Below are 56,999 nucleotides of genomic sequence, written 5' to 3'. Positions count from 1 at the left end.
CCGCGATGAAGGCCATCCGAGCCGCGCTCGACCCGCACGAGCGTCTCAACCCGGGAGTGCTGTGGTGACGGACTTTCCGGACGACCGATTCGAAACACCCTATTACGCAGTGATTTTCAGCTCGCTGCGCACGCTGGGCGACGACGGATACGCCCAGACGGCGCAGCGGATGGAATTGGCGGCCACCATGCCGGGTTACCTCGGCGTCGAGTCCGCTCGCGGCGTCGGGGAGGATGCGCCGGGCATCACCGTCTCGTATTGGCAGACCCTCGACGACGTCGCCCACTGGAAGAGGCAAGCCGAACACCTCGTCGCGCAGCGCAACGGCAGGCAACGGTGGTATTCGTCCTACCGGGTGCGCGTCGCGAGAGTCGAGCGCGACTACGGTTTCGACACCTGACCTTAGAATCATCCTGATCGCAGCCCTGTCGCCGCCCCGCCTGGCTCCCTAGCATCACGCGAATGACTGTGACCGAAGCGCCGCCCCACCCGGCGTCGACGATCGGCAAGCGCCACGTGCCCGATCGTCGTCGACTCCGCAACGTCGTGCTGGCCAGCCTGCTCGGAGCGACCGTCGAGTGGTATGACTTCTTCCTTTATGCCACCGCGGCCAGTCTGGTGTTCAAACACGTCTTCTACCCCGATGCGAGCGCGTTCGTCGGGACCATGCTGGCCTTCGCCACCTTCGCGGTGGGCTTCGTCGTGCGCCCGATCGGCGGGGTGATCTTCGGGCATGTCGGCGACCGGATCGGCCGCAAGCGGACTCTCGCGGTCACCATGGTGCTGATGGGCGCCGCGACCGCGCTCATGGGCGCATTGCCGTCGGCCGCTCAGATCGGCGTCGCGGCGCCGATCCTGTTGCTGGTGCTGCGGATCGTGCAGGGATTCGCGCTCGGCGGCGAATGGGCCGGTGCGGTCCTGCTTGCCGTCGAGCACAGCCCGGCCCGGCGTCGGGGCCTGTTCGGCAGCATTCCCCAGATCGGGCTGGCCGCCGGATTGGCCTTGGGGACACTGGTTTTCGCGCTGCTGCAGATGATCTTCGACGACGCCGCGTTTCAGTCGTACGGGTGGCGCATCGCCTTTGCGCTGAGCATCGTGCTGGTGGTGATCGGCTTCGTCGTACGACTCAAAGTCGAGGAGACCCCTGAGTTCGCGGAAGTCGATCGACTGGCGCAGAAGTCGTCGGCTCCGCTGAAAGACGTGATCACGCCGCCGAATACGCGTAACACGCTGTTGGGGCTGCTGGCCCGCTGGGGTGAGGGCGCCGCGTTCAACACCTGGGGAGTCTTCGCGATCACCTACGCGACCGGCGCGTTGCACCTCGCGAAAGTACCGGTCCTGGTGTCGGTGAGCATCGCCGCGATCGTGATGGCCGTCCTGCTCCCGGCGTCGGGTCTGCTTGCAGATCGGTTCGGGCCCAAGCGGATCTACCTGATCGGCATCGCCGCCTACGGACTGCTCGTCTATCCGGTGTTCGCGCTGTTCGGCACCGCGAATCTGGTGTGGCTGACCGTGGGGTTGGTACTCGTCTTCGGCATCGTGCACGCGCTGTTCTACGGCGCCCAGGGGACACTGTTCGCCAGCCTGTTCCCCACGCCGGTCCGCTACACCGGATTGTCGGTGGTCTATCAGTTCTCGGGTATCTGGGCGTCGGGTCTGACGCCGCTGATTCTGACCGCACTCATCGGCGTCGACGACGGCAGGCCCTGGCTCGCCTGTGCGTATCTCGTTGCGACGGCAGCGATCAGCGTCGCGGCCACCGCGGCGATTCGCAATCGAGATCTGCATCTTTAGGGCCGTACGTGGCCTGAACGAACTCATTTTCGTCGGTCCGTAGCGGCGGCGGCGTCGCGGGTTCTACTGTGATTTCGGGCGAATCTCGGGGAATCCGTGAGGAGAACGATGAACAGGCGAGTCGCAGCTGTGGCGGTCCTCAGTGTCGGCGTCCTTGTCGCTGGATGTGGCAATGGCTCGTCGTCGTCGACGCCGGAGTTCAGCGTCGGGTCGACGCCCCCGCCCGCGGTCGCGAGTATCCCCACCGACTCGGCCCGCATCGACGACGCCGTGCGGCAGCTACCTGATTTGGCGCGAAAGATGTTGCAGTCCACCGGAGTTCCCGGCATGGCGATAGCGGTGGTACACGACGGCAAGACGGTCTACACCGGCGGATTCGGCGTCAAAGACAATCGTCGGCCCGATAGTTCGGTCGACGCCGACACCGTGTTCCAGATCGCGTCACTGTCCAAGGCGGTGTCGGCGACGGTGGTCGCCGGACGGGCCGGCACCCAGGGGATCGATTGGACGATGCCGGTGGCCGCCGGCGTCGATTCGTTCACGCTCGCCGACCCGTATGTGTCCACGCATGTGACGGTGGCCGACATGTTCAGTCACCGGTCGGGGTTGCCCGACCACGCGGGCGACGATCTGGAGGTCATCGGCTACGACCGTGCCGAGATTCTGCGGCGGCTGCGGTATCTGCCGCTCGTGCCGTTGCGCACCGAGGAGCTCTACACGAACTTCGGGCTCACCGCGGCCGCGCAGGCCGTCGCGAACAAGGCCGGCAAGGATTGGGAAACCCTCAGTGCCGAAACGATTTTCGGGCCGCTGGGAATGTCGTCGTCGAGCATGCGCTATGCCGACTACCTCAGCCGGACCAACCGCGCGCTCCTGCACGCGAAGGTCGACGGGAAGTTCGCGCCGCTGGCCCAGCGCGACGCCGACGCGCAGGCGCCCGCGGGTGGCGTCAGCGCCAGTGTCAACGATCTGGCGAAGTGGATGACGATGGTGCTCGACGACGGGAAATATCAAGGGCGCCAGATCGTTTCGTCGGATGCATTGCTCGCGGCGATGACACCGCAGATGGCGTTGCCGTCCGGACGCGCCGACTTCCGGCCCAGCGCAACGGGTTTCGGGTTCAACATCTCCAGCGACCCGTCGGGGCGGACGATGCTGAACCATTCGGGCGCATTCACCACCGGCGCGGCGACCAACTACCAGATCGTCCCCGGGATGAATCTCGGCATCGTGGTGCTGACGAACGGAGCGCCGGTGGGTGCTGCCGAAGCGGTGGCCAAAGATTTCACCGACCTGGCGCAGTACGGCAGGCTGACCGCCGATTGGTTCGCGCAATTCCAGCAGCTCATCGACCCGACGAACGCGCCGGAGGGCGAGCTGGTGGGCAAGAAGCCGCCGGCGAACGCGGCAGCGGCCAAGCCGCTCAACACCTACGCGGGCACCTATGCCAATCAATACTTCGGTCCGCTGACCATCAAGGCCGACGGCACGAAACTCACGCTGTCGATCGGGCCGAAGAATCAAACCTACGACCTTTCGCATTTCGACGGCGACACGTTCACCTTCATACCGCGCGGCGAGACGGCGAACCCCGGCACTATCTCGCAGGTGAAGTTCACCGTGACCGGCGACACTTCACCATCGGTGTGGGTGGAGTTCTTCGATCGCAATAAGCAAGGGACGTTCACCCGATCGGCTCCGTGACGCGCGAACGATCTGCGGTGACAGTGTCACTCCCCGAGTGCGCAGCCGGGTCCGTAACCTCGCTCCGCGAGTGCGCAAGCGAGGCCGTAACTTCGCTCCCGAGTGCCGAAGTGAGGCCGTAACTTCGCTCCCGAGTGCCGAAGTGAGGCCGTAACCTGGCTCCCCGAGTGCCGAAGCGAGGAACGAGCTTCGGTGTAACGAGGGGTCGGTGAGCCGAAGATCTAAGGTGGGGAACGAATAATCGGAGCGCACCCGTTGCTCCCCGAGCACCGCAACGAGGCGCCGTGCTTACCAAGCGACGAGCAGAGGCAAACGAGCGGTTACGCGCCACGGTCCCACAGAAGGACGATTCCGTCCGTCCCCACCGTGTCCTCGGCGTCGAGCCACCGAACGGTGATGGCGGATAGAGCCACACGGTGTAACGTTGTTCACACATTATGTGTGACGCCGAGTCACACCATCAGTGGGGAGTCGATCTCATGGAACCTGACTACGACGCCATCATCGTCGGTGCCGGCTTCGGCGGAATGGGTGCTGCCATCGAACTCAAGCGGCTCGGGCACGGCAACATCGCCATACTGGAGCGCGAGGACGATCTCGGCGGCACCTGGCATGTCAACCACTATCCGGGCCTAGCGGTCGACATTCCGTCGGTCACGTACTCCTACTCGTTCGAGCCCAATCCGCGATGGTCGCAGCTGTTCGCGCCGGGTGGTGAACTCAAGCAGTACGCCACCGACGTCGCCGCGAAGTATGACCTCAAACGTCACATGGAGTTCGGCACCGTCGTCGACGGTGCGGTCTGGGACGACGACGCCCAGCTGTGGCGGGTCACCACGCACGACGGTGTGTCGCGGACCGCGCGCTACCTCGTCACCGCGACGGGTTTCCTGTCTCAGCCGCACGTCCCGGACTTTCCCGGCATCGGCGATTTCGCCGGCGACATCATCCACACGACCGCGTGGCCGGACGGTCGGGATTTCACCGGCGAGCGTGTCGCGATCGTCGGTACCGGCGCCACCGCGGTTCAGTTGATTCCCGAACTGGCCAAGCAGGCGTTGGAACTCACCGTGTTTCAGCGCACGCCGATCTGGGTGGTCCCCAAGGTGCAACTGTCGATCCCGCCGCAGGTTCGGGAGCTGTTCGCGCGGGTTCCGTTAACGCAGAAGGCGGCTCGGCTGGTGTCGGGGTCGGTCCTGGAAGTCTTGATGGTTACCGGTGTGCTGCATTTCAAGCAGTTCAAACTCGGCAACAAGGGTGCCGCGCTGCTGGCGAAGGCACATCTGCGCAACCAGGTCGGTGACCCGCAGACTCGTCGGAAGCTCACGCCCACATACGATTTCGGCTGCAAGCGGCCGACCTTCTCCAACACCTACTACCCGGTGTTCAATCAACCCAACACACACCTGGAGACGAGCTCGATCGTCCGCGTGGAGCCCGACGGCATCGTCACCGAGGCCGGCAAGATCGCTGTCGATACGTTGGTGCTGGCCACCGGCTTCGACCTGTGGGACACCAACTTTCCGGCCATCGAGGTGATCGGCAGGGAGGGGCTCAATCTCGGAAAGTGGTGGCGGGAGAAGCGATTCCAGGCCTACGAGGGCATCACCGTCCCCAAGTTTCCGAACTTTCTGTCGTTGAACAGTCCGTATTCCTACAGCGGGCTGTCGTATTTCACGACCATCGAAGGCCAGATGAAGCACATGGGCCGCCTGTTCGGCGAACTCGCCCGTCGCGGCAAGACCACGTTCGAAGTGACCGAGGAGGCCAACGCGGCCTTCCTCGACGACGCCACCGAACGACTCGACTCGTCGGTGTTCTATAGCGGCGACTGTGCGTCGTCGCGCAGCTACTACTTCAACAAGTCGGGTGAGGCGACGCTGCTACGGCCGCGTTCGACGGCGTCGACGCTGCGTGAGATGGGCCGGTTCCCGCTCGACGACTACTCCTACCGCTGATCGTCGGGCTGCGAAAGCTACAGTCCTGCAACGAGATTCACGAGAAGCGCGACGATCACCGTGCCGAAGAGATAGCTCAGCAAGGCGTGCGCGAGGGCGGGGCGGCGCATCTTCGACGAACTCAAATCGGTGTCGGAGATCGCGAAGCTCATCCCGACCGTGAACCCGATGTAGGCGAAGTCGGAGTAGGTCGGCGGGGTTTCCTGATGGAAGTCCACCCCGCCGACCGGGTCGGTGAAGTAGATCCGCGCATAGTGCACGGCGAAGATCGTGTGGATGGCCGCCCAGGACATGATCACGCTGGCGAGGGTGGATACCACGAGACTCGTGTGATCCTTGTGGCCGAGCACGAAGACGACTCCGCCGAGGCTCACCATGGCTAAGACGATCACCGCGATCATGGTGACGCCGTGGGTCGGTTCTTCCCGCGATGCGTGCGCGGCCGTCGCTTCGGTGCCCATCGAGTAGAGCATGCCCCAGGTCCACAGGACGAAGATCGCCGCGCCGATCGCCCACCCGGCGAGTGGGACGTCGACGGAGGTAGTGACCCGCAGAACGACCGTCACGGCTACCCCGATGACGACGCTGACGATGAGCCGGGCGAGTCCGGCGATCTCGCCGCGCTGATAGTGCAATGCCATGTCGGGAGGCTACGCCCGGGCACCTGGGGAGTGGCTGAAGGCGCGGCGGTAGACGTCGATGAACGCGCTCGGCGTAGCCCACCCGCAGACGGTGGCGACGTCGGTGACGGTGCGGCCCTCGGCGAGAGCGATGAGCGCTCGATGCAGCCGCGCCTGCGTTCGCCATTGTGGGTAGGTCATGCCGAACTCGTTGCGGAACAGTCGGCTCAGGGTGCGTTCGCCCGCGCCGACCATGTGACCGAGTTCGGCCAGCGAGTGGACCCGGGACAGATCGTCGACGACGATGGCGCACGCGTTCGCCAGCCGCGGGTCACGAGCGACCGGCAGTCGCAACGCGGCGTCGGGGGATCGGCGCAGTCGGTCAACGAGCACGGCGACGAGTCGACTGGTCTCCTCGTCGGGGCGGGTCGCCGGCAGCGAGCACTCGATGATCAACTCGCGCAGCAGCGGTGTGACCGCGACGACGACCGGTCCGTCACTGTTGAACGGGTCGAGGGCCGGATTGATTGCCACGCAATGGAATTCGGTACGACCGTAGAAGCGGTGCCCGTGGTTTGCGAAGGCGGGGATCCAGATCGCGCGGTCGGGCGGCGTGACCCACGTCCCGGCGTCGGTGGTGACCGCGATGATGCCGCTGCTCGGATAGATCAGCTGATGACGGTCGTGCCGGTGCGGCGCGATGCGACTGCCACCGGCATGGCTGCGGCGGCTCGTCACCTCGTCGACGAGGTCGCTGGTGGTCATTGGTGCATTCTTGGGAGATTGGCGGATTATCGATACTTTTGGTCAGAATAGCGGAAGTGCGCATGCCGGTCGGCTGCCTACCGTGGATGACGTGGAACTCAGTACATGGAATCGCATGCGACACTGGATGATCGCCCATGCCGTCGACGACTTTTACCAGGGGCTGGTGCCCGCGTCGATCCCGTTCTTCGTCCTCGACCGCGGGTACAGCTATACCGCCGCAGCGGGCCTGGCACTCGCCGCGACGTTAGGGTCGTCGTTGCCGCAGCCGTTGACCGGTGTGATTGCGGATCGACGGCCGATGTTGTGGCTTGCACCGGCGGGCTTGGCGCTGGCCGGGATCGCCGCGGGACTGTCCGGGCTGGTGCCCGCGTATGCGGTGGTGTGGCTGCTCCTGCTGCTGTCGGGCCTGGGAGTCGCGGCATTCCACCCGGCCGCCGGCCGGGACGCGCGGCGCGACGCCGGGGGAAGTGCGGCTGCGATGAGCCTGTTCGCCGCGGGCGGTAGCATCGGGTTCTTTTTGGCGCCTGCTCTGGTGACGCCGGCGCTCGTCACGCTGGGCATCGGTGCGACCGCACTGTTCATTCCGCCGGCTGTTCTGATGGCGTTCGTGTTGTCGCGACACCAGCAGCGGCGGCGGGTGGCCGCGCACGCGGCGGCAGCGCCCGCCGGACCCGACCGGTGGGTGGCGTTCTCGCTGTTGACCTCCCTGGAAGTGGTCCGGTCGATCGTGTTCTTTGGGATGAACACTTTCATCGCGCTCTTCTGGATCGGCCACCACGGTGCGTCGCCGAGCGTAGGTGGGGTGGCGCTGACCGCATTCCTCGGCGGTGGAGTGCTGGGTACGCTGCTCGGGGGCCGCCTCGCCGACCGGTGGGGCGAAGTGCGTGTGATTCGAATCGGCTCTGCCGCAGCGATTCCCGCCCTGGCATTGGTGCGATTCACGCCGAACATGTGGATCGGTCTGGTGTGCGCGCTGGTCGCCGGGGTGGCGGTGAATGTGCCGTTCGCGGTGCTGGTGAAACTGGGCCAGGACTATCTGCCGGCGCGGCCGGGAACCGCCGCGGGCGTCACGTTGGGGCTCGCGGTGACGATCGGCGGAATGTTCGCGCCGCTGCTCGGGGCGATCGCGGATCGGTGGGGCACCGCGACCGTGCTCGGCGTGTTGTGTGTGGTGCCGGTCGTGGCATTCGCGCTGAGTCTGGCGTTGCCGCAGCCGCGACGCCAACAGCCGTCCGGACCTCGATCAGCTGCCGCTGCCAGTGGTGGTTCTGACCGTAGCCGCGGGTGACGTCCAGCGGTCTCCGTATTGATATCTTGCGCGCACCCTGCTTCGCCGCATCCTGCTGGTTGAGCGAGGCGAAGCCGAGTCGAAACCACTGTGACGCTGGGTGTTTCGTCATTGCCCGGCCGGTGGGGTTTCGACTCGCTCCGCTCGCTCAACCAGCTGAGAGAGGGCCCACCATCGGTGGACCCAGGCTTGACCTCGGCTCAACCGGCAGAGGAAAGCAACGTCATACAACTCTTTAGTGCGACACCCTACTAACCGGCCGGCGTCAGCAGCTCCGGACCGTTGTTCGACACTCGATTGACCAGCGGCGACACCTCGCGGATGTCGATCGCCTCGGCGAGAGCCAGTGCCGGGGCGTCGAACAGTTCCGGCGGCGCCGGAGCGTCGGGGGTGAGCCAGGCGTCCCACTCCTCGAACGGCATGATCAGCGGCATGCGGTCGTGGATATCGGTGAGCGGGCCGACCGAATCGGTGGTCAGGATGGTCGCACTGAGCAGGGGAGCGGCGTCGGGGCCCGCGTTGCGTGGGCGCCACACCGACCACAGTCCCGCCATGAACAGGCGGGTACCGTCGCGCGGCGACATGTAGTAGGGGACCTTCGCGGGCTTCGACGACCCGGGAACCTCGACCTTGCGCCACTCGTACCATCCATCCATCGGGATGAGGCAGCGCTTGGACTTGACCGACCCGCGAAATGACGCTTTCTCGCCGACGCTCTCCGCCCGCGCGTTGAACAACGATCCCTTGCCGATCTCCTTCGCCCAGGACGGCACGAGTCCCCAGCGCATCGCGCGGATCCGCATGGTGGGGTCGTCATCGGGATGGTCGTGGGAGTGGCGCGCGACGACCGTCATGATCGTCGTGGTGGGTGCGACGTTGTAGTTGGGGAAGGCGGGGCGGGGCTTGGGATCGTCGGCGGGGGCGCCGTCGAGCGTGAGCTGCGCGTCGGCGGTGCCCGTATCCGGGGCGTCGAGGTCGGCGGCCGGCTCCGGTGGCGGCACTTCGTTGACGGCGTCGATCTCAGCGGCCAGTTTCGCCGGGTCCGTGGTCACTGCATAACGTCCGCACATGGGTCCATGCTGTCACGGACCACCGACATCGGATGGCTCACACAGCGATGTCGGCGACGACGGCGTCGGTGGCGGCGATGAGGTCGTCGGGGGCCAGGGCGATCTCAAGTCCGCGTCGGCCCGCGCTGCAGAGGATCGTCGGCCAGGTCCGTGCCGACGAATCGATCACCGTCGGCAACGCGGTGCGTTGCCCGAGTGGTGACACCCCGCCGAGCACATAACCGGTCGAGCGGGTCACCACTTGTTTGTCGGCCATCACGGCCTTCGACGCACCGAGCGCGGCAGCGGCCGCTTTGAGTGAGAGTTGTTGGGGCACAGGAACAATCGCGACCGCGAGGTTCCCGCCGACGTCGACTACGAGGGTCTTGAAGATCTGCGCGGCCACCACGCCGAGCGTCGGGCCCAAGGCATCGACGGCTTCGGCGCCGTAGTCGGTCGAGCGGGGGTCGTGCCGATACCTGTGTACCTGGTGGTCGATGCCGGCCTTGGACAGAGCGGCGATCGCGGGAGTAGCTGCCATGACCGCAACAGTCTGCCACGTCGTCCGGCCGGGTCGTCCCCAGCCGGTCGCGTTCGAGAACGGGACGCGGGAACAATCGGCGCGGGAGATGGCGTTATCCCAGGCGAACGAACCGCAGCGTCAACAGGAGAGGGCACGTAATGACAGTGGCAGCGGCAACGCGGAGTACGGCGGTGTCCGGCGAGGTCTTCGGGTCGGTAAACTTGCCGGACATCGTTACACCTCCGCTGCGAGCATCTGCCGGGCGGAGCACCGCGACCGAAGGGATCGTAGTGACCGAACCCGCCCCCGCCACCGAGGCGCCGGAGCCCGCCGAAACCGACGAGGAACGCTCCGCCCGCTTCGAACGCGACGCATTGCCGTTGCTCGACCAGATGTACGGCGCTGCACTCCGAATGACCCGCAATCCGGCCGACGCCGAGGATCTCGTGCAGGAGACCTACATCAAGGCGTTCTCGGCGTTCAAGTCGTTCCGCGAAGGCACCAACCTCAAGGCGTGGTTGTACCGGATCCTCACGAACACCTACATCAACGGCTACCGCAAGAAGCAGCGTCAGCCTGCGCAGTATCCGACCGACGAGATCACCGACTGGCAGCTCGCCGCGAACGCGGAACACAGCTCCACCGGTCTGCGTTCGGCCGAGATCGAGGCGCTCGACGCCCTGCCCGACGATGACATCAAGAATGCGCTGCAAGCGCTCCCGGAAGAGTTCCGGATGGCGGTGTACTACGCCGACGTCGAGGGACTCCCTTACAAAGAGATAGCCGAGATCATGGATACACCGATTGGAACCGTCATGTCGCGACTGCATCGCGGCCGACGTCAACTGCGTGAACTGCTGGCCGACGTGGCCGCCGAGCGTGGATTCAATCGGGCCGCCCGCAACACCTCGACGTCGGGGGCGACCCGATGACCGCGGGACAGGGCGCCGACGCCGATCCGGCGGTACCGGCAGCAGACCCGACCTTCACCCAGATCGACTGCTCGACGGTGATCGCCGACGTCTGGCTGCTCCTGGACAACGAATGCGATCCGGGCGCGCGCAGCAGGCTGCAGGGCCACCTCGACCGGTGCCCGTCGTGCCTGGAACGCTATGGCATCGAAAAGGATCTCAAAGCGCTGATCAACCGCAAGTGCGGTGGCGACCTGGCGCCCAAGGGCCTGCGTGAGCGGCTCACGATCGAGATCCGCAAGACCGTCATCGTGCACGAGCAGCGGTTGTCGGACGGTTAGTCCGCGTCGACCGCGCGACCGCCGCAGCAACCAAAAACACCCGGGGCCGCGAACTCTCGTTCGCCGGTCACCCGGGTGTTGCTGTCTGACTCAACTGTTCGCGAGTCAGGAGTTAGGCCGCCGGCCGTGGTTGGCTGCGTTCTTCTTACGAGCACGCTTCTTGCGTCCGCGCTTACCCATGATGGGCCTCCTTCGTGTTCAGTGCCGGTCCATTCTTCCACGTGAGGTACCGCGGAGCGAAAACGAGCCGCACGAACGACGGGCTCCGACCTCCCTCGCCGACGGCGTTCGTCGGGCCGTCGCATGCGCAGCAGACCTGGACGCATCGCCGTCCGGCTCGTAACCCGGCGGGAGCGTATTCGGCACCACGACCGATTGCTACTGGTCAGTACCGGTGTGGAATCGTTTTCCGGGCGGTTCGTGGGTTAACTTAGGTGCATGGCAGATCAGAATTCTTCGGCGCCCGAGGATGTCGTCGCCGAGATCGTCGCGAGTGTGCTCGAGGTTCGTGCGGCCGCCGGACAGGCGGTCGAAGTGGGCGACACGCTGGTACTGCTGGAGTCGATGAAGATGGAGATTCCGGTCGTGGCCGAGGACGCGGGGACACTCGCCGAGGTCAAGGTGGCGGTCGGCGACGTGATCCAGGCGGGGGATGTCATCGCTGTCTACCGCTGACCCGCCGAGCCGTCGACAGGTGCGCTAGATGTCGACTCTCGCAGATCTCCTTGCCGCGCACACCGCGCTCACCGACGAGGGAGCAGGACACCTCCAGCGCCTCGTCGCCGAATGGCAACTCCTCGCCGACCTCTCCTTCGCCGACTTGTTGATGTCGGTGCGCACGGTCGGCTCCGACGCCGAGAACACCCGGGTGCTGACCGTCGCGCAGTGCCGACCCAACACGGCCTCGACCGTATTACCCCGCGACGAGGTCGGCACCCTGCTCGACGGCGGGCGATCCGAAGCACTCGACGCCGTGTTCGCCGGTCGACCGGCGAGGGATTCGGTGACCGCCGGCGGTGTCACCGTCGGGCTGCAGTTGTGGCCGATCGGATTCGACGGCGAAGTGATCGCTGTACTGACCCGAGCGGTGGACGCGGGCGCGCCGAGTCCGCCGTCGCCGCTAGAAGCGGCGTACAGCGATTGCGCCAACGACCTCTGTCAGATGGTCAGCGACGGCAGTTTCCCGCTCGTCGAGGGCAATCCGACCGGTCTATCGACGCCGCGAGCCGGCGACGGGTTCATCCGGCTCGATCCCGACGGCGCGGTCGCCTACGCCAGTCCGAACGCACTGTCCGCGTTTCACCGCATGGGCTACAGCGCGGAATTGTCGGGGACGCTGCTGGCCGATGTCATCACGGGTTTGTTGACCGATGCCTTCGAAGCGCAAGACGCCGCGCACATGCTGCGGATCGCGGTCGGACAGCGCGAGCCCGACGTCGACGTCGCGATGCGGATGGAAGTCGACGCCCGGCGCGCGACGGTCCTGTTGCGTGCGGTGCCGCTGCGCCCGGCGTCGAAGACCACCGGCGCGGTGGTGCTCATCCGCGACGTCACCGAGGTCAAGCGCCGTGATCTGGCGTTGATCAGCAAAGACGCCACCATCCGGGAGATCCACCACCGGGTCAAGAACAACCTGCAGAGCGTCTCGGCACTGTTGCGGTTGCAAGCGCGACGGACGTCTTATCCGGAGGCGCGCACCGCGCTCACCGAGGCCGATCGCCGGGTGGCGTCGATCGCCTTGGTACACGAATTGCTCTCCGGCAGCGTCGACGAGGAAGTGGATCTCGACGAGGTCGTCGACCGGCTGATGCCGACCCTGCTCGACGCCGCGGGCGGCACTCATACCCGGGTCCGTCGTCGCGGACGGCTCGGAGTGCTACCCGCCGAGCTGGCGATGCCGCTGGTCATGGTGTTGTCGGAGCTGATTCAGAACTCCGTCGAGCACGGTATGTCGGGCGACGACGGGGGAGCCATCACCATCACCGGCAGCCGGGACATGCGTCGCCTGAAGGTGTCGATCAGCGACGACGGGCAGGGGCTGCCCCAGGGTTTCGACATGCTCGCCTCGGAGCGGTTGGGTCTGCAGATCGTGCGCACGCTGGTCGAGATCGATCTCGGCGGCGCGCTGGAACTCGGTGCGGGCACTGGTGGCGGCACCCGCGCGACCGTGACCGTGCCGGTCAGGTAGGCGCGAAAGATGGTGCAGCACAAGGGCCAAGACACGCCTTCATGCAACGGAAGAAGGACCCGCCGAGGTGGCCGGGTCCTTCTTCGCGAGGGTGCCGCCGGGCTGTGGCGGCGAACTTTCGGTCGTTAGACGCTGCTGCGGGCGCGGGTGCGAGCATTGCGGCGCTTGAGTGCGCGGCGCTCGTCTTCGCTCATTCCGCCCCACACGCCGGCGTCCTGGCCCGAGTCCAGTGCCCACGACAGGCAGTCCGCTGTAACCGGGCAACGGTTGCAGACGAGCTTCGCATCAGCGATCTGAGCGATGGCCGGTCCGCTGGTTCCCACTGGGAAGAACAGCTCCGGATCCTCATCGCGACAGATTGCCTTGTGACGCCAGTCCATTCCTTCTCCTTAAGGTGCCTTGCGCACCACTCATCGACTCGTTCGAGTTCGTTGGCTGTAACAGCTAGTTCACACACGCGCACACTGAATGTTTCCGCGTTGTTGCTTGTGAATACTTTCACGAATTGACGTTAAGTCAATAGCCTTCCGTTAACACGTGGTCAAAGTCACTGCCCCGGGGGTACTCGAAAGTAGCCCCGTACCGTTGTACTACTGTGTTGGCGATCTGACCAGGGTTTTTTACAAAAAGTCCAGGTCACAGGCGTGGCTTACACGCGTGGCATTTGCCGCGTCGAACAGTGAAACCGCAGGTAGATCAGGGTGCGACGATCTGCAAGGCCGCCTTGCGATAGCTGAATTTCAATCGCTGATGGGTGCCGATGTAGTCGCCGTCCATCTGTACGTCAAGGGGCTGCGATGCGGTGAATGTCACTTCGCGGACATCGTCGTTGCGGTAGAGGTGGCGAGCCTTCGGCTCGGCGTTGGCGAGCAGCCGGTAGGCCAGCGGAAGGTTTGCCAGCACGCCCATCGACGACGCTGCGAAGATGCCCAGCCCGTTGTCGAACCCGGTGGTCGGGTTGGTGCGGATCTCGCGGCCGCCGAGGTAGGTCCACGGGCTGGCATTGCTGACGAACCCGAACGCGACGTCGGGCAGATGGATGGGTGCGTGCGCACCCTTCGGGGTCGGATGCAGTTCGACGTCGACGTCGAAGCGCGCGGCGTCGGCGCTGTGTCGGATGAACGTGGCGACGGTGGTGCGCAGGTAGCGGTTCGGTGTGGCCGCCTTGCCCGCATTGCGTTTGCGTTCCATCTCGCGTACGACCATGGCGTCGATGCCCATGCCGCAGTTGAAGATGAACCAGCGGTCGTCGGTGTGGCCGAGGTTGACCGCCCGCTTCTTGTCGGCCTGGAGCAGTTCGATGAGTTGGCCGGTCGCGCGCAGCGGGTCCGGTTCGATGCCGACGGCACGGGCGAAAACGTTCGCACTGCCGCCGGGGATCACTCCGACGGCGGGCAGCTCGTCGGACTCCGGCCGGGGCGCGCCGGGCGAGCCGAGGATGCCGTTGACGACCTCATTCACCGATCCGTCGCCGCCGTGCACCACGACGACGTCGAAGGCCTCGGCGCGGGCCCGCGCGGCGAGTTCGCCCGCATGCCCGCGATGGGTGGTGTGCTCGACGACGAGGTCGAAGCGCGAGTTGAGGGTGTTGACCAGCGCGTCGCGGCCCGCAGGGGTCGTCGAAGTCGCGAACGGGTTCACGATCAGCATGGCGCGCACGGCGCCAAGGATATGGGGTCGCGGCGGAATCCACATAATCGGGCAATACCCTGGGATCTGTGGAGGACAACGCGCCGAACGAACGGCCGACCATCGATGACAAGCCGCCGACGACGATTCGCCGGGCCGGAGCGCTCGTGGCGCTCGAAGGCGGACTGGGCGTGATCGCCGCCGTCGTGATGGTGATTCTGGGACTGCGCGGCGACGATCAGTCGATCGCCAACAGTTATGGCACCGGGGCGTGGTTCGCGATCATCGGCGGCGGTGTTCTCGTCGGCGGAATCGCGCTGCTCAAGGGCCGTCGGTGGGGCCGGGCGATCGCCGTCGTCGCGCAGTTGCTGCTGTTGCCGGTCGCCTACGCACTGCTCACCGACAGTCATCAGCCGCTGTACGGGATTCCGCTGATCATCGCCGTGATCGTGGTGATGGTGCTGCTGTTCATGCCGGCGTCGGTGCGGTGGCTGGCGCACGACTACGGGGACAGCTGACCACGGGACAGCGATGACGCCGCGCCACCGAACGCCTGACGCGCCGCCCGATCAGGAACCCAATACCATGTCGGTATGACCCGCACGCTTGCCATCGCAAACCAGAAGGGTGGCGTCGCCAAGACCACCACGGTCGAATCATTGGGGGCGGCGCTGGCCGACCTCGACGTGTCGGTGCTCGTCGTCGACCTCGATCCCCAAGGCTGCCTTACCTTTTCGCTCGGCCACGACCCGGATCAACTGAAGACCTCGGTGCACGACGTCCTGCTCGGCGAAGAGGAGATCGGCGACGTCCTACTCGACACCGAAGACAATGTGACGCTGCTGCCCGCGACCATCGACCTCGCCGGTGCAGAGGCGCTGCTGTTGATGCGGCCGGGCCGCGAATATGCGCTCAAGCGTGCACTCGCGGAGGTCGCCGAGGACTTCGACGTGATCCTGCTCGACTGCCCGCCGTCGCTCGGCGTGCTGACGCTCAACGGACTGACCGCCGCCGACGAAGTAGTGGTGCCGCTGCAGTGCGAGACCCTCGCGCATCGCGGTGTCGGGCAGCTGCTACGTACCGTCACCGAGATCCAGCAGATCACCAATCCGAAGTTGGAGATGCTGGGAGCCGTTGCGACACTTTATGATTCGCGCACGACGCACTCGCGCGACGTCCTCTCCGACGTCGCCGATCGTTACAACCTCCCGGTCCTCGACCCGCCGATTCCGCGGACCGTGCGCTTCGCCGAGGCCTCGGCGTCGGGCAGCTCGGTGATGCGCGGACGCAAGAACAAGGGCGCCGACGCCTATCGCGAGCTCGCCGCGAATCTCTGGAAGCACTGGAATTCCGATGCGCCGCTGGCGACTTTCGACGCGGTGGTGGAGTGAGGTCTTAGCACTCCGCGGGTTGTGCTGTGGTCTTCCGCTGGTTGAGCCGACCCTCCTGCTGGTTGAGCCGTCCCTTCCGCTGGTTGAGCCGTCCCTCCTGCTGGTTGAGCCGTCCCTTCCGCTGGTTGAGCCGGGCCGGAGCGTTAGCGAAGGCCCGTGTCGAAACCACGTGAGCCGACGAGACCACCGCACCAAACACATAGCGACAGTTAGCGACTCGTAGCCCGATGGTTTCGACTCGGCTTCGCCTCGCTCAACCAGCAGGATGCGGCGAAGCAGGCACTCCACTGCGCTCGCCAAACCCGGTTCAACTCAACCAACGGCGGGCAGCGCCTAGCTGATCGGCGCCGCGCCGTAGGCGTGCAGCGTGTCGCCCCATTGTTCGTAATAGGTGCCGCCGAGCACCCCGCCGGCGACGGTCTGGCCGTGATAATCCTTGCGGGACAACGCAATCGTGCGTACCTCGTGCGCGTCGGTCGATGCCCGCACGGATATTCCGGCGGCAGTCGGCAACAGCAGCTGCCCGCCCATCACGACGCCCGGGCCGAGCGTGTTGGGGATCTGATACAGCGGCCGGACGCTCTGGGCGTCGAGCACGACGGTCCCGGTCCCGGTCCAGAACGTGGTCAGTCCGCCGCGGGTGATCGGCGTCGAATCGATCGGCGGCCCGAGCGGGCCGTTGACCGTGCTCTCACCGATTTGCGCGCCGTCGGAGTTGAATTGACGGATCGTGGCGCCGCGTGGTTCGGGGCTGTTGCCGCCGCCGTCGTAGACGGCGATCCCCGACGTCGACATCGCGATGAGTCGCGGCGGAGGCTGGGTGGTGCCGCTGCTGATGATCGACGATCCGTATTGGGTGACTTTCTCGTCCTTGTCCAGGGTGGCGCCGAGGACCGTCAGCCGGTAGCCGGGTTCGTGGTCGCAGCGCTCGATCACCGCGACCCGGGAGCCGGCGATCGCCGACGAGTGGATCAGACACAATTTGCCCTCGTGGGGCTGCACTCCGGGCTTCACCGGGGCGTCGACGCGGCCGTACTCGATGCCGCGGACCAGGTTGTTGCCCCAGGTCTCCAGGCGGGTGGGGCCCTGGGCCAGCATGTACCCGTCGTCGGTGATGAGCTGGATCGTCGAATCGGCGAGGCTCGTGCGGGCCGCGGTGCGTCGTCCCGACCCGGCGTCGAACGTCGTCACCTCGCCGCAGCCGCGCGAATTGCGGTATGCGGCGACGGCGAGGTCGGTGCCGGCGCCTCCCCACGCGGAGAACGCGCACAGCGGCAGATCACGTCGATAACTCCACACCGCTCGCCCGGTCGCCGGATCGCGGCCGACGAGGGAGCCGTCCGCCCCGGTCAGGACCACGGTCTGGGTGGTCTGCGGGACGGGCGCCGCGGTCGACGCCGCGGTCCACTTCTCGACGAAACGTTCCGGCGCGACCTCGGGATCGGTGACCGCGGGCGCGGACTTGGCCGCCGGCTCACTGGAGGTGTGCCGGGCCGGGCTGAACCACCAGACGGTCACCCCGACGACGGCCAGCACGGCGACGATGCATAACGACACCGCTATGTCGATCGGGTGCCGGCGTTCCGGTGTGACCAAAGTTGCCCTTTACGAAGTGGATTCGCGAGCCGGGCTAGGACGCCGACTCGCCGTCCGCAACGCTACCCGAGGCGTCCGGCGACGCCGCGTCCGTCGCGGCCGTGTCGGACGAACGACGACGCCGGCGGCGGCGCTTGCGGACAGCTCCGTCGGTCGTCGTCGCGGGGCCGTCGCCGCTCTCGCCGTCTGCGGCGACATCGGTAGTTTCGCCGTCGGTCGAGTCGGCCGACTCGACGGTCTCGGTTGAGTCGCCGTCGACCGGCTTGCCGCCGCGGGTGCGCCGCCGCGAACGCGTGGCCCGCTTCTTGGCCCGCTCGGCCTCGCGCTGCTCGCGGCCGTCGTCGGTGCGCTCGGCCGTTCCCTCGGGACGCGGTGCGACGACGCGGCCGGTCGCGTCCTCGGGGATACCGAGGTCGGTGCGCAGATGCTCGGAGCTGGAATAGGTCTCCACCGGCTCCGGCACACCGAGGCCCAGGGCGGCGTTGATCAATTCCCAGCGATGCAGCTCGTCCCAGTCGACGAGGGTGATCGCGGTGCCGCTGCGCCCGGCCCGGCCGGTGCGGCCGATGCGGTGCACGTAGGTCTTGTCGTCCTCGGGGCACTGGTAGTTGACGACGTGGGTGACGTCGTCGATGTCGATGCCACGGGCCGCGACGTCGGTCGCGACGAGGACGTTGATGGTTCCGTTGCGGAACTTCTTCAGTGCCTTCTCACGGGCGATCTGCCCGAGGTCGCCGTGCACCGCACCGACGGCGAACCCGCGCTCGGCGAGGTCGTCGGCGACCTTCTGCGCGGTCCGCTTGGTTCGGGTGAAGATCATCGTGGCGCCGCGGTCGGTCGCCTGCAGGACACGCGCGACCAGCTCGGACTTGTCCAGGGCGTGGGCGCGGTAGATGAACTGGGTGGTGCGCTCGTGGACGGCCGAATCGTTGGCGTGCTCGGCGCGGATGTGCGTCGGGCGGTGCAGGAACGTCCGGGCGAGGGTGACGATCGGGCCCGGCATGGTCGCGGAGAACAGCATGGTCTGGCGGGAGCCGCCGCGCTCGGCGTCGGGGAGCGCGGCCATGATGCGCTCGATGTCCGGGAGGAAGCCCAGGTCGAGCATCTCGTCGGCCTCGTCGAGGACCAGGATCGCGACCTTGCCGAGGATGAGATGACCCTGCTGGGCCAGGTCGAGGAGGCGTCCGGGCGTGCCGACGACGACGTCGACGCCGGCGCGCAGCTCGGCGATCTGCGCCTCGTAGGGGCGACCGCCGTAGATCGACGTGATCTTGAGCGGACGAACCGTGCCGTCGGCGAGTTCGACGGTGAGCTTCTTCGCGGCGACGCCGAGGTCGCCGGTGACCTGCAGACACAGTTCACGGGTCGGGACGATCACGAGCGCCCGCGGGGTGTTGTCGAGCGGACGGATGCCCGACGGCGCGTCGCCCGTCGCGCGTGCCAGGCGGTGCAGCAACGGCACGCCGAAGCCCAGCGTCTTGCCCATGCCGGTGCGGGCCTGACCGATGAGGTCGCTGCCGCCGATGGCCAGCGGCAGGGTGAGTTCCTGGATCGCGAAGGTGTTGGTCTTGCCATCGTCGGCGAGTGCCGCGACGATGGCGTCGTCGACGCCGAGCTCGGCGAACGTGGGTGGTACGTGCTCCTCGTCGACGATGGTGGTCTGCACGTCGTCGCCGGGCGGAGCCTGCGGTGTTGTGGTCTCGGTCATTGCGGTGGTGCCTTCCTAGCTGCGTTCGCACGCACAAAAAGGCTCTCTGCCAGCAAGAATGCGGTGTGGCACTCGTCGGCGGCCCGGCGTCGGGCGCCTGCGAGCAGGCTCAGGTGTGCGCGCACATCATCGAAGACGAACATCGCGACGCGGGCACATGAGCCGGCGCGACTTGCTCCGCCAGGGCCGTTCTACCGCGTCGATGATGGACGCCGACGATAATTGTACCTGGTGAGGACCGGTGGCTCACCACTGGTGAACGTCGGGACGCCCTCTCGCCTACCATTTACAACCATGGCGGAGAGTTCAGCGGTGCCCACGGAATCGGATGCGGCTTTGGAGCGGGGGATCACGAAACTGTTCGCGGTGCTGCTGGCGGGGGAGTACGCGGCCTACACCCGATTGATCGCCGAGTCGGCGATGGCCCCCGACATCGCCAGCCGAGTAGCGATCGCCCGGATGGCGAGCGCGGAGATGGGCCACTTCGATCTGCTGGCCGCGCAGCTCGAAGCACGTGGCGGCGATCCGATCAAGGCCATCGGCGACTACGTCGACGTCTTCGACCGCTACCACGGTGCGACCAATCCGAAGAGCTGGTACGAGGCGATGATCAAGGCCTACATCGGCGACGGTCTGGCCGCCGACTTCTACCTCGAACTGGCCCACATGTTGCCCGACGACGCGCGCGCGGTGGTCGAGGGCGTGATGGCGGAGACCGGCAACTCGGCCTTCGCGATTGCGCAGGTTCGCGGCAAACTCGCCGCGGAGCCCGTCCTGCGCGGACCGTTGACGCTGTGGGGGCGTCGACTCCTCGGCGAGGCGATCACGCACGCACAGTGGGTGCTCGCCGCCGAAGACGACGTCACCGATCTGCTGTTCCAGGGAACCGGCGATCTGCAGGCGGTGTCGCGGTTCTTCGACTCGGTGTCGGACCGGCACGCACAGCGGATGGCCGACTTGGGATTGGCGTAGCGCCTCGCGACACGACACTTACGCTGTCAGCGGAGCGGCTCCCGGCACGGCTCGCCGGTGAACTAACCTGGTGACATGAGCGTCGAAGTCAAAATTGGCATCTCCGATAGTCCCCGCGAACTGACCATCCAGTCCGCAGATTCCAGCGACGATGTGTACGCCGCGATCGAGACCGCTCTCGGCGGCAAGTCGGCACTGTTGGCACTGACCGACGAGAAGGGTGCGCGGTTCGTGGTGCCGGTTACCAAGATCGCCTACGTCGAGGTGGGCAAGTCGGAGAGCCGCAAGGTCGGGTTCGGGGCGGCGTAAACCGTCTGCGCTGTCAAACCTGTTCAGCGACAACAATTTCCAATCTTCGGCCGACGATCAGTGATCGTCGGCCGAAGTCGTATCCGGCGTGGGGGCCTCGGCGTCGGAGCTGTCGGCGACGCCGACCTCGCCCAGGGCGTGCATCGGGACGCCCGACAGTCCGCCCCACAGCAGGGCGACGGTGGTGTCGACGGCGGTCTGCTTGTCGATCGGGCGACGCGCCTCCAGCCAGTAGCGGGCGTTGACCTGACTCGCGCCGACCAGGCCCGCGGCGAGCATGCGGGAGCGATACGGATCGAGGCCGGAATCGTGCATGACCAGCCCGTACACGGCGTCGACGCAGGCTTCGGTGGCGCCTTCGACGCGGCGGATGACCGCCGGATCCATCGCGTCGGAGGAGAAGATCAACCGGTAACCGGAGTTGTCCTGGTCGATGAAGTCGAAGAACGCCTGCACGGCGGCCCGGACCCGCTGGCGGTTGTCGGAGGTACCGGCCAGCGCCTTGTTGACGTCGCTGACGAGCTTCTCCGCGTGCGAATCGACGACCGCGATATACATGTCGAGCTTCGACGGAAAGTGTTGGTAGAGGACAGGTTTGCTCACTCCGGCGTGGATGGCGATCTCATCCATGCCGGCCGAGTGGTAGCCGCGCTCGACGAAGATCTCGCTGGCGGCATCCAGCAGTTGCAAGCGGCGGGCGCTGCGCGGCAGTCGTGCACCGGTACGTCCTGCGTGCGAACTCGCTGTCGTAGACATGCGTTCAGGTTACTCGCCGGTCGGGCGCACGTGTACGCCGGAGACACGTGGCGGGCGTTGACTGGCATTGACACGGGGTTGTGAGAAGGTTAACTCGTGAGCCGAACTGACGAAGGTTCGACCAGACCCGCGCAATCGTCCGACGCCGGGCAGTCGACGACGCCCCGACGCCCCCGTCCGGACCAGCCGCTGCGGGCTCGCTGGGACCCGACCGACGACAGTGGGCGCAGTCGCACCGACCGCGACGAGCCGCGCAAGAAGCAGTCCGCGCTGGGGCGTTTCGTCAGTACCTACGGATGGCGCGCGTATGCGATCCCGGTGCTCGTCGTGCTGACCATCGTGCTCATCGTGATCACCATCCAGGACTCGCACGCCGACAACGCCGCACCGGACTCCACGCCCGATCCGGCTGCCCGCAACACCGACGTCACCAAGGAGTCCAAGGCGATCGGTGCACCCACCGGCGACATCGCCGCCGCCGCGCTGCCCGCGGGTGCGCTGCCCGGCGGAGGGCCGTTCACCAAGGTGGGCAAGAAGACCTATCACGTGGTGCCGGGAACGACGGCGCAGGTGGGTACCGGCGGGCAGGTCTACACCTATACCGTCGAGGTGGAGAACGGGCTCAACGGAACGGACTTCGGCGGTGACCGGAGTTTCGGGAAATTCGTCGACGCGACGCTGGGCAATCCGCGCAGCTGGACCGGTGACGGCAAGGTGTCGTTCCGCCGGATCGACACCGGTGAACCGGATCTGCGGATCTCGCTCTCGTCGACCAACACCGCTCGTGAACTCTGCGGATACCAGATCAAGCTGGAGACGTCCTGCTTCTACCCGCCGACCAAGCGGGTCACGCTCAATGAGGCCCGGTGGGTGCGCGGGGCGTCGTCGTATCAGGGCGACGACATGGGGTATCGCCAGTATCTGGTGAACCACGAGACCGGCCACGGCATCGGCTATGAGAAGCATCAGCCGTGCAAGGAGAACGGCGCGCTGGCGCCGATCATGATGCAGCAGACCTTCGGTACCGCCAACCGCGACATCATGGCGCTCGACCCGGACATGCAGGCCAATGCCTCCTACGTCTGCCGGCCCAATCCGTGGCCGTTCCCCGAGCGCTGAGGGTTCCTTCCGACGGTGGAATGACTCGCGCCCGCGTGGTGTTGTGATTGGAGTTGATTTCGCACAATCTGGAGGCACGAAGTGTCGTCGCTACCACCCCTGGTCGAACCCGCAGCCGAACTCACTAGGGCTGAGGTCGCCCGGTACAGCAGACACCTGATCATCCCCGACGTCGGGATGGACGGTCAGAAGCGACTCAAGAATGCGAGAGTCCTGGTCATCGGCGCGGGCGGACTCGGCTCGCCGACGTTGCTGTACTTGGCCGCGGCCGGTGTGGGAACGCTGGGCATCGTCGACTTCGACGTCGTCGACGAGTCGAACCTGCAACGTCAGGTGATCCACGGTCAGTCCGACGTCGGCAAGTCGAAAGCGCTCAGCGCCAAGGAATCGATTCAGGAGATCAACCCGTTCGTCGACGTCGTGCTGCACGAGCAGCGGCTCGAGCCCGAAGGCGCGATCGAGCTGTTCTCGCAGTACGACCTGATCCTCGACGGCACCGACAACTTCGCGACGCGATACCTCGTCAACGACGCCGCGGTGCTCGCGCACAAACCGTATGTCTGGGGCTCTATCTACCGTTTCGAGGGGCAGGCGTCGGTGTTCTGGGAGGACGCCCCCGACGGTCGCGGACTGAACTACCGCGACCTGTATCCGCAGGCACCGCCGCCGGGAATGGTGCCGTCCTGCGCGGAGGGCGGCGTCCTCGGGATACTCTGCGCCTCGATCGGCTCGATCATGGGGACCGAGGCAATCAAACTCATCTGCGGTATCGGCGAGCCGCTGCTCGGCCGCCTGATGGTCTACGACGCCCTGGACATGACCTATCGGACCATCAAGATCCGCAAGGATCCGGCCGGTGCGAAGATCACCGAACTCATCGACTACGACGACTTCTGCGGCGTCGTGTCCACCGAGGCGGCCGACGCCGCAGCCGGATCCACGCTGACCGCCGCCGAGTTGAAAGCCAAGATCGACGCCGGTGACCGGCTCGCCCTGATCGACGTGCGCGAACCCGTGGAATGGGAGATCGTCCGCATCGACGGTGCGACGCTGATTCCCAAGGGCGAGTTCGAATCCGGTGCCGCACTCGCGCAGATTCCGCAGGATCGTCAGGCCGTCGTGTACTGCAAGACGGGGGTGCGTTCGGCAGAGGTGCTCGCCACGCTCAAGCGCGCCGGGTTCGCCGACGCGGTGCACCTGCAGGGCGGAGTCACCGCGTGGGCGAATCAGGTAGATCACAGCCTGCCGGTGTACTGAGAGTTGCCGGTATTGCGCTTCGATGAGCGTGGCGTCCGCGGGAATGTCGGGGCCGATCGGTAATCTCGGGTTGTGACCAGCGTTGAACCTCCCGAGCACGTCTTGCAGACGTTCGGGCTGACCGCACACCCGCCGATCGCCATGGGTAATTCCTGGACCGGTGGATGGCGGGTAGGCGAGGTCGTGCTGTCGATGGTTCCCGACCACGCGCGGGCCGCGTGGTCGGCGTCGATTCGGGAGAATCTCTTCGTCCCGGGCCTGCGGATCGCCCGGCCGTTCCGGTCCACCGACGGTCGCTATGTGGTGGCCGGGTGGCGCGCGGACACCTATATCGCCGGCGCACCGGAACCCCGCCACGACGAGGTGCTGCAGGTCGCGGAGCGATTGCATGACGCGTTGGCGCCCATCGAACGTCCTCGATTGCTGTTGCAGCAGCCGGCCCCGCCGATTACCGACGTCGACGTGTTCACCGCCGCCGATCGCGCCGCGTGGGAGGACGTGCCGCTGCGTACGGCGCGCGCCGCGCAGATCGACGAGCCGACCACCGAAGACGGCAAGGTCAGCGTCGAGATACTGAAAACCCTTGCGACGCTTCGCAAGAAGGTGGATTCGCCGTCGCAGGTGGTGCACGGCGATCTGTTCGGGACGGTGCTCTTCGCCGGTGCCGCGGCTCCCGGCATCACCGACATCGTGCCGTATTACCGCCCTGCGGCGTGGGCGTCGGCGGTGGTCGTCGTCGACTCGCTCGCGTGGGGCGGCGCTGACGAGGCACTCGTCGACCGATGGTCGGATCAGCCCGAGTGGCCGCAGATGATGTTGCGCGCCACCATGTTCCGGCTGGCGGTGCACGCCCTGCACCCACGTTCGACGACGGGTGCCCTGCCGGGACTCAAGCGGGTCGTCGACCTGGTGCGATTGATGGTCTAGCGGAGATGGGACGTTTCCCGGTCAGCCGCGACTCCGCTAATCGGCCGCGGGGATCTCCCAGCGGCACTGCCGCAACAGCACTCGGCCGTCGCGGATCGGAACACCTTCTGCGCGAAGCTCTTCCAGCTGGCGATGTAGGAGGTGCGGTGCCGGGCGGCCGCCCGCGCCGATCACCCGGTGCCAGGGGAGGTCGGCGCTGTCGGTGCGCATGATCCAGCCGACGATGCGGGCGTTCGACAGTCCCGCGGCGTCGGCCAGATCACCGTAGGTGCTGACCTTGCCCGACGGGATCGCGGCCACGAGAGCACGTACCCGCTCGACGTCGTCGTCGGTGACCGACGCCACCGCTACAGCCTCGCCCGAATCAGCGCGGCCACCAGCTCCGGTGCCAGGAAGGGCACCATGTGTTCGCAGTCGACGTGGCGGATATCAACGGAGGCAAGGGTTTTCGACGCCGCGTCGAGGAAGTCGGCGGAAACGAACGGTGGTTGTACACGGTCGGCGACGACGATCGTGGTGGGAATGTGCGCCGGTGGCAGTTCCGCCGGCCGGGCCATCTCGCTCCAGGCCGTCGCGGCGGCGGGCTGACTGACGCGCCAGCCGACGCGCCCGTCGACGTCGATGAGGTGGGTGGCGATCTCCGCTTCGAGGATGTGGTCGGGAACCAGCGCCCAGCCCTCCGCGCGCTTGGCGGCGCGGGCGTCGTCGGCATCGGCGTAGGTCCAGTGCGCCATCGACTCCTGCGCTATCTGCGACGCCCAGTCCGGCGCGAGTCCGTGCGCGGGGTCCAGGAGCACCAACGCTCGTACGGCGTCGGGTCGACGTCGGGCGAGACGGACGGCCAGTGCCCCGCCGAAGGAGTGACCGACGACGACGATCGGCAACTCGGCGGCGTCGACGCGAGCGTCGAGGACGTCTTCGATGGCGTCGAGATGCGCGTCGAACGACCACGGTGCCGTCCACGGCGATTGTCCATGTCCGAGCAGATCGGGCGCGACGATCCGGACGTCGCGAAGATGTTCGTCGGCCAGCGGCTCCCAACGACGACCGTGCCCAGTGAGGCCGTGCAGAGCGAGAACAGTCGGTGCTCCGGGAGCGCCCGGGAAGACGATGGTGTTCAGTTGGGGCATGGTCCGATGATGCCGGATCGGAAGCGAGGTGTGATTGCGGGGCCCACGCCCGGGTGAGAAGCGATGCCGCGACTTCCCGAACCGCGTCGCCGTCGCGACCGACTTCATCCCGAGTGCCGAGGTGAGGAGTTCGTTCTCCAGTGCCGAGGTGACCGACTCGCTCCCCGAGTGTTCAACACCGCTTCGAGTCGGTTCAACGTGAGTTCTCGTAACGAGATCGGGCAGCGGCCACCTGGGCATCACCCGCATAATCAACGTTGTCAGACCCACATGCTTCGATAGACCAATGACTCCCCGTACCCCGTCGGCGATGGCCGGCACCGCGTTGCGGACGCGTTTGGTGTCCGCGGCGGCGGATATCGGGGGAGCGCGGTGGTGGCCGGCGCGGGCACAACGCGTCATCGACACGATGCAGCTCAGCGATCCCGAACAGCCCTGGTTGCCGTACTACGTGCACGGCGGTCCGGGCACCGGCAAGACGTCGTTGATCGTCGACGCGGCGGTCGCCCGGTTGAGCAATCCCGACGTCGATCCGGAGTCGGTCCTGGTCCTGGCGTCGAGCCGGCGGGCCGCGACGGCGTTGCGGGAGCAGATCACTCGGCGGGTCTTGGCGGTCGGCGCCGCGGACGCGCAAGCCGGTGCGCCGCACCGGAAGATCCTCGGCGGCGCGTTGCGCGAGCCGTTGGTGCGTACGGTCCACTCGTACGCGTTCGCGATCCTGCGGTTGCAGGCCGCGGTCCACGACAATCCTCCGCCGCGGCTGATCACCGGTTCCGAGCAGGATGTGGTGTTGCGCGAGTTGCTGATGGGCGACATCGAGGACGGCGCGGCGTACTGGCCCGAGTGGCTGCGTCCGGCGTTGGCGACCGATGGTTTCGCGCAGACGTTGCGCGACATGCTGATGCGCGCCGCCGAACGGGGCGTCGGACCGGAGGAACTCATCAGGCTCGGACGGACCCACAAACATCCGGAGTGGGCGGCGGCCGGATACGCGTATCAACAGTACGAACAGAACATGTTGTTGCGGGGATCGGTCGGCGTCGCGGCGCCGCATGCGTCGGCGCCCGCCGTCGACGCCGCCGAACTCGTGGGTTCGGCGCTGTCGGCGTTCGCGACTGATCCGGAATTGCTCACGGTGCAACGCAACCGGGTCCGGCATCTGTTGGTCGACGACGCCCAGCATCTCGATCCGCAAGCGGCGCAACTGATCCGGCTCATCGGTACCGGAGCGGATTCGACCATCGTCACCGCCGACACCGACCAGTCCGTCTTCTCCTTCCGAGGCGCGAGCCCGCGCTTCGCGGAATCGCTGACCGACGCCGGGTCGCCGCGAGACATTGTGCTGGACACCGACTTTCGCAGCACCGCCGACATCAACCGGGTAGGTGCCGCGCTGGCCCGCAGGCTTGCCGGGCATCGTCCGCACGCGTATCCGGAGCCGGTGTCGGACCGTCGCGACGACACCGCGCAGGTGCGGGTGTTCACCTCGGCCGCGAAGGAGGCGACGGCCGTCGCCGATCTGCTGCGGCGCGCGCACCTGTTCGACGACGTGCCGTGGTCGTCGATGGCGGTGATCGTGCGGTCGGTGGCATTGGCGGCGCCGGCGCTGCGGCGTGCGTTCCGCTCGGCGGGCGTTCCGCTGACCACCCCGGCGTCGGATCTGCCGCTGCACCGCCAGCGCGCGGTGTCGGCGTTCCTGCTCGCGTTGCGGGTCGTCGACGCCACCAGCGCCGACCCCGACGTCGTCGACGCCGATCCGTTCGACGCCGACGACATGGTGACCCTGCTGTCCGGGCCGATCGGCGGTGCCGACCCGGCGTCGCTGCGCAGGCTCCGCCGCGGAGTGCGTCGCATCGACGAGACATCCGCCCCCGAAGCCGACGTCGACTCGTTGGCATCGCTGTGGCACGCCCTGACCGACCGGGAAACCGCCGATCGCTATCTCGCATCGTTGTCCGACGTCGGGGCGCGTCCGCTCAAACGCACCCTCGACGTCGTCAATGCGGCACGACGGACGAATGCGTCCCATCGCGGCGTCGAAGAGACGCTTTGGGCGGCCTGGCAGGCATCGGGACTGGAAAAGCGTTGGGCGGCAAGCGCATTGCGTGGTGGTCCGGTGGGGGAGCAGTCCGATCGCGACCTGGATGCGATGGTCGCGATGTTCGAGGCGGCCGCGTCGTTCACCGACAATCTGCCGACCGCGGGCGTGGGGGCATTCGTACGGCACCTGACCGCGCTGCAGATTCCGCGCGATTCGCGGGTGGCCCACGCCGCCACCGAGTCGGTGACAGTGCTGTCCGCGCACGCCGCGGCCGGTCGGGAATGGGACGTCGTCGCGGTGGCCGGGGTCCTCGACGGGTTGTGGCCGTCGCTGCGCTCGCGCGGCAGCGTCTTGGCGACCGGTCAACTGATCGACCTCCTCGAGGGCATCGATCCCGAGGCCGTCGACACCGTCGCCCGCAGCTCGATCGCCCTCGCCGACGAGCGCCGACTGCTACTGGTGGCCTGTACCCGTGCGCGGCGGCGCCTGCTGGTCTCCGCGGTCGAAGACGGCAGCGGTGAAGCGTCGCCGTCGCGATTCATCCCGGAGATCGCCGCTGCACTGGGTCAACTCGGCACCGACGACTCCGCGGAGACCCAGGTCGACACATTGCCGGTGGATCCCGGCGTCGGCCGAGTTCTGTCGCTGCCTTCGTTGGTCGCCGCTCTGCGATCGGAGGTGGTGGCCGGCGGCGCACCCGACGCCCGGACCCGGGCCGCGGCGCAACTGCTTGCCCAACTGGCAGATTCGGACATCCCCGGTGCTCACCCGCGGGACTGGTTCGGGCTGGCCGGTCCGTCGACCGATGCGCCGCTGTGGACACCCGACCGCGGTCCTCGATCCCTATCGCCGTCGAATGTCGAATCGCTCAGCCGCTGCTCGCTGCGGTGGGTGCTGGAACGGCACGGCGGCCGGGACGGGAATGCCGCACCCGCGTTGACCGGAACGCTGGTGCATACCCTGGTGCAGGCGGTCGCCGGGCAGATCGCACCCGTCGAGGTGACCGAGGCGTTGCGGGAGATCTGGGATCGGGTCGATTCCGGGGCACAGTGGTATTCGGCGAAAGAGCTCGAACGTGCGGAGGGGATGCTGTCGAATTTCCGCGAGTGGCTCGCCCAGTCACGGTCGGAGCTGCGGGTGCACGGCGTCGAAACGGCGATCGACGCACAGCTGCCCGCCGATCCGGAGGACCCGACGTCGATTCCGATCCGGCTGGTCGGGCGCATCGACCGACTGGAGACCGACAGTTCGGGGCGGCCCGTCGTGGTGGATGTGAAGACTGGAAAGACGGTGATATCCGCCAACGACGCCGCCGAACACGCCCAGCTCGCGACATATCAGCTGGCACTGAATCTGGGCGGTGTCGCCGAGCTCGGTCCGGTTCAGACCGGTGGCGCGCGCTTGGTGTATGTGGCCCAGGGCAACCGTAAGACGGGAGCGTCGGTCCGCGAACAGGACGCTCTCACACCGGAATTGGTCGACCACTGGAAAGGCATCCTGCGGGCGGCGGCGAGAGCGAGCGTCGGTCCGGTGTTCACCGCGACTGTCAACCCCGGCTGCGGGCACTGCCAACTGTCGACCAGCTGTCCGGCGCAGCTGCGCGGAAAGTCGGTGATCGATGACTGACGGCTCGACGACGCCGCGCGTGTCGGCGACGAGTCTGGCTGCGGCACTGGGACTTCCGATGCCCACGCCGGAGCAGGTCGCGGTGATCGAGGCCCCGCTGGAACCCGTCCTGGTGGTCGCCGGTGCCGGTGCCGGCAAGACCGAGACGATGGCCTCGCGGGTGGTCTACCTGGTGGCCAATCGGCTCGTCGGGCCAGAGGAGGTGCTGGGACTCACCTTCACCCGCAAGGCCGCGAGCGAATTGGGCGCCCGCATCCGCCGCCGGTTGTCGATGCTGGTTTCCTCACCGGCACTGGTCAATTGGGATCCCGACGGTTCGCTGGCCATGCGGCTGCGCAACGCCGATCCCGAGGTCAGCACGTACCACGCGTACGCGGGTCGGCTCATCGCCGACTACGGCTTGCTGCTACCCGTCGAACCGGCGTCGACGCTGCTCAGCGAGACCGAACTGTGGCAGCTGGCATTCTCGGTGGTCAGCAACTGGCCGGGCCCGCTCAACACCACCAAGGTGCCCGCCGGCGTCACCGAAGCGGTGCTGCGGCTGTACGGCGAAATGTCCGAGCACCTCGTCGACTTCGACGATCTGGCGTCGTCGGGAACCGACCTGTACGACCTGATCGACACCCTGCCCAAGGGTCCTCGCCAGCGCGGCGAACCGTCGAAGAAGCTGCGCGACATCCAGGGCGTGATCAACGAGCGGCGCGAATTGCTCCCCCTCGTCGCAGCACTGATCGACAGGATGCGCGAACAGAACGCCCTCGACTTCGGTTCGCAGATGTCGTTGGCCGCGCGCCTGGTGACCGCCAACGCCGAAGTCGCTGCGGGAGAACGAGAATCGGTGAAGGCGGTGCTGCTCGACGAATATCAGGACACCGGGCACTCGCAGCGGATCCTACTCGCGACGCTGTTCGGTGCGGGTGTGCCCGACGCGCGCGGTGTTCGACGCGGCGCCGGTGTCGCGGTGACCGCCGTCGGAGATCCGATCCAATCGATCTACGGCTGGCGTGGCGCGTCGGCCGCCAACCTGCCGCGCTTCACCACCGACTTCCCGCACTCCGACGGCAGCCCGGCGCACCGGTTGGAGCTGCTGACCAGCTGGCGCAATGCCGCGCAAGCCCTACGGCTGGCCAACGAGACATCCGAAGAGCTACGGCGACAAGGGATTCCGGTCAGCGTTCTGCGGCCTCGGCCCGACGCGCCGATGGGCACCGTCCACCTGGCGCTTACGTCCACCGTGCTCGACGAGCGCAGCTGGATCGCCGACCACATCGAATCCCATTACCGCGCAGCCGAAGACGCGGGCGTGGCACCGCCGACGACGGCAATCCTGGTGCGGCGCAACGAGGATTCCGCGCCGCTGGCCGCCGAGCTGGAACGGCGGGGCATCCCGGCCGAGGTCGTCGGCATCGGCGGACTGCTGCACGTCCCGGAGATCGAAGACATCGTCGCGACCCTGCGGTTGATCGCCGACCCGCTCGCCGGAACGGCTGCCATGCGACTGCTGACCGGGGCACGCTGGCAGTTGGGCGCCGCCGACATCGCCGCACTGTGGCGTCGCGCCACCGAACTGGCCGCCGTCGAGTTCGCGGAGTCGAGCGGGGTGATGACCAGCGTCGACGAACTCAACGCCGCACTCGACGCCGCGCTGCCCGCCGAGATCGTCGACGCCGCCGGCATCGCCGACGCCCTGATCGACCCCGGGCCCGCCGAGCGCTACAGTCCCGCGGGTTTCACCCGGATCCGTTCCCTCGGTGGGCAACTGGAGATGTTGCGGCGCCGCATCGGACAGCCGCTTCCCGAACTCGTCGCCGACGTCGAGCACACGATCGGGGTGGCCGTGGAAGCGCAGATCCGGGCTCGCCGGATGCGCGGCGCGATCACCGGCCGCGAACATCTCGACGCCTTCGCCGACTACGTGACCGCTTACGCCGATCGCCCCGGCGCCACACTGCCCGGTCTGCTGTCCTTCCTCGACACCGCCGAGACCATCGAGAAGGGCCTGGAACAGGGCAAGATCGAGGTCGCCGAACAGCGTGTGCAGATCCTCACCGTGCACGCTGCGAAGGGGCTCGAGTGGGATGTCGTCGCCATCCCGCACCTGTGCCACAACATCTTTCCCAGCGGAAGGTCGGAGTCGACGTGGCTGGGCAGCGCCCGCGAACTGCCCGCCGAGTTGCGCGGTGACCTGGCCGATCGGGCCGGTGACGGTGTCAGCGAAGGGTTTCCGCCGCTCGACCTCTCCCGGGTCGGCGACCGCAAGGAACTCGAGGACGCCCTCACCGAGCACAAGGAGGCGATCGCGCGGCGGCGCCTGGAAGAGGATCGTCGGCTGCTCTACGTGGCGCTGACCCGCGCCAAGCAGTCGTTGCTGATTTCCGCGCATCACTGGTCGATGGGCGACGACAATCCTCGCGGCGGGTCGGCGTTCTTCGACGAGTTGCACGAGGTGATGACCGCGGCCATCGCCTCGGGCGATCCGCAGGTCGCCGACGGCCTGGTGATCGACGTCGACGAGCCGGCGCCCGAGCCCGGTACCACCAATCCGCTCGCCGAACACGTGGTGTCAGCACCCTGGCCCGCCGATGCGCTCGGCGACCGACGCGAAATCATCGGCGCCGCAGCGACTCTGGTACTCGATGCGATCGCCGCTCGCGATCAGCCGACACTGTTCGACGACCCGGACGCATCGGCCGAACCGGCCGACGACGATCCCGACGTGGCGCTCTGGCGAGCCGAGGTGGCTGCCCTGCTGGCCGAGCGGCACGGTGCCAATCAGGCGCATATCGTCGTCGAACTGCCGACGCATCTGTCGGTCAGCCAACTCGTCGACCTCGACACCGACGAGGCGCGCTTCGCCGAACGACTGCGCCGCCCGACGCCGTTCAAGCCGAATCCACTCGCGCGGCGCGGCACCGCGTTTCACGCCTGGGTGGAACGTCGCTTCGGCGCTACCCGGCTGCTCGACATCGACGAACTGCCCGGCGCAGCCGACGCGAGTTCCGGCGTCGACGATGATTTCGCCACACTTCAGGCCGCGTTCCTGGCGTCGCCGTGGGCCAATCGCACCCCGGTAGAGGTGGAGGTCCCGTTCGAAACGGTCATCGGCGACACGGTGATCCGTGGTCGGATCGACGCGGTGTTCGAGCAGCGCGGCGGTGGCGGCGGTGGTTCGACCTGGCTCGTCGTCGACTGGAAGACCGGAGCGGTACCCGAACCGGCGCAGCGGGATTCGCTCTACGTGCAGCTGGCCGCATACCGGATCGCGTGGGCCCAGTTGATGGACGTCGATCCGCACCAGGTGCGGGCGGCGTTTCACTACGTGCGCAGCGGGGTGACCTTGGAGCCCGACGATCTGCCGGACGAAGCGGGGTTGGCCGGGTTACTGAGCCACTGAGAGTCTAGGCTTGCGACTGTGTTGCCATTGAACGGGAGACATCGCTGATGCCATCGCGCCTGCGTCGACGCTTCGGCTCGGATCCGCTCACCGAACGTCCAGAGCACGCCCTCGTCGGCATCATCAAGATCCCAGAGATCCAGAACAGTCCGGGACGTGCCATCGGTCGGCGAGTCATCTTCGCGGTGTGCGCACTGTTCTTCACCGCGGGCGTCGTCTGGCTCGACCGCGGCGGCTACCGCGACGCCCAGGGCAACGAACTGTCGTTCCTCGACTCGCTGTACTACTCGGCGGTGACCCTGTCGACGACCGGGTACGGCGACATCACGCCCATCACACCCGGCGCACGACTGATGAACGTACTGATCATCACCCCGCTTCGCGTCCTGTTCCTGATCGTCTTGATCGGCACGACGCTCGAAGTGCTCACCGAGCGGTCTCGCCAGGCCCTCAAGATCCAGCGTTGGAGGAGTAAGTTGCGCAACCACACCGTGGTCGTCGGATACGGCACCAAGGGACGCACCGCGGCGGCCGCCATGATCGGCGACGGCGTCAAGCCCGCCGAGATCGTCGTCGTCGACGAGAATCCGGCCGTTCTGGAAACCGCGGCCGCCGACGGCCTGGTGACGGTCCGCGGCGACGCGACGAAGTCGGACGTACTGCGCCTGGCCGGTGTCGCGCACGCGGCGAGCATCGTCATCGCGGCCAGCCGCGACGACACCGCCGCCCTCGCGACGCTGTCCGCTCGGGAGCTCAACAAGACCGCGAAAATTGTTGCGTCCATTCGCAATTCGGAGAACACGCACCTGATGCAGCAGTCCGGCGCGAACTCCGTCGTCGTATCGTCGGAGACCGCGGGGCGCCTGCTCGGGCTTGCCACGATGACACCGTCGGTGGTGGAGATGATCGAAGACCTGCTGACTCCCGACGAGGGATATGCGATCGCCGAACGAGAAGTCGACCCCACCGAGACCGGTGGCTCGCCTGCGCACACGGCCGACATCGTGCTCGGGGTGGTGCGCAACGGGACGCTCTACCGGGTCGGGGATGCCGAAGTCGAGGCGATCGAGGCAGGCGACCGTCTGCTGTACGTGCGGCGCGGGCCGGGTGACAAATGAGTTTCGTGCTGCCCGCCCCGCCGATGCTGTCGCGGGCGACTTTTGACCGCGCACACAATCTGCGGGAGGATCCGGCGGCGCTCGCGGCCGGGTGGGGCAGCGCCCTGGTACTCGACGTCGACTACAAGGGCCGGTACCCGATCACCGGCGACGGCCACCTGCGCTGGGCAGCCGCGTCCGGTGACATCGACGACTCGGTGGCGCTGCTCGGTGTCGACGGCGGCGTGCACAAGTGGGCGCGGCGCGTCAGCGAGGTCGTGGGCGAGCGCAGCGACCCGAGACTCGGCGCGATCAACCTCGACCCCGACGAGGCCGGGCTGCTCGCGACCGCACTCGGAATGCTGAATTGGCATGACACATCACGATTTTCGCCGTCGTCGGGCCGCGAGACGCGCTCGGACAAAGCCGGCTGGGTACGGCGCGACGTCGACACCGGACGCGAGGAATTCCCACGCACCGACGCCGCCATCATCACCGTCGTGCACGACGGCGGCGACCGTGTGCTTCTCGGCCGCCAAGCGGCCTGGCCCGACCGGTGGTACTCGACGCTGGCCGGATTCGTCGAGCCCGGCGAGTCGCTCGAACAGTGCGTGGCCCGCGAGATCTACGAAGAGGTCGGGATTCAAGTCCACTCGCAGCGCTACCTCGGCAGTCAGCCGTGGCCCTTCCCGCGTTCGCTGATGTGCGGATTCGCAGCCATCGCCGACCCCGATGAACCGTTGCGCTTCCTCGACGGGGAAATCGGCGACGCGGTCTGGTTCCACCGCGACGAAGTCCGCGAGGCGCTGGCTCGTGGCGACGACTGGGTCCGCGTCGAAGGCGCCGAGAACGAGGCTCCCACCGAGGGACCGAGGTTGCGCTTGCCGGGATCGATCTCGATTGCCCGCGCATTGATCGAGGCATGGGCCGCGTAGGAGTCGCCGGTATGACCGACCCCAAACTCAAGCCCGCAGACGCGATTGTCGTCTTCGCTGATTTGCAGTCGGAGATCGTCGCCCTGCCGCTGACAGTCGACGCCGGCGCACTGCGTCGATCCGCTGCCGGCCTGGCGAAATTGGCCGAATTGTTCGACATGCCGACGGTGGTCATCACGATGCCCAAACGTGATGGCGGACAAGCGCAGGTAATACCCGAAGTCGTGAGCGTTCGAACCAACTACCGCCACTTCCAGCGAACGACGCCCGACTCGTTCGACAACGATCTCATCCGTGCGGCTCTCGCCGAGTACAGCCGCCCCACGCTCATCGTGTGCGGTGTCGCCACCGAAATCGTTGTTCAGTGGTTGGCACTGTCCGGACGGGCGAACGGATACCAGGTGCACCTCGTCACCGATGCGTGCGCGGGTTTGAGTACGCGAACCGAAGCGGCCGCCCTGGCGCGACTAACCGCGGCCGGCGTCGTCATGACATCGGTCGTCGGGTTGGCCGGCGAACTGGCCGGTGATATGACTCGGTCACCGGGTAAGGACGCGGTCGACGTCATTTACACGTTGCTGGGCGAATGACGCTGGGTCGCCCGCCGACCTATAACCCGAGCTTCTTCTTCACGTCCGCGATCGAGGGATTGGTGGCGGTGGTTCCGTCGGCATACTTCACCGTCGGGACGACGTGATTGCCGTTGTTCACGCTGCCGACGAAGTCGGCGGCGTCGGGGTTCTGCTCGATGTCGATCTCATCCCAGACGATTCCTGCGCTCTTCATCCCGACCTTGAGTCGGTTGCAGTAGCCACACCAGGTGGTGGTGTACATGGTCAGGGCGGGGGTCTGTGTAGTCACGACTCGCTCAACGCCGGTACAGGCACCGGTATTTCCGGCAACCGGCCCGCCGTGGCTACCCACGTCCTCAGTTGTTCGTACACGGCGTCGTTGTTCAGCAACGACATGTGGTGTGCGCCCGGCAGGTGGAAGCCGGAACCGTCGCCGAAGCCGACTCGACGTGTGCCGGACCGACCGGATGCACTGCGCGTCAGCACCAGACCGTCGCCGATCAGATACCCCAGCGGATTGAGGCGGCTGGTCGCGACCGACGCCGACACGAAGCAATGGGTCGCGCCCGCGAGCAACGGCACCTCGGTGGTGGCGACTTTCGCCAGCGAATCGGCGTCGCGGCCACGCCAATCCTGGTCGACCAGCGAGCCGTGACGCAGGTCGCGGATGCCCGCACTCCGGCGTCGAAGCAACCGGCCGAATGGTGCGGTCTCGGGCATCTTCGTCAGCAGCGCACTGCCGACGTGGGCCAATTGTTCGAGGGGTGCGCCGTGATGCGGCGTGCCCAGACTCACGGTCAACGACGTCACCGTCGTCCACTCCATGCCGGCGCGCGCACCGTGGAATGCCGCGCTGCGCGCGACGAGCCCACCCATCGAGTGCCCGACCAGAGTGACGTCGGTGACTGGCACCGGCCAGTTGCGAACCGTCGCGGCCACTAGATACGAGAGTGCACGCCCGTTCGCCGAGATGTGTCGTCCGGTGTTGTAGCGAATGGCTATCGGGGTCACGCCCAGGTCGTCGGCGAGCCGATCGCCGTACGTCGACGCGCCGCCGAGTCGCCACGAATACTCGGTCTCCACCAGCCCGTGCAGGAAGATCACGATCCGCCCGGTCGCTGCGGGAAACGCCCGACGCAACTGTGTCCGGTCGGGCGATACGACGCGACCGCCGACCCGGATGGTCATCGGATCTTGGGCGAGAGGGGATTCGTCAGCCTCCAGGCGGTCGCCGATCAGTCCATTGATGATGCCGATCGCCGCAGCTCCACGGACTGTTTCCGACGGGGCCGACCATGAGCGTTTGCTCGGCATCGCTTTGCCCGCGAGTTCGCTCGCGGCAGCCGAAGCGATCTCGATCGACTGGTAGACGCCGTCGGTGATGCCGTCGTGAATCGCCTTGATCGGGGTGACGGCTGCGCCGGTGCCCAGCCGCACGCCGGCGAAGACGCGGTCGGACACTGCGCGATGCACCTTGTGTATCCCGCCGGCGGCCACACCGACCTCACGCAGACCCAATTCGGTCAGCGCGCGCACTTCGGCGTTGGTCTCGACGTCGGACTTCATGAACATAGAGTACAGATGTGCACTGAAATTGCACAAGGCGGGTTGTCCACAGCATGGCCGTCGATCCCCAGACCGACCGGCCCCGTCGGGGATGTCAGTGGCCGATGGGACACTATTGGAGTGGCCCATTCCGACTTGCTTGCCGATCTCGACCCGCAGCAGCGGGCCGCCGTTCTCGCACCGCGCGGACCGGTGTGCGTGCTCGCGGGTGCGGGAACGGGCAAGACCCGCACGATTACCCGACGTATCGCCCATCTGATCGACTCCGGACAGGTCAACCCGTCGCAGGTACTCGCGGTCACGTTCACCGCGCGCGCCGCGGGCGAAATGCGCGGCCGATTGCGCTCGCTCGGCGTCGCGGGCGCAGGAAACGCCGTGCAGGCACAGACTTTTCACGCCGCGGCGATGCGCCAGCTCCGGTATTTCTGGCCGCAGGCGTTCGGTGACCGACGCTGGCAGCTGCTCGATCGCAAGATGCCGGTGATCGCCGGTGCGGCACGCCGGGCGGGCGTCGGCACCGGCAATGACATGCTGCGCGACCTGGCGTCGGAGATCGAATGGGCCAAGGCGTCGCTGCTCAGCCCCGACGCCTACCCGCAGGCCGCTATCGACCGGGACCGCGACGCTCCGGTGGACCCGCTCAAGGTCCGCGACGTGTGGAAGAACTATGAGTCGCTCAAACAAGCCGACGCCGACGAGTGGTACCTCGACTTCGACGACATGCTCATCTACACCACCACGATCCTGCGCGACGTTCCCGGCGTCGCCGAGGAGTTCCGCTCGCGCTACCGCTGTTTCGTCGTCGACGAGTACCAAGACGTCACACCGGTGCAGCAGGGCCTGCTCGACATGTGGCTCGGCGAACGTGACGACCTCACCGTCGTCGGCGACGCCAACCAGACGATCTACACGTTCACCGGCGCGACCCCGACCTACCTGCTCGACTTCTCCCGACGCTTCCCACACGCCGACGTCGTGCGCCTGGAACGTGACTACCGCTCGACGCCCGAGGTCGTCGACCTGGCCAACCGCGTGATCGGCGCGGCGCGCGGGCGGATCGCGGGCACGCGACTGAAATTGATCGGACAGCGACCGTCGGGACCCGAGCCGACGTTCAGCGAATACGAGGACGAGCCGTCGGAGGCGATCGGCGCGGTCGCCGAGATCAAGAGCCTGATCCGGCGCGGCGTCGAACCGGCCGAAATCGCCGTCCTGTACCGGGTGAACGCGCAGTCGGAGAATTTCGAGCAAGCGCTCACCGAGGCCGGCATCCCGTACCAGGTGCGCGGTGGCGACGCCTTCTTCCAGCGCACCGAGATCCGGCAGGCGCTGCGCCAACTCGACGCCACCGCACGGCAACTCGATCCGACGGACCCGGCCAACGAGGGTGAGCAACTGCTGGAATTGGTCGAAGCGGTCCTCGAGCCGCTCGGTCTGACCGCACAGGAGCCGTCGGGTGCCGAGGCGCGGGCCCGCTGGGAATCGTTGCGGGCATTGGCCGTGCTGACCGGCGACATGCTCACCGAGAATCCTGAACTTGTTCTCGGACAACTCATTTCGGAGCTGAAGGCTCGCGCCGAAGCGCGGCATCCACCGACCGTGCAGGGGGTGACCCTGTCGTCGTTGCACGCTGCGAAAGGCCTCGAATGGGACGCGGTGTTCCTCGCCGGCGTGACTGACGGCTCGCTGCCGATCAGTCAGGCCATCAACGCCGGACCCGACGAGATCGAAGAGGAACGCCGCCTGTTCTACGTCGGCGTGACCCGCGCGCGTGAGCATCTGGCCATCTCGTGGGCACTGGCGCGCACCGAGGGCGGCAAGGCCAGCCGACGCCGCTCCCGCTTCCTGCACGGCGTCGCACCCGACGACGGCCGGGGTGCGCAACCGGCGGCCCGGCCCGCGTCGGATCGGGCCGCCCGCAAGCAGGCGCGTGAGCAGGCCCTCGCCGAATTGTCGCCTGCCGACGTCGAGTTGTTCGAGGCGCTCAAAGCGTGGCGCCTGGACCAGGCGCGCGAACAGGCCAAGCCGCCCTTCGTGGTGTTCAGCGACCGCACACTGATCGCCATGGCGACCGCTCGACCCGGCACGATCGCCGAACTGGGCAAGATCAGCGGCGTCGGATCGTCGAAACTGGAGGCATACGGTGCCGACGTGGTCGGGATCGTCAGCGCGGCGGCGAACAACTGAACTGATTGGAATAACCGCAGGTCAAAAATAGGTTGTGCGAATTACGGACTAGCCGTTACGCTCGGTAGCGTCAAGTTCATCCGTGGACGGCGCTCGATTGCGGCCGTCGTCGGTGAAACGGAATCGGGCCGGTGGTTGTCGCCGGTGGCCCTTGGATATCGCAGAAAGGAGTGGAGTCGTGAACGGAACATTGAAAATCGCCCAGCAAGACTTGGCGACCGAGCATGCCCATTCCTGGGATGCGTACATCCAACTGGCACCGTGCGCTATTGCGCGCCCCAAGGCCGAAGGCTTCCCGCCCGCGGCCCTGCGCGCATCGGCAGCAGTAGCGCGAGCGCCACGGCGATTCGCCGACGCGAACCTCCGCCGGAGGTGTCTGGTCTAGACACCCTCAGCTGGCAAGCAGACCTCAAGGTCACGGGCGAATCGCGGAAGCGAGACCCGTGACCTTTTTGTTTGGCAGCACCGCAAGCCAACTCAACAGTCTCGGGTCGAGAAACGAAAACCGTTCACCGAAGACGATGGAGAAATTCATGACTTGCGTTCTCGAATCCTGTATGGACCCGACCGAAACCAGCACTCTCGCCGGACGTCTCGACGTTCCCTGCCAGGTCGAAGACCCGGACCTGTGGTTCGCGGAGAACCCGCGCGACCTCGAGCAGGCCAAGGCTCTCTGCGCGACCTGCCCGCTGCGTGCGCAGTGTCTGGCCGCCGCGCTCGACCGCGCCGAACCGTGGGGTGTCTGGGGCGGCGAGATCCTCGAACGAGGCGTCGTGATCGCCCGCAAGCGCCCGCGTGGACGCCCGCGCAAGATCGTGGCGTGAGCTCGCCCGATGCCGGGGGAGTGAGATCAGGGGGTCGGAAGGGAAACCGGGGGACAGCGAACTGCCCGTCGCCGGACATCGAGAGATGCCCGACGACGGGCAGTTTCGTGTCTGTGGTCGCGATTACGCCTCGTCGGTACGCACGCCCGGCACCCACTCTTCGAGGATGGCGCGATACGGTGCATACGCCTCCAGCTGCGCCGCGATGCCGACGCACCCCATCAGGACGCGGAACACCATCACATAGTTCGTCGGAACGTTCAGATTGCGCGACGTCTTGTACACGTCGCCGCGAACGTCGACCGACTTGCCCGCCGCGCGCTGCAGCCACTTGCGGGTGAAGTGGAACGATTCGCTGTACAGCGGATCGACGTACGGCCGCAGATACGCCTCGAGATCCTCGGGCGTCACCTTGTCGGCGTGCGAGCGCTGAATGAAGTTCGTCTGAACGAGCAGTTCACGCAGCTCGTCGTAACGCTTGTCACGGGCGAGCGCCAGAATCGGACCGGTGGCCGGTGGCAGGCCCCCCTCGTAGTGACCAACGGCCCCGAAGTCGAGGACGCCGAACCGCCCGTCATCGGCGATGAAGAAGTTGCCCGGATGCGGATCGCCGTGCAGTAGACCGACGCGCACGGGTGAGCTGAACTCGAAGGTCGCCATCTTGAGCGCGGCGTCGTTGCGCTGCTCCTGTGTGCCGGTGGTGACGATCTTCGACAGCGGTGTGCCGTCGAGCCATTCGGAGACAACGACTTTCGGTGCGCTGGCGACGACCTTGGGGATGATGAAATCGGGGTCGCCGTCGTAGGCCTTGGCGAATGCGCGCTGGTTGGCGGCCTCGGCGAGGTAGTCGAGTTCATCCTCGGTGCGGTCGATCAGTTCATCGATCATCGCCTTGACATCGGTGCCCGGCGAGAGCTTCTGGATGAGCCCGGCCATCCGCGACAGCGTCTTGAGGTCGGCGCGCAGCGCGTGATCGGCACCGGGATACTGCACCTTCACCGCGACCTGCCGACCGTCGGACCACACGCCCTTGTGGACTTGACCGATGCTGGCCGCCGCCGCGGGCACGTCGTTGAAGGACTGGAATCGCTCGCGCCACTTGGTACCGAGCTGCTGGTCGAGGACGGCGTGCACCTTCGCCGCGGGCAGCGGGGGAGCCTCTGCCTGCAGCTTGGTCAGCGCCTCCCGAAACGGCTCGCCGAACTCGTCGGGGATGGCGGCCTCCATGATCGACATCGCCTGGCCGACCTTCATCGCGCCGCCCTTGAGCTCCCCGAGAACGGAGAACAGCTGCTCAGCTGCCTTCTCCATCATTTCCTGATTGACTTCGTCTTTGCTCTTGCCGGCCATGCGCTTGCCGAGACCTGCTGCCGCCCGTCCAGCCATGCCGATGGGGAGCGAGGCAAGTTTCGCATTGCGCCGACCCTGCCCCCGCGTGATTTCGCTCATGAGTCGAGTTTAGTGGCACGCACCGACGTCGACGGTCTCCGGCGCGGCTAACCGGCCGGGGAGCATCCACACGAGGGATGCGCCGGCCAGTGCTTGCGCCGCAACCGTACCGGGTTGACGTGAAACTCCAGCGTGTGGTCGACGAGGTCGGGTGGAGCGGCGACGTCGGGTTCGCCCGAAGTGGAGAGTCTGTTGGCGATCTGCTCGATCTGTTCGTGAGCCAGTGCGACGGTGGCCCGAATGGTCGCACCGCTCGCATAGCCGGGCTTGCCGAGCAGTTGGGCAGCGACGGTCGGCCACTGCGGATCGAGTGTCGCGCGGTAGTGGTCGGCGCAGCGCAGACAACTCGAGAGACCGGGCAGAACAAGCGGCCCGACGATGCCGACGCCGTCGCGCAGCCGCACCGCCAGATGTGGAATACGTTGGCGCATAAGCAGTTTGATGACCATGGGGTCGTGTGCGTGGTAGTCGGTGAGGATGGCGACCTGCGTGTCGGTCCACGGCATGCGTGGTGCCCGAACCGAATTCATGATGCGCAGCCCGGAATCGCTGAGCGAGTCGGTGAGCCTGTCGGCGATGGGACCTCGTCCGTGGACGCGTACCCGAAGCTCGCTGATGCGCCGGGCGCCGCTCGTGGGCAACAACGCGTCACAAGCTTCGAGTTGCTCGACGAGGACCTCGAAGTCGTTGCGCGACAGCCCGATCGATCGCAGGTACCGGCTCACCTCGGGGTGCGTCCGCGGGACCGACAGAAAGCGCAACACGGCGACCATCGACTCGGCGGTCGCGGGCGGAGTCAGGTCGAGGATCGTCGCATGCTCCGGGTCACATCCGAGTTGGATGCGGTCGGGGCGTCGAACGAGGATCGTCGCACCCGGACGCACGACGGGCGGCTGCGCTGCTGCGGTGGTCATGGTCCGATGGTGCCAGCGCCGCGCGTGCGATCAGGCGGCGATCAGCCGGTTATCCACAGGCCCACAAGCGCTTCTACCTGCGGATAACCGGCTGACGGAAACTTCTACGACGCCGGGTCGTCGTCGGGTTTGCCTTCTTCACGGGCGCGCGCTTCGTCGGCGATGGTCTTCTCCAGCGCTGCCATCGGGTCGTCGAAGTCGCTGGTGTCGCCGCCGATCATGCGATCGATGAAACCGGCGGGGCTGTCGAGGTCGTCGGCGTCGGGAAGCAGGTCCGGGTGTTCCCACACCTTGTCGCGGGTGGCGACGTCGGAGGCGTCGAGCAGACGGCTCCACAGCGCCGACGCTTCGCGCACCTTGCGGGGACGCAGTTCCAGGCCGATCAGGGTGGCGAACGTCTGCTCGGCCGGGCCGCCCGACGCGCGGCGTCGGCGCATTGTCTCGGTCAGTGCGCCGACGCTGGGGATGCGATCGGAAAGTGCTTGCGACACAACGTGTTCCACCCAGCCCTCGATCAACGCGAGCAGTGTCTCCAAGCGGGTGAGCGCAGCCTGCTGCTCGGGCGTGGTCTGCGGGGTGAACGCCGTCGACGCCCCGACGAGCTCCTCGAGCTTGCTCGGGTCGGACAGCAATTCGGTGGGGTCGACGCCGCTGGCGAGGTCGGAGATGCCGCTGAAGTCGATGGTGATGCCCCGCGCATACTGCTCGATCGTCGACAGCAGACGCTGTCGCAGCCACCCGACATGGGTGAACAGACGCAGGTGAGCGGCCTCGCGCGCGGCGAGGAAGACGATGATCTCCTGGGCGGGCTGTTCGAGACCGTCGGCGAAGGTCGCGATCGCCTCGGGGAGCAGTGCGGCGGTGCCTTCCGGGGCGAGCGGGAGGCCGATGTCGGTCGACGTCAGCACTTCTTTGGCGAGCTGGCCCAGGCCCTGTCCGAGTTGAGTGCCGAACATCATGCCGCTCATCTGGGTGAGCATGCCCATCATCGGCCCGGCGAACTGGGCGGCCTCGGCGGGCATCCCGGACTCCATCGTCTGTGACAGCCCGGTGGCGATCGGGTCGCAGAGCCCCTTCCAGGTGGGCATCGACTCTTCGAGCCACTGCACCGGAGTCCAGGCGACCGCGCGGGTGACACCCGACGGGAGAGTCGTGGTGTCGTCGAGCCACACCTCGGCGAGCCGCACGGCGTCGGCGACGGCCTGGTTCTCCTTGTCCAGCACCGGGGTGAACGATCCGATCTGCTGCCGGGCGAGGTTGGCTGCGACGTCGTAGTTGACCGGGCCGCCGCCCTTGCCGGACGCGAAACTGGCGCCCATGCCGCTGATCATGTTGCCGAGCTGGGAGAACATCTGGCCGAGTGCGGCGGGATCGAAACCCTCACCGCCCATGGCGAACCCGAACGGGTTGTTGGGGTCGGCGCCGCCGTTGCCCTTGTTGGCGTCGTCGCGGTCGTCGTCTTTGTCGGAGGACGAGAATCCGAAGGGCAAGTCGTTCATGGTGTCAACGGTACCGGCAGTTCGGCCTGTTTCACGCGCTCTGCTGTTCGCCGTCAGCGGAGTCGGGCGTGCGCCGTCTCAGCCGCTTGCAGGTGCCTCCACTAGGCTCGTGGAAATGAGCGTGTCCCCGGCGTATCGCCGTATCGCCGCCATCGTCGTGACCGTGGTGGCCGTCGTCGCATTGTTCGTCGTCGGAATGTACGTCCAGGTGCCCTATGTCGCGATGGGACCCGGCCCGACGGTCAACACTCTCGGCGACGTCACCATCGACGAGCAGGGCAAGGACGGCAAAGTCGTGGCGAGCGAGCGGCAGGTCGTCGACATCACCGGCGCTCAACTCGACAAGACCGACGGGCATCTGAACCTCACCACGGTGTCGGTGTACGACGGACTCAACCTGTTCGACGCGCTGAGCAAATGGGCGTCGGGCCGCTACACGCTGGAACCGCGCGAACAGGTATACCCGCCCGGACAGTCCAATCAGCAGGTCCGCGACGCCAACGCGGCGCAGATGAGCGGGTCGGAGGCCGCTGCTCAGGCTGCCGCGCTGAGCTACCTGCACCGCCCGACGAAGCTGACCATCGCCGCGATCGGCAAGGACGCCCCGGCGTCGAAGGGACTCAAGGTCGGCGACCAGGTGATCAGTGTGTCGGGGACGCCGGTGTCCACCACAGCGCAGATGCAGAAAGCGGTCCGGGCCCACAAACCCGGTGACAAGCTGGACCTGGCCATCGTCCGGGACGGCACACCGCAGAACGTCGTGGTGACCCTCGGCGGCTGGCCCGACGGCGCGCCGGCCGAGGTCAAGGGCACCGGCTACCTCGGCGTGACGCCGCAGGTGCTCAACGCCGACCCCAAGCTGAAAATCGACTTCAACGTCGGCGACATCGGCGGGCCGTCGGCCGGGCTGATGCTGACCCTGGCCGTCGTCGACCGACTCAGCCCGGGCAGCCTGACCGGCGGCCGGTTCATCGCGGGCACCGGAACCATCTCCGACTCCGGCGTCGTCGGACCGATCGGCGGTATCACCCACAAGACCCTCGCTGCCCGCGAAGCCGGCGCGACGATGTTCCTGGTCCCGGCGGCCAACTGCGCCGAGGCGAAGTCGGATGCGCCCGACGGTCTGGAGCTGGTCAAGGTCGACTCGCTCGACACCGCCGTCGGCGTGCTCACCGGGAAGGTCGCCCGGCAGGGCTGCTGAGCGCGACTAGCCATTTTCCCGATTCTTCGGACGCGGCGCGGCCCCCGAGTCGTCGACGGCGGGGACGAGTTCGACGCCCGCCGTCAATCGCCTCGGAATCAACCGTCTAGTCGTCGATGCTGTTCTCCAACGTCGCGGCGAGCGCTTCGACGAGGTTGGGCGCGAGGTCGGGGTGGGAGAGCAGTTCGATCTGACCGTCGTCGGCGCCCTCGTCGGGGCGCAATTGAAGCAGCGACAGCGTGCGACCGTCGCGCAGCGCGCCGGCGATGAGTCGTGCCGCCCGCGACTCCGGATGTGACAGGGCCGTCGAGCGGGCCGCGGCGTCGGCCGCGTCGGGGTCGGACAGCAACGGTTCGAAAGCGTCGTCGAGGTCTGCCTCAGCCTCCGGCGGCAGCACGATGATCTCCTGCACGAGAGCGCAACCGGCGACGGCGTCGGGCCAGCTCGTGGTCGCCAGGATGTGTTCGAGCTCGGCGGCCTGGACGGCGCGATCGGCACCGGGGCCCACCTCCGAGGTCGGCAGCGGCTCCTGGGCGATGGGGCTGAGCTCAGAGGTGTCGAACTCGTCGACGAGGTCGGGTTGAGTCTGCGCGAGCACCGACGTCGGGACGAGTGCGAACAGCGTCGGCGGTTGGTCCCAGCCGGCTGCGTCGACGAATTCGACGACGTCGCGCAGCGCACTGCCGAGAGCGTCGGGGGAGAGGTTGCCGGTGGGTGGCGTAGTCACGGTCGAATCCTATCTTCGGTGAGCTCCGCCGACGGACCGGGTAACCTCGCTGGCGAGGGTCCGACGCCGACTACCTGGTCGTCGACCGGCCGGTACATTGGACGGAAAATCGGACAGAGTTCGCATGGGTGCCCTGGTGTGCCCGCCGCGCGGACCAGATCGCAACAGGAGAGTTTGGTGGGAGTACGCGGACCGGCGAGTATGCCGACGCTGTCGCGGCGGAGCAAGATCGCGATCGGTATCGGTGTCGGGATTCTGGTGGTGCTGCTGGTCGGGCCTCGCGTCGTCGGGGTGACCACGGATTGGATGTGGTTCTCGCAGGTCGGATATTCGTCGGTCTACGCGCGCATCGTGTGGACGCGGGTGGCGATGTTCCTGGTCGCGGCGGTCGTCGTCGGGCTGATCATCTTCGGCGCGCTGGCCGCCGCCTACCGCGCGCGCCCGGTGTTCGTCCCGGCGTCGAGCGGAGTCGATCCGCTGGCCCGCTACCGCACCACCGTGATGACGCATCTGCGGTGGTTCTCCATCGCACCCGCGGTGATCATCGGTGTGCTGGCCGGTCTCGTCGCGCAGGGATCGTGGGCGACGCTGCAGATGTTCTGGCACAGCGAGAGTTTCGGCAAGCGCGATCCGCAGTTCAACCTCGACATCTCGTTCTACGCCTTCGAATTGCCGTTCTACCGGTTCCTGCTGAATTTCTTCTTCGTCATCGTGGTGGTCGCGTTCCTCGGAAACCTGTTGACGCACTACATCTTCGGTGGAATCAGGCTCGGCTCGGGCCGCAGCGGCAGTGCATTGACGGTCGCGGCGCGCGTGCAACTCGGTGTGCTGGCAGGAATCTTCTTGTTGCTCAAGGCCGTTGCGTACTGGTTCGACAGGTATTCGCTGCTGTCGAGTGATCGGCGCGGCGATATCTTCACCGGCATGACCTACACCGACGCCAACGCCGTGTTGCCGTCGAAGCTGATCCTGATGGCTATCGCGGTGATCTGCGCTGCCGCATTCTTCGGCGGAATCGTGTTGCGCGACTTGCGAATTCCCGCGATGGCCACCGCACTGATGCTGCTCAGCGCGTTGGCGATCGGCGTGCTGTGGCCAGCCGCGATGGAGCAGTTCTCGGTGAAACCCAATGCGGCGCAAAAGGAGCGGGCGTTCATAGAGCGCAACATAGCGGCGACCCGGGACGCGTACGGGATCGGCGGCGGCGACGTCAAATACGAGCGCAACTGGACGTCGCAGCCCGCCGATCCGGCCAAAGTCAACGCCGACAGCGCGACGCTGTCCAACATCCGCATCCTGGATCCCAACGTCATCTCGCCGGTCTTCAACCAACGGCAGGGACTGAAGAACTTCTACGGGTTCCCCAATCAGCTTGCCGTCGACCGTTATCAGGTCGACGGACAGATGCGCGACTACATCGTCGCGGTGCGTGAGCTCAACCCCAACGGGCTCGATGAGAACCAGCAGAACTGGATCAACAAGCACACCGTGTACACCCATGGCAACGGGTTCATCGCGGCACCGGCGAACACCGTCGACGCGGCGTCGTCGGAGGCGGGCAGCGACCGCGGTGGATTCCCCATCTTCAAGGTCAGCGATCTGGAGAACTACCAGACCGAGGACTACAAGAAGAACGCACCGATCAAGGTGACCCAGCCGCGCATCTACTTCGGCGAGATGATCGCGAAGGTGAGCCCCGACTACGCCATCGTCGGATCGCAGGACGGTACCAACCGGGAGTACGACGAGGACAACGAGTTCTACACCTACAACGGTCCGGCCGGAGTGTCGCTGGGCAATTGGTTCAACCGATTCCTGTATTCGGTGAAGTACATGGAACGCAACATGCTGTTGTCCGGCGCGATCAACAGCAATTCGAAGATCATCTACAACCGCGACCCCCGCGACCGCGTGAAAGCGGTGGCTCCGTGGCTGACTGTCGACTCGAAGTCGTATCCGGCGGTCATGGCCGACGGCTCGATCAAGTGGATCGTCGACGGCTACACCACGCTCGACGACTACCCGTACGCGCAGAAGACCTCGCTGCAGGAGGTCACCACCGACACCCAGGATCTGAATCAGGGGCAGACCGGGCGATCGCAGATCAACCGGCAGGTCGCGTATGCGCGCAACTCGGTGAAGGCGACGGTCGACGCCTACACCGGTGAGGTGCAGCTCTACCAGTTCGACACCAGCGATCCGGTGCTCAAGACGTGGATGAAGGTGTTCCCCGGTTCGGTCAAGTCGCGCGCCGACTTCGACAAGGTGAAGGGCCTCGCCGACCACGTCCGCTACCCGGAGGATCTGTTCAAGATGCAGCGGGCGTTGCTCGCGCGCTACCACGTGAGCGACCCCGACACCTTCTTCCGCGGCAACGACATCTGGTCGCTGCCGGCCGATCCGACGAAGGACAACAACTCCGCCGGACTGAGCCAGCCGCCCTACTTCTTCACCGCCGCGGCACCGAACGGCACGGACGCGTCGTTCCAGTTGACGACCGTGATGACGGTGCTGCAGAAGCCGTTCCTCGCCGCGTACATGACGGCGTCGTCGGATCCGAAGACATACGGCCAGATCACCGTGAAGGTGCTGCCGACGAATAAGCAGACCGTCGGGCCACAGCAAGCCCAGGAGAACCTGAAGTCGTCGGGCCAGGTGGCGTCGGATCGTAAGCAGGTGGAAGACACCACCAAGGTCAGCTACGGCAATCTCCTCACGTTGCCGGTCGGCGGCAACGGCCTGCTCTACGTGCAGCCGATGTACACGCAGTCGCGCAGTGATTCTGCCGCGGTTCCGAAGCTGTACCGGATTCTCGTGTACTACGTCGGGCCTGACGGGAGCGGTCAAGTCGGCTATGCCGCGACGGTCGCCGAAGCATTGCGGCAGGTGGGCATCAACCCGACCGAGGTCACCAAACCGGGCAGCGCCAACCCCGTCGAGGGGCAGACGCCGGACACCACCACACCCACCCCGACGCCTACTCCGCAGAACCCGCAGGGCAGCGACGGTGCCCGCGACGCCGCGGTCAAGGCGATCGGGACGGCGCTGGAGGCCCTGAAGGCGGCCCAGACGAAGGGCGACTTCAAGGCCTACGGCGACGCGCTGGCGGACCTCGACAAGGCCGTCGCGGCCTATGAGGCGCTGGGCACCAAATAGGGGTCAGACGCCGCGGTACTCGTGCAGGTACCGCGACGCCTCGACGTCGGTGTTGTCGGGGACGAGCGGACTGTGATGCACCCGTCGGGTCAGCGTCGTCATGATGACGATCGCCGACACGAAGGCGCAGGCCGCGATGACGCCGAAGATGATCGCTATCGCGGTGTTGCCGCTTGCGAGGTTGATGAGCCAGAGGGCTGCGCTGGCGAAACCGGCCAGGATGGACAAGTATCCGAAGATGCTCATCGGGTGGTTGCCGTGGCTTTCGTGGTGGTGGACGACGTGCGTTGTCGGCATCGCAAACTCCTGAGCGAATGACGAACGCGGGCGCCTGCACAGCATCGTGCCCGCGATTCCACTGTAGCCAGTTTGTGGTTCTTGTCACAGTATTGGCGGTTTTGCGTATCAGCCACTTACCTCTGGTAATGGAACAATGACCGTCGTTAGTATTCGCGGATGCCGCCGCTTGGTGTACTGGAACGCGTCCAGATCGTTGCGCTCGTCGTGCTGGGGATCGTCGCCACGGCCTTCGCCGGGGTGCGTTATGTGCACGTCGATCGAATGGTCGGACTCAATTCGTATCGGGTCGTCGCAGCGCTGCCCGAGTCGGGTGGGATTTTCGTCAACGCCGAAGTGACCTATCAAGGTGTGCCCGCCGGGCGAGTGACCGACCTGCGGCTGACTCGCGACGGCGTCGACGTTGTGCTTTCGCTCGATGGCGACCAAGGGCGTATTCCAGCGAGTTCCGTTGCGGTGGTTGCCAATCGGTCGGCGATCGGTGAGCAGTATGTGGACCTGCAGCCGACGTCGGCGTCGGGCCCGTTCCTCTACGACGGTGCTCGCATCACGAAGGCCTCGGTGCCGCCGCCGCTCGACGACGTGGTTCGCAGCGCGCTCGACTTCGCGGAGTCGGTTCCGATTGACGACTTGCACACCGTCATCACCGAATTGGGCAAGGCCTTCGACGGGCAGGGCGAGAATCTCAGTCGTCTGGTGACGTCGTTGGGCCGACTGTCGTCGGCCAGCGTCGAGAGTCTTCCGGAAACCATTGCGCTGCTGAAGAATTCGAATGTCGTGCTCGCGACGCAGGCCGATCAGTCCGACGCCGTGCTCGACTGGTCACGCAACCTCGACCTGGTCACCGCGACGCTGGCGTCGGCCGATCCCGACGTGCGACGGTTGCTGACGACGGGCACCGCGACGGCGTCGCACCTGTCGACGCTGTTGCAGCAGCAGGGTGCTGACGTCGGCAGGGTCGTGCACGATCTGGGTTCGACGGCGTCGACCATCGCACCGGCCGGTTGGGCCACCAACTCGGCGCTCGCGATGCTCTCCATGCTGTCGGCGAGCAGCCACGGACCAGTGCATCGCAACGGTCTGATCTACTTCGGCATCGTGCTGGAGACCAACAATCCGGCGGCCTGCACGCGCGGTTACGAGGGGACGACGGCGATGATCGAGAAGATCAAGCGCACCAATCCGCGATTCGACATCAACTACGACGACTTCCCGCTCAACACGAACGCGAACTGCGCGGTCCCGCAGGGAAGTCCGACCGGTGTGCGCGATGCCAATCGCGCGGCGCTGTCGAATCCGGCGTATCCGCAGCCGTGGGACGGCAAACCGAAGGTCGATGCGGACCGGCTGAACCTCAATCCACTCGCGCAGCAGCTTGCGGCGCTGCTCGGCGTGCATCCGAGGTGACGGTGTTTCTGCAGGTCAGAGCGGTCTTGACTGTGACGCTCGTCACGAGTTTCCGGTCGACCTGGGGCTTTGCGTAAACCGATTTGCGCCGGGGTCGGACCACCTGTAACTTAGTGTTTACCCAACGCGGGGTGGAGCAGCTCGGTAGCTCGCTGGGCTCATAACCCAGAGGTCGCAGGTTCAAATCCTGTCCCCGCTACAAAGAGAAAGTGGCCCTGACCAGCGCAAAAATTTGCGCATCGGTCAGGGTCATTTTCGCATCTCCGAGCGCTGATTCGACGGTTCCGACTGAAAGGTTGGGGCGCGCTCAGCCGAGGCGGCGGACGATGGTGATCTCGTCGCTGAACTCAGACGGGTGCCGCAGCGGACGTTTTCTCCGGTCTGGGGTGCCTACACGATGTGATCACCGCCGAGGTAGATCACGACGTGGTGCGTTTCGCGGGTGCCGGGGTAGGTGTAGAAGCTCAAGTCGCCGCGGGTGACTAAACGCGCTTGCGTCGATTGTTGCTTGTTGAGCACGTCGTATGGATCTTGTGGGCCTGTGCGACGAATGACGTGCCATGGTGGGGATGCGCCCGACCAGGAGACGTCTAGACTGGTCTGTGCCTTTCGGGACGCATCGACGATCAAGGTCGAAAGGGCGATGCCCACCCGCTGAACTGATCTGTCAGCAGAAGGGTGAGCGATGTCCTCGATCGAGACGTACCGCAAGCAAGCTAAGCAACTCAGGCGCTGGCATAAGGAGCGGAACTACTCTGTCGGCGCTAAGGTGCGGCAGCTGGAGCGCTACCGCACGCTGACGGACGTCGAGGTACTGGCGATGCCGCTGCCGCTGGTGCTCGCCCAGGAGATCGTGGCTGCCGAGGCCGGGTACTCAGGCTGGGAGGAACTTCGCGCTGCGGCCGAGCACGACCGGTCGCCACACAGGCGCTCGACCGCCGACGCCGTCGGAGGTGGCGGGCCGCGGCTCAAGCCTGCCGTGCCGATTCTGTTTGTTAGTGATGTTGCCGCTGCGGCGAATTGGTTCGGGGGACTTGGTTTCATGACAGACTTCCTGCACGGGAATCCACCCTTCTACGGCTCCGTCTCCCGCGGTGGCGCCTGCCTGCACCTGCGGCTGGTCGCCCGTCCGAACTTCGCCGAGCTCGCGGGTCGCGAGCACTCCCTCATCCTCGCCACGATCGAAGTAGACGACGTGAAGACGCTGTTCGACGAAATGGCTGCTCGGGGCATTGAGTTCGTTCAGCGGCTGACCCGCCAAGTCTGGGGTGGCCTTGACTTCCATGTCCGAGACCCGGACGGAAACACGATCTCGTTCGTCCAGTACTCATAAGCCGTGTCGCCGCAACACCGCGCCTGGACAATGTGAATCCCGAGGTTCTACTAGATGCGGCGTCGCCGGTTCTGAAGGAGTTGGCAATCGAGCGGGGTTACGGCAAGTCGGCGGTGTTCGGATCGGTTGCCCGCGGGTACCGGTGGTTTCGAATTCGTGCGGTTCAAAGCGCGTCGCCGAAATCACTGCGAGGGGAAAGGGTGCCTGGAACTGCTGATCGAGCGAGTAAACGCATACATCGGTGAGGACAACACTGCCAGCCTGGACAAGTAGACACTGGGTAGCTGCCACAACGTGCTCCATGTCGTACCTCGACTCCGTCCTCCTTGAGCACGTTCGGCAAGGTTGGTCTGCGCGATCGCCTCGCGCAACGGCACTACTGTCCGAAGTATCCGATGTGTCGGTAGTGCCCGCTACGATCGCCGCACAGCCCGCCCCGGATTGTGGCGGGTAGAACGCGAGAAGTAGATCGCTGGACAGGGTGTCGTCGGAAACTTTCCGGCACGTGCCGGCATCGATCAAGGAGAACGGAAGACAATGGCGTTTTGGTGGGCGAGTCAGGGCAAGAATCATCCGATAGCGATCCAGCAGGGGTCGCTGTGGACCTGTCCGTGGTTCGATGGTCGAATCCCAACGGATCGGGCACTGATCAAAGACATCCAGCCGGGCGACGTCGTATTCCACTACCAGGGGCCGTTTCTGCGTGCCGTCAGCACAGCGTTGACGCAGTGGCAGACCGCACCCCGACCGGAGGGGTACCCGAAGAAGCGTGACGAGGATTCCGACACCGGCTGGCTTGTCACCGTAAAGCCGCTGGTGACAGGGCTTGAGATCGATCGGTCGCGGATCGCCGAGCTGCTCCCGCACGGGTCTCCTGGCCCGCTCGACGAGCGGGGGCTCCCGCAGCAGAAGTACCTGTCGGCGCTGACCGAGGCACAAGGCCACACACTTCTGGCAGAGCTCGACGCGGTGATCGCCGATACCGTGTCCACCGACATCGAACTCGTCGGCAGCGACGCCGAGACGATCTACGGTGCTGGATTCACCGACGCCGCGTCGGTGGGATCGACGCGAATTGAGCAGGCAGCACTCCGCGCGTTCCTCGCGGACGGGCGTTCGCAGGCAGCGTGCGCTCTGTGCGGTCGGATACTGCCGATGTCGATGTTGGTGGCCGCGCATATCAAGCCACGGTCGAAGTGCACCGACCAAGAGCGCCGGAACTTCAGCGCCGTCGCGATACTGGCCTGTGTACTCGGGTGTGACGCCCTGTTCGAGCGCGGCTACATCGCCGTCGACGAAAGCGGGACGATCGTGCCTGGACGCGCCGCCGACACGGATGCGATCGGGGATGCCGTTGCTCGATTGGTCGGCAACACGACGACGCGATTCGATACGCACACCGCGCCGATGTTTGCGGGACATCGGGAGTTGATCGGCTGAGCTGTCGTTTGTCGGCCGGGTGTTCCGGATGTGCGAGGTTACGAGTCGCAGGCAGGTCCCAGCGCTCAGTGCTCAGTTGTGATGGCGAAAGCTGCAGGCGCGCAGCATATTTCGGGTTGTGTCGAGTTGGGTTCTTCGGCTCGCCGACCCCTCGTTACACCGAAGCTCGTGCCTCGCTTCGGCACTCGGGGAGCGGGGGCTGGGAGCGGGTGTCGTGGCTCCTGGGTCGTGTTGGGTTGTTCGGCTTGCCGACCCCTCGTTACACCGAAGCTCGTTCCTCGCTTCGGCACTCGGGGAGCGGGTTGTTGCGCGGAAGGTCGTGTCTCGCTTCGGTACTCGGGGAGCGGGGTGGCGGTGCTTGGGTGTCGTGGCTCCTGGGTCGTGTTGGGTTGTTCGGCTTGCCGACCCCTGTAAGGAAGATGCCATGTCTCCGCAGTTCAGAGGTTTGACTGGACATGGCATCTTGCATTATCGCGTCCACCAGCGAAGCGGTGTCGAGGCTCGTTACACCGAAGCTCGTGCCTCGCTTCGGTACTCGGGGAGCGGGGTGGCGGTACTCGGGGAGCGGGGTGGTTACACCTACCGCAGATACCCCGGAACCCGGGACAGCGGGGCGAAGGTGGTCATCTTGCCGGTTCCGGCGGAGAGAATGCCGATGACCGATCCCGACGAGTTGCGGACACCGCCGCCGCTGTCGCCTTCGCTGGAGCGCAGCGTGGTGCTGATGCTGTAGGTCTCCTGCAGCGTCAGGAACGGCGGAGCGAATGAGAAGCCGTGTGCGTCGAGGAGTTCCGGAGTCGGATCGAGGACGGTGCCGCGAGTGAGCCCGGTGGTGACGCCGTACTTGGAGACCGACTGGCCCTTGACGAGGTGGCCGGAGAAGTCGACGGCATCCACGCGCGCGCTGGTTCCCGGAACGAGGGTGATCACGGCGACGTCGAGATGGCGGGAGGTGCCGAGGTTGGAGGTGATGGTGCCGATGCGCGCGCCGTCGGGGTTATAAACGGGCTTGCCCGTGGCGCCGCAGTGGGCGGCGGTGTAGGCGCGGGTCGGAGATACGACGGCGCCCAGGGTGCACTTGGCGTCGGTGATGATGGATTGAGGAATGCGGATGTCCATACCCGACCGAACCGGCGTCGACGGCGCGGCCTGCGCGACCGCGACCGGGGCAACGGCCACCAGGGCAGTCGCCAGTACTGCCGAGGCAAAGTGTGTGGCCTTCATCCGCGAAGTCCTCTCGATTGGCAAAGCTTTGATTAAGAATTCATAACCTAGCATGCCGTTCTGTGTGGCGCGTGGCGGATCGTTGCTGGCCTATGCGGCCTGCTCAGCGGGGGAGTCGCTCGGCTGGCCCGCGACGAGATCTTCCAGCGACAGACCCCATCGGCCGAACCGGGCGTCGAATGTCGTTGCTCGACGCTGTGCCCGCTCGACCTTCGCGGGGCTGTAGAAATGCCGCGCCCACCGCGATGACGGCCGGGCCAGGCGAACGGCACCGATCAGGGCGACCAAAGGCAGCAGTGCGCCGAGGATCGACGTCGAGTACTTGCCCTTCGACACGCATACGACGACCGCGGCGATCCGCAGCGGCATGTCGACGGTGAACACCATGTGGGCGGGCAACCAGCCGGCGTCGTCGTCGAAGGGCATGTAGCCGAGCAGCATCAGCCCGAGGATCGCGAACGTGAGCGTCACCACCTGGACCGACAGTTGTCCCTCTCGGGTCCAGTAGACGTCGCGCAGATGCAGGATCAGCGCGAACTCGTCGAGGACCAGCGAGGTGCCGACTCCCACCGCGACGGCGGCGATCTCACCGATGGGCGACGCCCCGTCGCCCGCGACCGACATGATGCCTCCGAAAGCCATCAGGATGATGCCCGGCACCGCGTGATGGATGTGGACGCCGCCATGCACGTTGTTGCGGAACGGTCCGCGCCCGGCGCGGATCATGCGGGTGATCACCCGAGTGACGACGAACGTCGTCAGAAAGGCCACGAACAAGAGGAACAGCGGGAAGCGTCCGCTGTGCACCAACTCGGACAGGTGATGGGCCATCAACCCAGACTAGGCCGGGCGTCACCGAATCCCGACAGAATGCGCCAGGCCCCGACATCCGATGGATGTCGGGGCCTGAGAGGCTCGATGTGGCGAGACCCTTACAGGTTCGAGCCGCAGACCGGCCATGCGCCGGCGCCCTGGGTGGCCAGGACGTTCTCGGCGACACGGATCTGCTCTTCGCGCGAAGCGTTCGACGCCACGCCCGAACCGCCGTTGGCTTCCCAGGTGCCCTGAGTGAACTGCAGACCGCCGTAGTAGCCGTTGCCGGTGTTGATGGCCCAGTTGCCGCCGCTCTCGCACTGTGCGACGGCGTCCCAGTTGTGGCCGGCGGCCGAAGCGTTGCCCGCGAGGACGGTCAGCGGGGCGATGGCCAGGGCGCCGGTCACGGCGGTACGAACTGCAATCTTCTTGAGGCTCATGTGAATGAGTCACCTTCCGTATTCGTCATCACCGCGATTTGTGGTTTTCGGTGATGAACTATGAACGGAAAGGACACTACGTAATCAAACCGTGATCTGTCATGTCGCGATTGTGAAAAACGACTAGTCAGATCACGGAATGATAACTATGTGATTTTCAGTGTATTCCCAGCTTAAAGCGCATAACGACCTGTGAATTCGCTAGGTGCCCTTGACCTGCGAAAAGTGGCCTATCACACAGCATTTTTGTGAGCCGGGTCACCTGATTTACGTGCTCAACGAGCGCCGACCGGCAGCCCCAGCATCGCCGACAAGGAGCCCGCGACGATCGGTCCGAGCCCCTGCAACGACTGCTCGGTGAGCAGCGAACTGGGTAGGGTGGTGATCTGGCAGCCGCTCGGCGTCGGGGCTCCGGGCGTCAGTCGCGTGTTGATCCAGTCGAATGCCGCGCTGGCTCCGGTCATCAAGACGATCCCGTGTGTCGAGGAGATCTGCGGAATGGGATTGGGCGGGAGCTGCTCGCGGTGGAACGTCACCGCGGCCCCACCGCGGCAGTAACTGCGCACCAGACGGTCGGTGCCCGCGATCGGCGCGACCTCCTCGCTGATGCCGTTGTAGATGTAGGTCGGCACCGTCGGAGCCCGGCCGGTGATGCCGCGCTCGGCGATCGCCTTCTTGATGATCGGATCGTTCAGCACGACGTCGACGGGCCGGGTCAGGTAATTGCGATAGTCGAACCACAGGTTGGACAGGACGTTCTGCCCGACGCAGTGATTGCGGGTCTCGGCGACGATCTGGCGGCCCCGCGGCGTCAGGAACTGGTTGAGGCGGGCATGGAAGGCCGGCGAGTCCTTGCCGATCGCTCCCAGCGCGATGGGGATGAGTCCGGCGAGCGGAGTGAAGTTCACCGACTTGAGCG

The 56,999-nt window shown here is 66.3% G+C and carries 54 protein-coding genes and 1 tRNA gene (2 of these 55 only partly in view); 31 read left to right on the top strand and 24 right to left on the bottom strand.

Annotation, left to right across the window (positions count from 1 at the left end; all coding sequences use genetic code 11):
* The 5 genes from HH308_RS12025 to HH308_RS12005 all read left to right on the top strand — a co-directional run.
* Positions 1–68, top strand: the end of a protein-coding gene (locus HH308_RS12025; protein ID WP_170194440.1) for an FAD-binding oxidoreductase. 1,294 nt of this gene lie to the left of the window's left edge; only the last 68 of its 1,362 coding nucleotides appear in the window; the start codon falls outside the window, past its left edge; it ends in the stop codon at positions 66–68.
* A complete protein-coding gene (locus HH308_RS12020) occupies positions 65–400 on the top strand; it encodes an antibiotic biosynthesis monooxygenase family protein (protein WP_170194439.1) in 336 nt (111 codons plus the stop codon). Before HH308_RS12025 ends, HH308_RS12020 begins: the two co-directional genes overlap by 4 nt.
* 62 nt (positions 401–462) lie before the next feature.
* Positions 463–1,794: an MFS transporter gene (locus tag HH308_RS12015; protein ID WP_170194438.1), complete on the top strand. Its 1,332-nt coding sequence runs from the start codon at positions 463–465 to the stop codon at positions 1,792–1,794.
* Positions 1,795–1,902: 108 nt separating this feature from the next.
* A complete protein-coding gene (locus HH308_RS12010) occupies positions 1,903–3,498 on the top strand; it encodes a serine hydrolase (protein WP_170194437.1) in 1,596 nt (531 codons plus the stop codon).
* Positions 3,499–3,977: 479 nt separating this feature from the next.
* Positions 3,978–5,456 (top strand): flavin-containing monooxygenase, encoded by a 1,479-nt coding sequence (locus HH308_RS12005; RefSeq protein WP_170194436.1) that lies wholly within the window; start codon positions 3,978–3,980, stop codon positions 5,454–5,456.
* Between the two features lie 17 nt (positions 5,457–5,473).
* On the opposite strand, the gene HH308_RS12000 is transcribed toward HH308_RS12005, so the two are convergent.
* Both HH308_RS12000 and HH308_RS11995 read right to left on the bottom strand, forming a co-directional pair.
* Positions 5,474–6,097, bottom strand: coding sequence for a DUF1345 domain-containing protein (locus HH308_RS12000; protein WP_170194435.1), 624 nt, complete (start codon positions 6,095–6,097; stop codon positions 5,474–5,476).
* A gap of 9 nt (positions 6,098–6,106) precedes the next feature.
* Positions 6,107–6,841: an AraC family transcriptional regulator gene (locus HH308_RS11995; protein ID WP_170194434.1), complete on the bottom strand. Its 735-nt coding sequence runs from the start codon at positions 6,839–6,841 to the stop codon at positions 6,107–6,109.
* Between the two features lie 115 nt (positions 6,842–6,956).
* Here HH308_RS11995 and HH308_RS11990 point away from each other — a divergent pair, with 115 nt between their 5' ends.
* The gene (locus HH308_RS11990) at positions 6,957–8,132 is read left to right on the top strand and encodes an MFS transporter (RefSeq protein ID WP_170194463.1); all 1,176 of its coding nucleotides are present in this window, start codon (positions 6,957–6,959) and stop codon (positions 8,130–8,132) included.
* Between the two features lie 251 nt (positions 8,133–8,383).
* Here the strand turns inward: HH308_RS11990 and HH308_RS11985 are convergent, their stop codons facing one another.
* A complete protein-coding gene (locus HH308_RS11985) occupies positions 8,384–9,202 on the bottom strand; it encodes an SOS response-associated peptidase (RefSeq protein ID WP_170194433.1) in 819 nt (272 codons plus the stop codon).
* A 37-nt stretch (positions 9,203–9,239) separates the two neighbouring features.
* Positions 9,240–9,722, bottom strand: coding sequence for a Cys-tRNA(Pro) deacylase (gene ybaK, locus HH308_RS11980; protein ID WP_170194432.1), 483 nt, complete (start codon positions 9,720–9,722; stop codon positions 9,240–9,242).
* Positions 9,723–9,862: 140 nt separating this feature from the next.
* Between ybaK and HH308_RS11975 the strand changes: the two genes are divergently transcribed.
* Positions 9,863–10,636, top strand: coding sequence for a sigma-70 family RNA polymerase sigma factor (locus HH308_RS11975; protein WP_211188413.1), 774 nt, complete (start codon positions 9,863–9,865; stop codon positions 10,634–10,636).
* Positions 10,633–10,956, top strand: a complete 324-nt coding sequence (gene rsrA, locus HH308_RS11970) for a mycothiol system anti-sigma-R factor (RefSeq protein ID WP_170194431.1) — start codon at positions 10,633–10,635, stop codon at positions 10,954–10,956. The genes HH308_RS11975 and rsrA overlap by 4 nt, the downstream gene beginning before the upstream one ends.
* Positions 10,957–11,061: 105 nt before the next feature.
* Here rsrA and HH308_RS30705 read toward each other — a convergent pair whose 3' ends face one another.
* Positions 11,062–11,136 carry a 50S ribosomal protein bL37 gene (locus HH308_RS30705; RefSeq protein ID WP_373279550.1) on the bottom strand — a complete coding sequence of 25 codons (75 nt, stop codon included), beginning with the start codon at positions 11,134–11,136 and terminating at the stop codon, positions 11,062–11,064.
* A 258-nt stretch (positions 11,137–11,394) separates the two neighbouring features.
* On the opposite strand from HH308_RS30705, the gene HH308_RS11965 reads away from it, so the two are divergent.
* Entirely contained in the window at positions 11,395–11,631 is a 237-nt protein-coding gene (locus HH308_RS11965) for a biotin/lipoyl-binding carrier protein (RefSeq protein WP_170194430.1), read from the top strand.
* A gap of 28 nt (positions 11,632–11,659) precedes the next feature.
* Positions 11,660–13,144, top strand: a complete 1,485-nt coding sequence (locus HH308_RS11960) for a sensor histidine kinase (RefSeq protein WP_170194429.1) — start codon at positions 11,660–11,662, stop codon at positions 13,142–13,144.
* 125 nt (positions 13,145–13,269) lie between these two features.
* On the opposite strand, the gene HH308_RS11955 is transcribed toward HH308_RS11960, so the two are convergent.
* Complete coding sequence (locus HH308_RS11955; RefSeq protein WP_170194428.1) at positions 13,270–13,524, bottom strand: WhiB family transcriptional regulator; 255 nt, start codon at positions 13,522–13,524, stop codon at positions 13,270–13,272.
* Positions 13,525–13,840: 316 nt separating this feature from the next.
* Positions 13,841–14,803, bottom strand: a complete 963-nt coding sequence (locus tag HH308_RS11950) for a diacylglycerol/lipid kinase family protein (protein WP_170194427.1) — start codon at positions 14,801–14,803, stop codon at positions 13,841–13,843.
* A 50-nt stretch (positions 14,804–14,853) separates the two neighbouring features.
* Between HH308_RS11950 and HH308_RS11945 the strand changes: the two genes are divergently transcribed.
* Positions 14,854–15,291, top strand: a complete 438-nt coding sequence (locus HH308_RS11945; protein ID WP_211188432.1) for a hypothetical protein — start codon at positions 14,854–14,856, stop codon at positions 15,289–15,291.
* 75 nt (positions 15,292–15,366) lie between these two features.
* Positions 15,367–16,164 (top strand): ParA family protein, encoded by a 798-nt coding sequence (locus tag HH308_RS11940; RefSeq protein ID WP_170194425.1) that lies wholly within the window; start codon positions 15,367–15,369, stop codon positions 16,162–16,164.
* Positions 16,165–16,497: 333 nt separating this feature from the next.
* On the opposite strand, the gene HH308_RS11935 is transcribed toward HH308_RS11940, so the two are convergent.
* Positions 16,498–17,760 (bottom strand): Rv3212 family protein, encoded by a 1,263-nt coding sequence (locus tag HH308_RS11935; RefSeq protein ID WP_170194424.1) that lies wholly within the window; start codon positions 17,758–17,760, stop codon positions 16,498–16,500.
* 34 nt (positions 17,761–17,794) lie between these two features.
* The gene (locus tag HH308_RS11930; RefSeq protein ID WP_170194423.1) at positions 17,795–19,468 is read right to left on the bottom strand and encodes a DEAD/DEAH box helicase; all 1,674 of its coding nucleotides are present in this window, start codon (positions 19,466–19,468) and stop codon (positions 17,795–17,797) included.
* Positions 19,469–19,762: 294 nt separating this feature from the next.
* Between HH308_RS11930 and HH308_RS11925 the strand changes: the two genes are divergently transcribed.
* Positions 19,763–20,440 carry a ferritin-like fold-containing protein gene (locus HH308_RS11925; RefSeq protein ID WP_170194422.1) on the top strand — a complete coding sequence of 226 codons (678 nt, stop codon included), beginning with the start codon at positions 19,763–19,765 and terminating at the stop codon, positions 20,438–20,440.
* 75 nt (positions 20,441–20,515) lie between these two features.
* A complete protein-coding gene (locus tag HH308_RS11920) occupies positions 20,516–20,749 on the top strand; it encodes a DUF3107 domain-containing protein (RefSeq protein WP_170194421.1) in 234 nt (77 codons plus the stop codon).
* Between the two features lie 57 nt (positions 20,750–20,806).
* Here HH308_RS11920 and fasR read toward each other — a convergent pair whose 3' ends face one another.
* Positions 20,807–21,505, bottom strand: coding sequence for an HTH-type transcriptional activator FasR (gene fasR, locus HH308_RS11915; RefSeq protein ID WP_170194420.1), 699 nt, complete (start codon positions 21,503–21,505; stop codon positions 20,807–20,809).
* Between the two features lie 96 nt (positions 21,506–21,601).
* Between fasR and HH308_RS11910 the strand changes: the two genes are divergently transcribed.
* The 3 genes from HH308_RS11910 (at position 21,602) to HH308_RS11900 (ending at position 24,808) form a co-directional block, all read left to right on the top strand.
* Positions 21,602–22,624, top strand: coding sequence for a DUF3152 domain-containing protein (locus tag HH308_RS11910; RefSeq protein WP_170194419.1), 1,023 nt, complete (start codon positions 21,602–21,604; stop codon positions 22,622–22,624).
* Between the two features lie 81 nt (positions 22,625–22,705).
* The gene (gene moeZ / locus HH308_RS11905; RefSeq protein ID WP_170194418.1) at positions 22,706–23,881 is read left to right on the top strand and encodes an adenylyltransferase/sulfurtransferase MoeZ; all 1,176 of its coding nucleotides are present in this window, start codon (positions 22,706–22,708) and stop codon (positions 23,879–23,881) included.
* A gap of 72 nt (positions 23,882–23,953) precedes the next feature.
* On the top strand, positions 23,954–24,808 hold the full coding sequence (locus HH308_RS11900; RefSeq protein WP_170194417.1) for a TIGR02569 family protein: 855 nt from the start codon (positions 23,954–23,956) through the stop codon (positions 24,806–24,808).
* Positions 24,809–24,844: 36 nt separating this feature from the next.
* Here HH308_RS11900 and HH308_RS11895 read toward each other — a convergent pair whose 3' ends face one another.
* Positions 24,845–25,153: an MGMT family protein gene (locus HH308_RS11895; protein ID WP_170194416.1), complete on the bottom strand. Its 309-nt coding sequence runs from the start codon at positions 25,151–25,153 to the stop codon at positions 24,845–24,847.
* A gap of 2 nt (positions 25,154–25,155) precedes the next feature.
* Positions 25,156–25,938 (bottom strand): alpha/beta fold hydrolase, encoded by a 783-nt coding sequence (locus tag HH308_RS11890; protein WP_170194415.1) that lies wholly within the window; start codon positions 25,936–25,938, stop codon positions 25,156–25,158.
* Positions 25,939–26,224: 286 nt separating this feature from the next.
* Between HH308_RS11890 and HH308_RS11885 the strand changes: the two genes are divergently transcribed.
* The 5 genes from HH308_RS11885 to HH308_RS11865 are packed head-to-tail and all read left to right on the top strand — an operon-like array spanning position 26,225 to position 35,621.
* The gene (locus HH308_RS11885; RefSeq protein ID WP_246284544.1) at positions 26,225–29,605 is read left to right on the top strand and encodes an ATP-dependent helicase; all 3,381 of its coding nucleotides are present in this window, start codon (positions 26,225–26,227) and stop codon (positions 29,603–29,605) included.
* Positions 29,598–32,999 carry an ATP-dependent helicase gene (locus tag HH308_RS11880; RefSeq protein ID WP_170194414.1) on the top strand — a complete coding sequence of 1,134 codons (3,402 nt, stop codon included), beginning with the start codon at positions 29,598–29,600 and terminating at the stop codon, positions 32,997–32,999. Before HH308_RS11885 ends, HH308_RS11880 begins: the two co-directional genes overlap by 8 nt.
* 47 nt (positions 33,000–33,046) lie before the next feature.
* Positions 33,047–34,117 carry a potassium channel family protein gene (locus HH308_RS11875; RefSeq protein WP_170194413.1) on the top strand — a complete coding sequence of 357 codons (1,071 nt, stop codon included), beginning with the start codon at positions 33,047–33,049 and terminating at the stop codon, positions 34,115–34,117.
* Complete coding sequence (nudC, locus tag HH308_RS11870; RefSeq protein ID WP_170194412.1) at positions 34,114–35,031, top strand: NAD(+) diphosphatase; 918 nt, start codon at positions 34,114–34,116, stop codon at positions 35,029–35,031. Before HH308_RS11875 ends, nudC begins: the two co-directional genes overlap by 4 nt.
* Positions 35,032–35,042: 11 nt before the next feature.
* Positions 35,043–35,621 (top strand): isochorismatase family protein, encoded by a 579-nt coding sequence (locus HH308_RS11865; RefSeq protein ID WP_170194411.1) that lies wholly within the window; start codon positions 35,043–35,045, stop codon positions 35,619–35,621.
* 19 nt (positions 35,622–35,640) lie between these two features.
* On the opposite strand, the gene HH308_RS11860 is transcribed toward HH308_RS11865, so the two are convergent.
* Both HH308_RS11860 and HH308_RS11855 read right to left on the bottom strand, forming a co-directional pair.
* Entirely contained in the window at positions 35,641–35,865 is a 225-nt protein-coding gene (locus HH308_RS11860; protein ID WP_170194460.1) for a mycoredoxin, read from the bottom strand.
* A 23-nt stretch (positions 35,866–35,888) separates the two neighbouring features.
* A complete protein-coding gene (locus tag HH308_RS11855) occupies positions 35,889–37,169 on the bottom strand; it encodes an esterase/lipase family protein (RefSeq protein ID WP_170194410.1) in 1,281 nt (426 codons plus the stop codon).
* 120 nt (positions 37,170–37,289) lie between these two features.
* Here HH308_RS11855 and HH308_RS11850 point away from each other — a divergent pair, with 120 nt between their 5' ends.
* The 3 genes from HH308_RS11850 to HH308_RS11840 all read left to right on the top strand — a co-directional run bounded on the left by HH308_RS11850 (position 37,290) and on the right by HH308_RS11840 (position 40,180).
* On the top strand, positions 37,290–39,356 hold the full coding sequence (locus tag HH308_RS11850) for an ATP-dependent DNA helicase UvrD2 (RefSeq protein WP_312870554.1): 2,067 nt from the start codon (positions 37,290–37,292) through the stop codon (positions 39,354–39,356).
* 178 nt (positions 39,357–39,534) lie between these two features.
* Positions 39,535–39,741, top strand: a complete 207-nt coding sequence (locus HH308_RS11845) for a hypothetical protein (RefSeq protein WP_170194408.1) — start codon at positions 39,535–39,537, stop codon at positions 39,739–39,741.
* 148 nt (positions 39,742–39,889) lie between these two features.
* On the top strand, positions 39,890–40,180 hold the full coding sequence (locus HH308_RS11840) for a WhiB family transcriptional regulator (RefSeq protein WP_170194407.1): 291 nt from the start codon (positions 39,890–39,892) through the stop codon (positions 40,178–40,180).
* 123 nt (positions 40,181–40,303) lie between these two features.
* On the opposite strand, the gene HH308_RS11835 is transcribed toward HH308_RS11840, so the two are convergent.
* The 3 genes from HH308_RS11835 to HH308_RS11825 all read right to left on the bottom strand — a co-directional run bounded on the left by HH308_RS11835 (position 40,304) and on the right by HH308_RS11825 (position 44,042).
* Entirely contained in the window at positions 40,304–41,629 is a 1,326-nt protein-coding gene (locus HH308_RS11835) for an ABC1 kinase family protein (protein WP_170194406.1), read from the bottom strand.
* Between the two features lie 47 nt (positions 41,630–41,676).
* A complete protein-coding gene (locus HH308_RS11830; protein WP_170194405.1) occupies positions 41,677–42,543 on the bottom strand; it encodes a hypothetical protein in 867 nt (288 codons plus the stop codon).
* 104 nt (positions 42,544–42,647) lie between these two features.
* Positions 42,648–44,042, bottom strand: a complete 1,395-nt coding sequence (locus tag HH308_RS11825) for a zinc-dependent metalloprotease (RefSeq protein ID WP_170194404.1) — start codon at positions 44,040–44,042, stop codon at positions 42,648–42,650.
* A 115-nt stretch (positions 44,043–44,157) separates the two neighbouring features.
* Here HH308_RS11825 and HH308_RS11820 point away from each other — a divergent pair, with 115 nt between their 5' ends.
* On the top strand, positions 44,158–45,243 hold the full coding sequence (locus HH308_RS11820) for a YlbL family protein (RefSeq protein ID WP_170194403.1): 1,086 nt from the start codon (positions 44,158–44,160) through the stop codon (positions 45,241–45,243).
* Positions 45,244–45,349: 106 nt separating this feature from the next.
* Here the strand turns inward: HH308_RS11820 and HH308_RS11815 are convergent, their stop codons facing one another.
* The gene (locus HH308_RS11815) at positions 45,350–45,970 is read right to left on the bottom strand and encodes a PPA1309 family protein (RefSeq protein ID WP_170194402.1); all 621 of its coding nucleotides are present in this window, start codon (positions 45,968–45,970) and stop codon (positions 45,350–45,352) included.
* Between the two features lie 201 nt (positions 45,971–46,171).
* Here HH308_RS11815 and HH308_RS11810 point away from each other — a divergent pair, with 201 nt between their 5' ends.
* Positions 46,172–49,126, top strand: a complete 2,955-nt coding sequence (locus HH308_RS11810) for a UPF0182 family protein (protein ID WP_211188426.1) — start codon at positions 46,172–46,174, stop codon at positions 49,124–49,126.
* Positions 49,127–49,129: 3 nt separating this feature from the next.
* On the opposite strand, the gene HH308_RS11805 is transcribed toward HH308_RS11810, so the two are convergent.
* Positions 49,130–49,423 (bottom strand): hypothetical protein, encoded by a 294-nt coding sequence (locus HH308_RS11805; RefSeq protein WP_170194400.1) that lies wholly within the window; start codon positions 49,421–49,423, stop codon positions 49,130–49,132.
* Positions 49,424–49,582: 159 nt separating this feature from the next.
* Between HH308_RS11805 and HH308_RS11800 the strand changes: the two genes are divergently transcribed.
* Together HH308_RS11800 and HH308_RS11795 are read left to right on the top strand one after the other, a co-directional pair.
* Positions 49,583–50,830 carry an MCE family protein gene (locus tag HH308_RS11800; RefSeq protein WP_170194399.1) on the top strand — a complete coding sequence of 416 codons (1,248 nt, stop codon included), beginning with the start codon at positions 49,583–49,585 and terminating at the stop codon, positions 50,828–50,830.
* 125 nt (positions 50,831–50,955) lie between these two features.
* Positions 50,956–51,029: transfer RNA gene (locus HH308_RS11795), tRNA-Met, on the top strand.
* Between the two features lie 191 nt (positions 51,030–51,220).
* On the opposite strand, the gene HH308_RS11790 is transcribed toward HH308_RS11795, so the two are convergent.
* Positions 51,221–51,481, bottom strand: coding sequence for a C40 family peptidase (locus HH308_RS11790; protein WP_170194398.1), 261 nt, complete (start codon positions 51,479–51,481; stop codon positions 51,221–51,223).
* 34 nt (positions 51,482–51,515) lie between these two features.
* On the opposite strand from HH308_RS11790, the gene HH308_RS11785 reads away from it, so the two are divergent.
* Together HH308_RS11785 and HH308_RS11780 are read left to right on the top strand one after the other, a co-directional pair.
* Entirely contained in the window at positions 51,516–52,163 is a 648-nt protein-coding gene (locus HH308_RS11785) for a VOC family protein (protein ID WP_170194397.1), read from the top strand.
* Between the two features lie 537 nt (positions 52,164–52,700).
* Positions 52,701–53,603: an HNH endonuclease signature motif containing protein gene (locus HH308_RS11780; RefSeq protein WP_170194396.1), complete on the top strand. Its 903-nt coding sequence runs from the start codon at positions 52,701–52,703 to the stop codon at positions 53,601–53,603.
* A 579-nt stretch (positions 53,604–54,182) separates the two neighbouring features.
* Here the strand turns inward: HH308_RS11780 and HH308_RS11775 are convergent.
* The 4 genes from HH308_RS11775 to HH308_RS11760 form a co-directional block, all read right to left on the bottom strand.
* On the bottom strand, positions 54,183–54,827 hold the full coding sequence (locus HH308_RS11775) for a chymotrypsin family serine protease (RefSeq protein ID WP_170194395.1): 645 nt from the start codon (positions 54,825–54,827) through the stop codon (positions 54,183–54,185).
* A gap of 90 nt (positions 54,828–54,917) precedes the next feature.
* Complete coding sequence (locus HH308_RS11770) at positions 54,918–55,658, bottom strand: hypothetical protein (RefSeq protein WP_170194394.1); 741 nt, start codon at positions 55,656–55,658, stop codon at positions 54,918–54,920.
* Between the two features lie 101 nt (positions 55,659–55,759).
* Positions 55,760–56,080, bottom strand: coding sequence for a transglycosylase family protein (locus HH308_RS11765; protein ID WP_170194393.1), 321 nt, complete (start codon positions 56,078–56,080; stop codon positions 55,760–55,762).
* A gap of 275 nt (positions 56,081–56,355) precedes the next feature.
* Positions 56,356–56,999: the end of a lipase family protein gene (locus HH308_RS11760; RefSeq protein ID WP_170194392.1), read on the bottom strand. It continues 781 nt past the right edge of the window; the window shows 644 of its 1,425 coding nt (coding positions 782–1,425); its start codon lies off the right edge, out of view; the stop codon is at positions 56,356–56,358.

The organism is Gordonia asplenii (assembly GCF_012933505.1).
GTDB classification, from domain to species: domain Bacteria; phylum Actinomycetota; class Actinomycetes; order Mycobacteriales; family Mycobacteriaceae; genus Gordonia; species Gordonia asplenii.
The sequence above is the reverse complement of the archived record's forward strand: the minus strand, read 5'-3'. Positions and strand labels throughout refer to the sequence as shown.

What these genes read in the sequence shown, in the direction of transcription:
- HH308_RS12015 (WP_170194438.1), top strand. Translation starts at nt 463, where the DNA reads ATGACTGTGACCGAAGCGCCGCCCCACCCGGCGTCGACGATCGGCAAG.
- HH308_RS12010 (WP_170194437.1), top strand. Translation starts at nt 1,903, where the DNA reads ATGAACAGGCGAGTCGCAGCTGTGGCGGTCCTCAGTGTCGGCGTCCTT.
- HH308_RS12005 (WP_170194436.1), top strand. Translation starts at nt 3,978, where the DNA reads ATGGAACCTGACTACGACGCCATCATCGTCGGTGCCGGCTTCGGCGGA.
- HH308_RS12000 (WP_170194435.1), bottom strand. Translation starts at nt 6,097, where the DNA reads ATGGCATTGCACTATCAGCGCGGCGAGATCGCCGGACTCGCCCGGCTC.
- HH308_RS11995 (WP_170194434.1), bottom strand. Translation starts at nt 6,841, where the DNA reads ATGACCACCAGCGACCTCGTCGACGAGGTGACGAGCCGCCGCAGCCAT.
- HH308_RS11990 (WP_170194463.1), top strand. Translation starts at nt 6,957, where the DNA reads ATGCGACACTGGATGATCGCCCATGCCGTCGACGACTTTTACCAGGGG.
- HH308_RS11985 (WP_170194433.1), bottom strand. Translation starts at nt 9,202, where the DNA reads ATGTGCGGACGTTATGCAGTGACCACGGACCCGGCGAAACTGGCCGCT.
- ybaK (WP_170194432.1), bottom strand. Translation starts at nt 9,722, where the DNA reads ATGGCAGCTACTCCCGCGATCGCCGCTCTGTCCAAGGCCGGCATCGAC.
- HH308_RS11975 (WP_211188413.1), top strand. Translation starts at nt 9,863, where the DNA reads ATGACAGTGGCAGCGGCAACGCGGAGTACGGCGGTGTCCGGCGAGGTC.
- rsrA (WP_170194431.1), top strand. Translation starts at nt 10,633, where the DNA reads ATGACCGCGGGACAGGGCGCCGACGCCGATCCGGCGGTACCGGCAGCA.
- HH308_RS11965 (WP_170194430.1), top strand. Translation starts at nt 11,395, where the DNA reads ATGGCAGATCAGAATTCTTCGGCGCCCGAGGATGTCGTCGCCGAGATC.
- HH308_RS11960 (WP_170194429.1), top strand. Translation starts at nt 11,660, where the DNA reads ATGTCGACTCTCGCAGATCTCCTTGCCGCGCACACCGCGCTCACCGAC.
- HH308_RS11955 (WP_170194428.1), bottom strand. Translation starts at nt 13,524, where the DNA reads ATGGACTGGCGTCACAAGGCAATCTGTCGCGATGAGGATCCGGAGCTG.
- HH308_RS11940 (WP_170194425.1), top strand. Translation starts at nt 15,367, where the DNA reads ATGACCCGCACGCTTGCCATCGCAAACCAGAAGGGTGGCGTCGCCAAG.
- HH308_RS11930 (WP_170194423.1), bottom strand. Translation starts at nt 19,468, where the DNA reads ATGACCGAGACCACAACACCGCAGGCTCCGCCCGGCGACGACGTGCAG.
- HH308_RS11925 (WP_170194422.1), top strand. Translation starts at nt 19,763, where the DNA reads ATGGCGGAGAGTTCAGCGGTGCCCACGGAATCGGATGCGGCTTTGGAG.
- HH308_RS11920 (WP_170194421.1), top strand. Translation starts at nt 20,516, where the DNA reads ATGAGCGTCGAAGTCAAAATTGGCATCTCCGATAGTCCCCGCGAACTG.
- fasR (WP_170194420.1), bottom strand. Translation starts at nt 21,505, where the DNA reads ATGTCTACGACAGCGAGTTCGCACGCAGGACGTACCGGTGCACGACTG.
- HH308_RS11890 (WP_170194415.1), bottom strand. Translation starts at nt 25,938, where the DNA reads ATGCCCCAACTGAACACCATCGTCTTCCCGGGCGCTCCCGGAGCACCG.
- HH308_RS11885 (WP_246284544.1), top strand. Translation starts at nt 26,225, where the DNA reads ATGACTCCCCGTACCCCGTCGGCGATGGCCGGCACCGCGTTGCGGACG.
- HH308_RS11880 (WP_170194414.1), top strand. Translation starts at nt 29,598, where the DNA reads ATGACTGACGGCTCGACGACGCCGCGCGTGTCGGCGACGAGTCTGGCT.
- HH308_RS11875 (WP_170194413.1), top strand. Translation starts at nt 33,047, where the DNA reads ATGCCATCGCGCCTGCGTCGACGCTTCGGCTCGGATCCGCTCACCGAA.
- nudC (WP_170194412.1), top strand. Translation starts at nt 34,114, where the DNA reads ATGAGTTTCGTGCTGCCCGCCCCGCCGATGCTGTCGCGGGCGACTTTT.
- HH308_RS11865 (WP_170194411.1), top strand. Translation starts at nt 35,043, where the DNA reads ATGACCGACCCCAAACTCAAGCCCGCAGACGCGATTGTCGTCTTCGCT.
- HH308_RS11860 (WP_170194460.1), bottom strand. Translation starts at nt 35,865, where the DNA reads ATGTACACCACCACCTGGTGTGGCTACTGCAACCGACTCAAGGTCGGG.
- HH308_RS11855 (WP_170194410.1), bottom strand. Translation starts at nt 37,169, where the DNA reads ATGAAGTCCGACGTCGAGACCAACGCCGAAGTGCGCGCGCTGACCGAA.
- HH308_RS11840 (WP_170194407.1), top strand. Translation starts at nt 39,890, where the DNA reads ATGACTTGCGTTCTCGAATCCTGTATGGACCCGACCGAAACCAGCACT.
- HH308_RS11835 (WP_170194406.1), bottom strand. Translation starts at nt 41,629, where the DNA reads ATGAGCGAAATCACGCGGGGGCAGGGTCGGCGCAATGCGAAACTTGCC.
- HH308_RS11830 (WP_170194405.1), bottom strand. Translation starts at nt 42,543, where the DNA reads ATGACCACCGCAGCAGCGCAGCCGCCCGTCGTGCGTCCGGGTGCGACG.
- HH308_RS11825 (WP_170194404.1), bottom strand. Translation starts at nt 44,042, where the DNA reads ATGAACGACTTGCCCTTCGGATTCTCGTCCTCCGACAAAGACGACGAC.
- HH308_RS11820 (WP_170194403.1), top strand. Translation starts at nt 44,158, where the DNA reads ATGAGCGTGTCCCCGGCGTATCGCCGTATCGCCGCCATCGTCGTGACC.
- HH308_RS11810 (WP_211188426.1), top strand. Translation starts at nt 46,172, where the DNA reads ATGCCGACGCTGTCGCGGCGGAGCAAGATCGCGATCGGTATCGGTGTC.
- HH308_RS11805 (WP_170194400.1), bottom strand. Translation starts at nt 49,423, where the DNA reads ATGCCGACAACGCACGTCGTCCACCACCACGAAAGCCACGGCAACCAC.
- HH308_RS11800 (WP_170194399.1), top strand. Translation starts at nt 49,583, where the DNA reads ATGCCGCCGCTTGGTGTACTGGAACGCGTCCAGATCGTTGCGCTCGTC.
- HH308_RS11785 (WP_170194397.1), top strand. Translation starts at nt 51,516, where the DNA reads ATGTCCTCGATCGAGACGTACCGCAAGCAAGCTAAGCAACTCAGGCGC.
- HH308_RS11780 (WP_170194396.1), top strand. Translation starts at nt 52,701, where the DNA reads ATGGCGTTTTGGTGGGCGAGTCAGGGCAAGAATCATCCGATAGCGATC.
- HH308_RS11775 (WP_170194395.1), bottom strand. Translation starts at nt 54,827, where the DNA reads ATGAAGGCCACACACTTTGCCTCGGCAGTACTGGCGACTGCCCTGGTG.
- HH308_RS11770 (WP_170194394.1), bottom strand. Translation starts at nt 55,658, where the DNA reads ATGGCCCATCACCTGTCCGAGTTGGTGCACAGCGGACGCTTCCCGCTG.
- HH308_RS11765 (WP_170194393.1), bottom strand. Translation starts at nt 56,080, where the DNA reads ATGAGCCTCAAGAAGATTGCAGTTCGTACCGCCGTGACCGGCGCCCTG.